The following is a 57,671-nucleotide window of genomic DNA, read 5'->3' on the forward strand; positions in this document are numbered from 1 at the left end:
ATCATAGTTCTAATACAGATTTTGCTCAATGTTCAAATCTTTACATATATCCAAATATAGAGCCATATCTTCCACAATAAATAGGCCATCCTAATGTTTTCTGTTAATTTCTTGATCTTTCTGAAAATTGTGATCAAAAATTGAATTTTATGTTAAATATGAAATTTCAAATCAACCTGTGAAAATAATTTCTTAGCAAATCATTTAGATCATCGCAGGGGAGGAAATCCCTTTATATGTAAATTTGTAACTGACTTATAGCATCTAAAAAAGCTAGGCAAGTTGCCAATCAAAATGAATACATTTGGAATTCGGATAAACATAAATCCATATAAGCCTGAGCCACCTATAGCATTGACGTTATAACGTCAGTGTTTTTTATTTGCTCGCGTGAACAAAAAAAGAAGCCGACCTGCTTGAAAGCAATCGGCTTGGAACGTAAAAAATTCACTTCTACATTTCACGAAAAATGTACATCTGCCGTTGTGAGCAAACGTGCAAAACGATTACCTAGCACGGCATTGTGATGAGCTACGATTTGTTCGCCGCTTAGTACCTTGCTATCAAATGTACTATGCGCATCCGATACGAGCACGTTGTTCTGGTATCCCAGACTATAGGCGCTTCGGCAAGTCGTGTCGAGACAAAATTCAGTCTGCATCCCGGCAATAATCAGCTGTTCCGCCCCCAATTCCTGGAGCACATCACGCAATTCAGTTTGGTAGAAGCTGTCCCAGGATGATTTTCGGACAATTCGTTCATGAGGAAGAGGACGCACCACGTCGGCGATGGCCCAGCCTACACTGTTTTCCCGGAAATCCTCATCCGCTTCATCGGTATGCTGCACGAAAATTACTGGTGTGCCGATAGTTCTGGCTTCGGTCAAAAGCTGCTGTAAATGCGCTACAACTTCCTGCTCACGATACAGCTTCTCATCATACATGAACATTGCCTGCTGAACATCAATCAAGAGTAAAACGGTTTGTCCCATCAGTTTGATTCCCTCCTTGTGTGTAACACTTAACTTACAATAGCATGTCTTCATGCCTTGCGGCGACATAAGGTGAACTATATAATAAAGAACAAGTTGGAACGGTCCGATTCGGACGAAAGGTGATTAAAAGATATGACAATTTCGCAGGAACAGTTTGTATTCCGTTCTGTCTCAGAGGCACAGACCGGGACATTAGCAGGCTTTTTGGCAGCCCAAGCGGTTCCCGGAACCGTGATTGTGCTGGACGGAGATCTGGGAGCGGGCAAGACTGCTTTTTCCAAGGCTTTTGCCAGCCATTTAGGTGTACCGGGTATCGTAAATAGTCCAACCTTTACTCTCATTAAGGAGTACGAGGGCCGATTGCCTTTGTATCATATGGATGTATACCGGATTTCCCAAGACGAGGCGGAGGATCTTGGACTGGACGAATATTTTTATGGGACAGGAGTATGTCTGGTGGAATGGGGTAGTATTATACCGGATATGTTGCCGGATCAGCGGCTTCACATGTATATAGAAACAACGGATGTAGGGGAGCGCTTGATTCACCTGACCGGGTACGGCGAGCCTTATGAACAATGGTGCCGCATTTTGCGGGAGAATGGAGTTTGAACCATGCAAAGAGAGCATACAGATGTAAATGAAAAGCCGCGTGAGCGGTTTTTGACGTTAGATACAGCGACGACCGTAATGGCGGCCGCCCTAATGAACGGAAAAGAGCTGCTGGGAGAAAGTAACGTTTTTGGCGAACGCAATCACTCGGTGCATGTCATTACCGAGCTGGAACGGCTCTTGAGCGAAGCAGGACTGACACGCGATGATGTGGACGGTCTTGCAGTAGGGGTTGGACCGGGATCTTACACCGGTATCCGAATCGCGGTGACCGCAGCCAAAACACTAGCTTGGGCCTGGGGCGTTCCGGTGACATCCATTTCCACTTTGCACGCTTTGGCGTGGGGTGGTTGGAACCGTGGTATCGAGCTGAAGGGGCAAGAAGGTAAACAGGAGTCTGTGAATAACGACTTGCCCGGGGCGCAGGCAGCAGATTGGATTGTACCTGTGCTGGATGCGCGCCGCGGTCAGGTGTACACGGGGCTGTTCGCCACAAATACAGTTAAAGACATCGGTAGCCCGCAGCGGTTAGAGCCGGATGCCATCCGGTTGATGACTGCGTGGACCGATGATTTGCTGCAACGTTTGGAGGCTTTGCCTGCCGAGGAGCGTCCTGCGGTTATTTGGCTCGTTGGTGAAACGGCGGTTCACGCCGAAACAGCGGAGCGCTTGCGTGCATGGAGCGAGCTTCGTGTCGTGCCTTATGAGCTGGAAGGAAAATGGGTTGGCCGCCTTGGGGCGGATAAGCTGCTTCGTCAGGAATATGACGAGCTACATACGCTGGTTCCGAATTATACCCAGCTGGCGGAGGCGGAAGCCAATCTGCTTCGTCAGCGCTGAAGAGGCGGTGAGCAACATGGCAAAGAACATACAGCGGGAAGAGAAACTTGAGTTTCGCTTAATGCAACTGGATGACATCCCCGATGTGCTGGAGATTGAGCATGAAGCGTTCACGCTACCGTGGACGGAGGAAGCCTTCCGCAATGAGCTGACAATGAATCATTTTGCTAAATATATGATTATGGAGCTTAATGGACGAGCCATTGGTTACGCAGGCATGTGGACGATTATGGATGAGGCTCATATTACGAATATTGCGGTTCGTGAGGCTTATCGTGGACGCAAGCTTGGAGACAAGCTGTTGGATGAGCTGATGCAGACCGCATCTTATTTAGGGATGGAGCGTATGACCCTAGAGGTACGGGTAACGAACCGGATCGCTCAGGGCTTGTATGAGAAAAAGGGCTTTAAGCCTGCAGGTGTGCGCAAGGGCTATTATTCGGATAATAACGAGGATGCCGTGATCATGTGGGCGGATCTTCCCGCACACGGGGCATCCGGTGAACAGGAAGGAAGCGTGCAGGAGCAATGACGCAAGCGGAAAAAGCAGGTACAGGCTCTGCCTCTGGCGAGCCTTGCTATATACTGGCAGTGGAAACGAGTTGTGATGAAACGGCAGTTTCTGTCGTGAAAAATGGCACAGAGGTGCTTTCGAATCTGATTTCCAGTCAGATTGAAACACACAAAGCCTTTGGCGGTGTTGTGCCAGAGGTAGCATCACGCAAACATGTGGAAAGCATTACCTATATGCTGGATGAGGCTATGCAAACATCGGGAATCAGCCCCCGCGAGATTTCAGCGGTTGCCGTGACACAAGGACCAGGACTGGTTGGCGCATTGCTGGTTGGTATTGTCGCCGCCAAGAGCGCTGCTATGGCGTTCGGCAAACCGCTAATCGGAACGCATCATATTGCGGGACATATTTATGCCAATCAGTTGGAGCATGATATTGTATATCCGTGCATTGCTCTTGTGGTGTCAGGGGGGCATACCGAGCTGGTGCTGATGGAATCCGAAGGGCAATTTCAGCTTATTGGTCGTACGAGGGATGATGCGGTTGGAGAAGCCTACGACAAAGTAGCGCGAGCCATCGGATTTCCGTATCCCGGCGGTCCGCATGTGGATCGTGTAGCCCATGAATCGGAGGAAGTGGTTACTTTGCCGCGTGCATGGCTGGAGCCGGATTCTTATGATTTTAGCTTTAGCGGCTTGAAATCGGCGGTGCTGAATGTAATTAACCAGACGAAAATGCGCGGAGAAACCGTTCATGCGGGAGCGATTGCAAGAGGCTTTCAAGAGTCGGTCGTAGAGGTGCTGGTAGAAAAAGCGATTCGCGCTATGCGTGAATACGGTGCGAAGCAGCTGCTGCTTTGCGGCGGAGTTGCTGCCAATCGTGGACTACGTACAGCATTGCGGGAACGCTGTGAGCGTGAAGGCATCAAACTGCTTGTACCATCCATGAAATACTGTACAGATAATGCAGCGATGATCGGTGCCGCAGCATACGCCAAGTGGAAGCGCGGAGAATTCACCTCATTGGACATGAAAGCTGATCCAGGGCTGTCTCTGGAAGAGTGGTCTGTTCAAACTTAATTGAACGAATAGGAAGGACACGACACATCTTTGGGGTCGTGTCTTTTCTATTTCGCGCTATACATATATATAAATAGAATTTCAAGAGGATAAAATACAGGAGTTTGAGCGTATGAATGCCGGTATCTTATTTCCTCGCATGATTCGTCACAATGGTTCACGATTTTTCATGTTCCACCAAAAAAATTATCAAAATTTTATACTGCCCGAATAATGATGTGATTTGTCAAGTTGTGAACAAAGTTATCCACATATACCGTTCAAAATGTGGATAAATAGGCTCAAAGCAAGCGGGCTAAGACTTTTAGCGGATAGCTGAATGGGGGATATATCATAGCTATAGTGATTGTGAAATTTGTGGATAATGTGGATAAAATGGTGGATAAATTTGGTTTTCATTTGAAGTTGGCGGTTTATCAATAAAAAAATGGCCTAAAAGGCCATTTTCCAATATCGTCCATGCACAAAATCTGTGGATATTCTTGTGTACAAAAAATAGAAGAGGGAAATGTGAAATTTTTATGGCTAAGATTTTATGCAGCAGCTTTTATGCCTCAAGCAGTTCCTCCCAGGATGCATAGGTTTCAGTCAATTCCTGTTTATGGGTGTCGAGTTGTGCCTGAATATTTTGAAGTGCTGTGTAATCCTGATAAATCTCAGGCAGGGTCATTTGTTCTTCCAACCCTACAATTTGTTCTTCCAGCGTTTTGATCTTGTTTTCCAATGCCTCCAGCTTGCGTTGACGGCTGCGTTCCTCGCTTTTGGCTTGTTTGTCTGCCGCATAGGTGGCTGCGCGTGATTTGGGAGTGGTCTCGTCTGTTACAGATGCAGAGGTAGACGATGTTTTGCCACGAGTGGACTGACTTGCCTCGAGAGCTTCCTGTGCGATTTCCTCCAACTCTTGTTTTTTAGCTACATAGTCATCATAATTCCCCAGGAAATGTTCTATCCCTTCAGGATGAAGCTCGATGACACGTTCAGCCATTTTGTTAAGGAAATAACGGTCATGGGAGATGAACAACAGTGTACCGTCATAGTCCATCAGAGCCGCTTCCAGCACTTCCTTGCTAAACAGATCCAGATGGTTGGTAGGCTCATCGAGAATTAATACGTTGGCTTCACGCAGCATTAGCTTGGCCAGTGATACGCGGGCTTTTTCTCCTCCGCTTAATGAAGCTACCTTTTTCAGTACATCGTCACCGCTAAATAGGAAATTACCCAGCACTGTCCGAATCCGTGCTTCTTCCATATGAGGGTACTCGCTCCATAACTCCTCCAGTACGGTATTGGCGGGGTTCAGGTTTGTCTGCTCCTGGTCATACAGACCGATTTTGATCTTCGTACCCCAGTGGATGGACCCAGCAGCAGGTTTAAGTGAGCCGGTCAAGCATTTGAGTAAAGTCGATTTTCCGATCCCGTTCGGACCAATCAGTGCCACCGTATCTCCTCGTTTTAAGTCAAAGGAGGCATGCTGAAATAAAGGCTTTTTCCCCTCATACGCTACGGAAAGGTCGCGCACCTCTAATACTTCCTTACCCGACATATAGGCGGTTTCAAAAGAAAAGTGGGCTTTTTTCAAATCGCCCATAGGTCGATCCATACGATCCATTTTATCTAGCTGCTTGCGGCGGCTTTGGGCACGTTTGGTTGTAGAGGCTCGCACGATGTTGCGTTGTATAAATGCCTCCATCCGTGCGATCTCCTCTTGCTGCTTTTCGTAATGCTTGAGGTTTGTTTCGTACTCGGCAGCCTTTAGTTCCATATAGCGGCTGTAATTGCCTGTATAGCGAGTGGAGCGATGGCGTTCGATTTCAACAATCGTGGTCACCAGTCGATCCAGAAAATATCGGTCATGTGATACGACCAGCAGGGAGCCGGAGTAGCCACGCAAATAGTCTTCCAGCCAGGTCAATGTCTGAATATCCAGATAGTTGGTAGGCTCATCGAGCATAAGGACATCTGGAGCGAGCAGTAGGATGCGTGCTAGCGCAAGCCTGGTTTTTTGACCTCCGCTCAGCGTGACTACAGGCGTCTCGGGTGCAAATGAACCAAAGCCCATGCCGTGTAGCACGCTGCGAACACGGGTCTCCATTTCATAACCGCCGTGATCCTTGAACCAGTCTGAGCGTCGTGCATAGCGTTCAAGCAGATCGGCATAACGCTTTTCGTTGTGCGCATTGGCCGGATCAGCGATTTCCTGCTCCATCTGCCGAAGTTCCCTTTCTGCTGCAATCAGTGGTTCGAACACCAGCATCATCTCATCCCAGATCGAACGATCAGAATCCAAACCGCTGTTTTGCGCCAAATAACCGATGCTGGTTTCCTTTGCTTTAAAGATTTGTCCACTGTCATAGGATATTTCACCAGCAATGATTTTGAGCAGGGTCGATTTGCCTGCACCGTTCACACCTACCAGTCCAATACGTTCACGTTCCAATATTTGAAGGTTAATCCCGTCCAGAACGGGCTCAATTCCATAGGATTTAGTAATTCCGGTTACTTGCAATAGCATAGCGTATCGTTCCTCCATTACATTTTGCACAGTTCTTCCTGCCTTTTTCGCAGGTACCTTCCTTCCAGTTTACATGAAATTACCCACTATTGCACTGCTTTCACCCCCTAAACCCTTGAGCCGCGTGTAGTCAATTTGTATAAACAATGATAAACTTAAACGAGAAGTGAAAAAGAATGAAAAAAACTTGCAACGTACAGCACTTACTGACAAATGGGACAATTGTAACGTGTTGATGATTATCGACGATTGTGCGGGAGGGCGGATGTGTGGATGTCTGTAATGTGAAGAACGCGCTGCGTGTACAGCAACGGGAAGCGCGTGACTCCATGGACCCGCTGACAAGGCAGAAGGCATCGGCTGTGGCCTGTCGGCATGCAATCGAGGCATGGGAGCAGCTTAGAATAGACAGAAACGGGGATAAGCTAACCTTATTTAGTTATCTCTCTTTTGGCAGCGAGATTTCTACGACTCCCCTCATTGAGCATTGTTGGTCACAGGGAGATCGTGTCCTGGCCCCGAGAGTGGATTCGGTAACCCGAACCATGGAGCTGAGGGAGATGGATCAGTATGGAAATATGGTACCCGGCGTATGGAACATTCCTGAGCCTGCATTGACATGCAAGGAATGGTTGCCTGAAATGTGGACGGGAATCGACTGGGTTGTTGTGCCCGGCTTGGCCTTTGATCGTCGTGGAGGCAGGATCGGCTATGGCGGAGGCTACTATGATCGCTTTACCGCACAGGTAGAGGCAGTGAAGCGTAATAATGGTTCCGTAGGTCCGCTTTATGTCTCGCTGCTGTTGCCGGGACAATTGTTGGCACAAGTACCCATGGAGCCGGGAGATTTGCGAGTGGACGTGCTGTTTACACCGGAAGGACGCTTAGATTGTAATCATGCAAAATCCACAAAAGATGAATGAAGTAAAGTTGGGTATGTGAAAGGAGCTGTGAGGGAGTCATGGATTCCTTTACTCATTTTAACGAACAGGGACGGGCTCGTATGGTAGATATTTCGGGCAAAACGTCTACGGTTCGTACAGCAGTCGCCGTGACTCAGATTACGATGAACCCGGCTACATTGACGGCTGTAAAAGAAGGAAGAATCGGCAAGGGTGATGTACTTGCTGTAGCTCAGGTCGCAGGGATTCAAGGTGCGAAAAAAACGTCAGACTGGATACCGATGTGTCATCCGCTGGCGCTGACAGGCGTGAACATTACTTTTTCCGATAATGGACATGATGTGCTTCATATTGAAGTTGAAGTGAAGACCGAGGGTAAGACAGGTGTAGAAATGGAAGCTTTGACAGCGGCTTCAGCCGCAGCGTTAACCGTGTATGATATGTGCAAGGCGCTGCAAAAAGATATGATCATCGGCCCTACCATGCTGCAATCCAAAACGGGTGGCAAGCATGGTGATTTTCAAAGGGAGGACCACCAGAAACCTTGACATAGACAACATTGTCGCCGAGAGGGTACTGTGATGTGATGGAGGATGCAGCGTGGCTGTTTCTGATTTTCAGAAGAGAAAGTATTCTTTCATGATAGGAGAAGGGTGATCTTATGGTGTGGAAAACGGCGATCCTAACAGCCAGTGATAAAGGGGCAAGGGGAGAGCGTGAGGATACAAGCGCACAGGTCATCCGGGAACTCGTCGAAGAAGAACTGGGCGGAGAGATTGTGGAATACCGGATCGTTCCCGATGAACCGGATGAGATTATTGCGGCTTTAATCGAAATGACCGATTATTTTCATGCAGACTTGGTGCTTACTACAGGCGGAACCGAACTGGCGATCCGTGATGTGACACCTGAGGCGACCAGACGGGTCGTGGAACGGGAAGTGCCAGGTATGGCGGAAGCCATGAGAATGATCGTGATGCAGAAAAATCCGGCGGCCATGCTTTTTCGTGGAATCGTGGGGATACGTGGACGTACGTTGATTGTCAATTTACCAGGAACGCCCAAAGGCGTGCATGAAAATTTGGCAGCGATTATGGATCAACTCCCGGAAGCATTGCTTATGGTGACAGGTCAGTTTCGGTAGAAGGCAGCCCGTGTGTGTGGTATGATACCTGTAAGAATTTATAAGGCCGTATACGGACAGAGGGTCTCATTTTGTCCGTCAACATAAGGAGGATTACTACACATGCCCAATATTGGAGCACCGGGTTATATTTTGTTAATTATTCTGGCGCTGCTGCTATTTGGTCCGAACAAGCTGCCTGAGCTGGGCCGAGCTGTAGGGCGTACATTCCGTGAATTTAAAAACGGGGCACGCGATATTTTATCTGAAGATGAACGGACTGGGCGGAAAGAAAGCAAAGATAGTGTGGTCCAAGCATCACAGACAACGTCTTCAGAAGTTCAACCTCAGCCTGAGGATAAACGCTTGTCATAGATTTAGTTATTTATTTTTGCTGCTTGTATAATGAACATGAGCCTCTTCTTTAGTGAAGGGCTTTATTTTTTAGGAGGCGCTGCTGCGTTCCGTTCAGAAAGGAGGAAAGGACTTGACCCCATCAGAGCATGAAATGCCGCTAATGGAACATCTGGGTGAGCTCCGCCGACGAATAATTTATGTGCTGATTGTATTTGTATTGGCACTGGCTGGTGGATTGTTCGCGGCGGGTTCTGTCTATAACTGGCTTATTCGCTCCGGTTCGGCGAAAGCTTTTCAGTTAAATGCATTTTCCTTTTGGGACGGAATCGGCATCTACATGAAGATCGCCATGATCATTGGGATTGCAGTGGCGTTACCGTTTGCATGCTACCAATTGTGGAAGTTTGTCAGCCCGGGATTAAGGCCGCAAGAACGGAGCGCAACCTTGCGATATGTGCCTTATGTGCTGCTTTTGTTTATGATTGGCGCAGCTTTTGCTTATTTCATTATTTTCCCGATGGCGATTCAGTTTACATCGTCCGTCACCAAAAGTATGGGATTGCAGGAAACGTACGGTATTGCGCAATATTTCACCTTTATGTTTAATATTGTGTTGCCTGTAGCGTTGCTGTTTGAACTCCCCCTGCTGATCATGTTTCTGACAGGGATTCGTGTATTAACCCCGATGAGGCTTCGCAAATGGCGGAAGATTTCTTATTTCCTGCTTGTTTTTGTTGCCGTTGTTATCACTCCGCCGGATTTTATATCCGATTTTTTGGTGGCGATTCCGTTGCTGGTGCTGTATGAAGCGAGTGTATATTTGTCATCAGTCGTGTATCGCAAGCAATTGCGTGCACAGGAGGAACGGGAGGCCCAATTGCGTGTAGCTGCGGAATAATAAGACAGGACCTGAATGGCTCAACAACGAATTTCTCTAAAATTGATCAGTATAGCTGTCTTAAAAATAACCATTAGCCTTGAGTTAACGGTTATTTTTAAGATAGGTGGATATAATCGAGAATGGTTACCCATAAAAATTCCCATAAAAAATACATTAGGGACTTGAAATTCAATCTCAAGTTGAGTATCATAAAGTTGGTTGTTAGCACTGACCACTGTTGAGTGCTAATACATACAACATAACAACCAAATTACAGGATAAAACACTTAATAAGGAGGCTATTTTTTCATGATCAAACCTTTGGGTGAACGCGTATTGGTGGAAGCAATTGAGCAAGAAACAACGACTTCCTTCGGAATCGTACTTCCTGACTCTGCCAAGGAAAAGCCGCAAGAAGGCAAAATTATCGCGGTTGGCGCAGGCGCATTGAAAGACGGTGCCCGTATTCCTCTGGAAGTAAAAGAAGGCGACCGTGTCATTTTCTCCAAATACGCTGGAACGGAAATCAAATATGAAGGTAAAGAATATTTGATTATGAAAGAAAGCGATATCCACGCGATCATCGGTTAACCGGAACCCGGACAAGACCTAAATATAGGAATTGAAACAAATCATTCATAATCCATAGGGAGGTTTATCACAAATGGCTAAAGACATTAAATTCAGTGAAGACGCTCGCCGCTCCATGCTGCGCGGGGTAGATGCATTGGCTAACGCTGTTAAAGTAACACTCGGACCGAAAGGCCGTAACGTTGTACTGGAGAAAAAATTCGGTAGCCCGCTCATCACTAATGACGGTGTAACGATTGCAAAAGAAATCGAGCTGGAAGACGCGTTCGAAAACATGGGCGCTCAACTGGTTAAAGAAGTAGCAACCAAAACGAACGATGTAGCTGGTGACGGTACTACTACGGCTACTGTTTTGGCTCAAGCCCTCATCACTGAAGGTTTGAAAAACGTAACTGCTGGCGCAAGCCCAATCGGTATCCGTAAAGGGATCGACAAAGCAGTTAAAGCAGCTGTTGCTGAACTGCAAGCTATCTCCAAACCAATCGAAAGCAAACAATCCATTGCTCAAGTAGCTGGTATTTCCGCTGCTGATGATGAAGTAGGCGAATTGATCGCTGAAGCTATGGAAAAAGTGGGCAAAGACGGTGTAATCACAGTTGAAGAATCCCGCGGTTTTGCAACAGAACTGGAAGTAGTTGAAGGTATGCAGTTTGACCGTGGCTACATTTCTCCGTACATGATTACAGATACGGACAAAATGGAAGCTGTTCTGGACAATCCGTATATCTTGATCACTGACAAAAAAATCACAAACACACAAGAAATCTTGCCATTGCTTGAAAAAATCGTACAACAAGGCAAGCCACTAGTTCTGATCGCTGAAGACATCGAAGGCGAAGCGCTGGCTATGCTCGTTGTCAACAAACTGCGTGGTACATTCAACGCTGTAGCTGTTAAAGCTCCAGGCTTTGGTGACCGTCGTAAAGCAATGCTGCAAGATATCGCTGCCCTGACAGGCGGTCAAGTAATCACAGAAGAACTGGGTCTGGACCTGAAAACAGCTTCCGTGGACCAACTGGGTACAGCACGTCAAGTGCGTATTACAAAAGAAAACACGATTGTGGTTGACGGTGCTGGAAACAAAGCCGACATCGACGCTCGTGTTAGCCAAATCCGTACGCAACTGGAAGAAACTACTTCCGAGTTCGACAAAGAGAAACTGCAAGAGCGTCTGGCTAAATTGTCTGGCGGCGTAGCAGTAATCAAAGTCGGTGCGGCTACTGAAACAGAATTGAAAGAACGCAAACTGCGCATCGAAGATGCCCTGAACGCAACCCGTGCTGCGGTTGAAGAAGGTATCGTATCCGGTGGTGGTGTAGCGCTCCTGAACGTATACAAAGCAGTTGCAGCTGTTGAACTGCAAGGCGACGAGCAAACAGGCGTAAACATTGTGTTGCGTGCTCTGGAAGCTCCAATCCGTACCATCGCTGCTAACGCAGGTGAAGAAGGCTCTGTTATTGTTGAGCGTCTGAAACGCGAAGAAGTTGGCGTAGGCTTTAACGCAGCTACTGGCGACTGGGTAAATATGATTGAAGCTGGTATCGTAGACCCTGCGAAAGTAACTCGTTATGCATTGCAAAACGCAGCTTCCGTAGCGGCTATGTTCCTGACTACTGAAGCAGTGATCGCTGACAAGCCAGAACCAGAAAAGGCAGCAATGCCTGACATGGGCGGCATGGGCGGAATGGGCGGCATGATGTAAGGCTTTTAAGCCCAGCATTATGTGCCCAGCAGAGCAGATTACTGTCTAATTTAGACGTTAATTTGTGAAGCAGTCACGTTATGAATTATAAATGATAAAAAGACCACTTCTTAATAATCTCATTAAGGAGTGGTCTTTTTGTTGTTGTAATTTGTTTATCAAGATTTTTCTTTCAACTCTAAGTAGTTCAACTGGATTAATATCTAAAACGGGCGATACTTTGTATAAATGATGTTTATGTTTTTGATTGTGTTGTTAACAGCTTGTAGCAGTAATATGAATACTTCTGAAAAAAATACAATTACAATATTATTCAAGATGCATCTAATACTAACAATATTGAAAAGAAAGTAATTTGTAGCAAAGGAATTATTGAAGAAAGAGCATTTTTCTTTAATAGAGTTCAAGAATATTCTCAAGTTGCAGAACTGCCTACGGCAAATAATGATATAAAGTTATATCTATCTTACGACTTCATGTATGATTGACTCTCATTACAGGAAGGCTTTGATACATTATCAGACAGTGCATTATATCTCCATTTTAAGAACGTCATTGACATGAGAAACTACAATTATTAGTCATCTCATTATAAAATAAAAGAATTGCTGAAAATAGAGCGGAAGAAGCTGAGGCAACTCGAAAATTTATTGAGAAGTGAAGTCTTTTGATCCTAGTATCGGAATGTCCGCGGAGAAAGTTCTTGAGTCAACTTGGGGTGAATCCAATGCTTTAAATAAAACGACTACTCTCTACACCTGTGGCAGAAATATCAGTAGAAGCACGAATAGGGCGTCTAGCTATATTTAATTCTTTCGAAACCACTTTTTCAGATCATTATCCAACACTATAAACCTCCTTTGTAAGTAAATATTATTAAAATTCTATTTTCTCAATCTTTCCTTTTTTATTATGATATATGGTAAAATCTCGGCAAATCATTAACTTTGCCATTCTCTACAGGGAATATTTCAATTTTAGAGTATAAGCAACTACGAAGTGGAAAGTTTGCTCCGAGAAGAACCCATAAATATATTAAGTTTAAAATCTTTTTGCTGTAACATACTGAACGTCCCATAGCCACTCTATCATAGTTTTTTTAACTTTTCTAATGAGTGCTACTATTCATAAATTTTATTCGTATTTCTTTTCCAACTAGACTGGCTAGCTTTTGTCAATAAGATGCTGATTCATCTTTTTTCAGAATCTGAAGGACTATGGTGTACTGCCATGAATTCGTGCTTCTCTTGGACGTAGTAGTTGCATATGCCAATATTCGCTGCGAGAACAATGATGAAAACCAGCACTGGATTCAGCTACATACCACCAATGGACGTTCTGTACTTACTGAAGTGACGTTGAAAGCGAGTAGAAACGCACTGCCAAATGCAATCTACATCGTTAGATCAACGAACATAGGATCTTTCATACGTCGTTTCGCCAAAATTGTTACCTTAATTCAATTGGAATATGCTAGGATATATAATAGGTCATTATAACCATTTCTGTCTCTTGTCCAAAGTGGCATCAAATTTAGAGCATAAATTAAATACAGGACAACTTCAAAATGCAAAATAGAGTTGTCCTAACCTAAAAGTTCTGGAGGAATACAGGATGAACGTCAACGGAGCACTTAGAAAGTTTTTTCGAAAAGTAAATAGAGAAAATGTGGAAAAACTTATGAAAGAAAAAGGGGTATTTCCTACTGATAAAAAAATCAAGAGTAAAAGAGAGTTGTATCCGTATTTTATGGAATTAGAGTCAATCGTAAGTGAGGAAGAGGTTGTAGATTTAGTTGAAATGGCGGTTCATGTAAAGACAAAAGGATTGCCAGCGTTTACTCATAAATTAGCCAATAAAGATTTCTTTGTAGGGAAGACTCCTGAAGAACTTTCTGGAAGTTTTGAGTATAAAGTACATCCTATTGGAGATATTTATACCATTTCAACAAAAATGGCTAATACAACTGGTGGGAGATTAAAAATCGATTATATATTAAAAAAGTACGAAGAATCGTGGAGAAATGGTGAACTAAATATAGAAAGTTTATCTGCTGTTTATAAATCAAGTATTGATATTGATTTAGAAAAAAATATTCTTACAATTTTCGCAGGTGACGATGAAACTCATAGTATCATTGAAACATTTATTGGTATGGTTCTAAAATTACCAATTCAAACATATAGAATAAAAGCTTCAAACACCACTCTTTCGTGGGAACAAAATGCAAGTTATTTGACCGCTCTCTTTTTAGATTTTGTTTTTAATAGACTCAAAAACAAAGGGATTGAGTCCAGTTTTTCCCATATTAAATTTAAAATAGCTAGTGACGACATAAAGGAGGTTACAATAAATGGTAAAAATATTTTGAATTCTTATTTAGCATGCGAATATGTAGTTTTAGGGAGAGACATCATTCAATTTAAGACATCAATGGTACAAGGCGCACGAACTTTTTCGTGTAATTTCGAGTTAAAGGGAAGCGATTTGCTTAAAATAGTTGTTCTTGATATCTCAGATGAAAATCTCAAAGAACAAATTATGAGGCATATTCAAGAAGAATACATCCTCATGTGTGAACAAGGTATTGTTAATTATAAAGAAATAAGTAAATTACTCGAAAAAATATACGAACGATTTATGAATAAAGAAAAACTATTTCAAGATACACTACGAGAAAATTTAGTTTCGAGTATATCACAGTTGGGATACTTATTAGAATACACTGAAAAGAATGACTTATCCAAAGAAGCCTTGTCACTCATGATTGAAAGTAGCAAGGTCTTACTTGAAAATTTAGACGTTACAGAGAAGGATTCACTGATTCAACTACTTACTTCGTGGCTCGAATCAGAGTAAAATGACTTATCACTAATAACTGATTGGTAGGTGAAAATACATTATGATTCTAGAAAGAGACTGCATTGGATATTCAATTGATAGAGCGATAAAAGTAGACTCAATAACAGTAAGTAACTTTGAGAAAATAGAGATGTTATCTGATTGTACTAACTATCAAATTCATCAATATAATTGGGTTGACCCAATAAAATATAAAGAAAAATTGATTAGTAAATCCACTAAGTCTGTCTCAATGATATATTTTAAAAACCAACTAACTATTTTCTTGTTTGGTAATTCTGAAAGCAATATTTCATATGTGGAGTCAAGATTAAAAAGATTGTTTTCAGTGAAATTTAAGAAGGTTGACTTATATCCTAAAATTATTAATAAATTGTCGTCGAATAATTATAAACTTAAAGTTATAAATATTCAGTTTGTAAGAGTTAAAGATAACTTGGAAAAATGGGTATCAATAGATGCTATTGGGCTATCTAAGAATGAGTTTTTAAAAATCATAAATGAAGAAAATCCTCAAACTATCAGCCTATATGACGAGTTAAATAAAGCGTATTTTAGTGTAGATATAAATTCATCGCTCTCATTTAATGATACTACAACCATATCAGATATAGTAGGAGTCCTTGAGTATGTTAGTTCGTGTATTTCTTAAAAGATGGTATTCTATTTTTCTTTATTTTGTTTCTTTAGTGTTTATCTCAATTTATATTTTTAAGGGGATTTGTGGGATGAACTATCCTCCAAACTCCAGAGATACAATTGAACTAATCAGTTGGCTGTTTTCAGGAGTGGTTTCAATTATATCATTCTTGTCAATTTTTGTTGGGTTTGTTTATGACAACAAATTAATTAATGCGTCTTCATCATTAAAACAAATTTATAAACCTTACGGATTAGAGTTTGAAAATTATCAAACAACTCTAATTGATTATCAACAGTATGTATCTAAAGGATTAACATTAAATTCAATTTATTGGGTTATACTTGTTACATCCAATTTATCAATTATTATTTGGTTAATTAGTCTTGAAATAGTTAATAATATTTTTCCTATTTCCTTTAACTTCAATAATATTACTAATATTTTTCTTTTTATAATGTGGTTGATTTTTAGTTTCCTTTTGACCTTTCTAGTTTTTTATTTGAATAGAATCAAAAACAATAAAGACCCTTTAGGTAAAGGATATTTGCCCAAACCAAATCAATTACTTGATATGAATTTTCTTGTGACCCAAGACGTGGATATGGATGAGATTATTCAAAAGGCATTACCTATTGTAGAATTGTATTCAAATCCAGAACCACAAAACAATTACGAAATGAATTTGGTGTTTCCTCTTCCAATAAGCAACTATAAATATGTAATAAAAATTTATGATATTAATAAGCGGCTCTTACTTCGCTGTTTTGGTTATTATGAACTACAGTCTTCTTTTGGAAAGAGACAGCATATAACAGTAATAAACAACATGAGTGATTCTATTTATAATTTAATTGATGAGAATGCATCTGCTGAGATCAAAGTTTATAGTGCTTTCGATAATTCCTTGTTAGGGAGAATGAGTCTTTCATTTCAAGTAACCTCAAGCAAAAAAAATAGTCAAATAGAACGTTCAATAAGCCATCTGATAGCACGTGATATTGATCAAGGTTTAATTACTATAATTAATAATTCGTTTCATTCTTGTCAGGTGGAGAACGGTTTTTGATGGATTAGTGCTATTACATTATTTAAATGACTCATACCATAAAAAAATCGCATCTACTGAAAATTTTAAAAAATCGTTAATGTTGCAAAAGACAAATTTTGCGACATTTATCTGGAAATAATATTAATATGGAGTAAGTGTCATGGGACCCTGCGAAAGTAACTCGTTATGCATTGAAAAACGCAGCTTCCGTAGCGGCTATGTTCCTGACTACTGAAGCAGTTATCGCTGACAAGCCAGAACCAGAAAAGGCTGCAATGCCTGACATGGGCGGAATGGGCGGCATGATGTAATAAGGGCCTCAAAAACCTGTAATCCCGCTATTTAAAGGGCTCCCGAGAGGGAGCCCTTTTTTATACCATTGCTACACCATGAGTGCTCAAGCAGCTTGCAGCAGAGTTTATGTAATTCGGCAGTTTACGTTAGATCATTTGCTCTAATAGTTTCTAACATACTGGTTGATTGATAACTCGCACAGGTGAAAATTAAAAAGAAAATAGGTTTTCTGGTATGCAGAGGTTGACCAATGTGTCGGCCTTTTTGATTTTCTTTAATATGTGAATAGGAACAAATTCATGAAGAAAAGCCCAGGGCACGAATATGTATGCATTGTAATGACTCCAACCCGAATCCAGAGAATACAACAATGGGCGCGTCCTTTTGCGATCAACTCAATTGTCAGATCCCTTTATTGTGGTGTAGTATATATTCAAATTATCCAAAGGGGGAAGTTTTGTGGAGCTTCAAACTATATTAGCTTTTTTGGGAGCAGCAATTGTTCTCACCATTATGCCGGGCCCCGACAACGTGTTCACACTGACACAGAGCATAGCAAAAGGTAGGAATGCAGGGATATTTACTACTTTAGGCCTTTGCACGGGATTGTTGGTTCATATTTTTGCAGCAACCTTCGGCCTCGCGGCAATAATTTATCAATCTTCCTTGGCGTTTGCAGTAATCAAATACGCTGGAGCAGCTTATCTATTATTTTTGGCGTATAAGTCATTTAGAGCAAAAGATACGAGTTTTGAACTTAAGAGTGGAGATACCTTAAATTACAAATCATTGTATAAAAAAGGTGTTATCATGAATGTATTGAATCCCAAAATATCACTTTTTTTCTTGGCTTTTCTCCCTCAGTTCGTAAACCAAGGAAGTGGTAATGTTTCTACTCAAATGCTAGTTCTTGGAGTAGTATTTTTAATGCAAACTTTAGTGCTTTTTATTTTGATAAGTATTTTTGCTGGAAAAGTAGGCTCCTTTCTACGGAGAAATCCATCCTTTTCTAAAAAAATCAATTATATTCAAGGCTCGTTATTTACACTTATCGGATTAAAAATCGCATTTACCCAAAAATAATAGATTTTCAAACCAATCATTAAGGACTAGCTGTTGAGCTAGTTCTTTTTTTGTTGAAAAAGCATACAACCCACGGGTTGACCTTTAGCCGGGCGATGTTGAATAAGAGAAGCTAAAGCAGTCCATTGTGAGGTTTGGTTACATCGCCCCGATCATTTGGAACGAACGCACCGGGAACATAGTGGACGGTCACCAACGGTACAAGATCATGGTCAACGAGTTGGAGCATACGGACAGGCCTATGCCTATCTTTTCCTAGATGAAGTCAACAGCCCAATCTTTTTGGTTAATTGCACAATAAGCTAATTTGACTAGACTTTGGAGGTGACCATTAATTATGTTTCGACATTATTGTTGGCAAAAGAGAATGCATCGGAGAAAATTTAGAAGATGTGCAGTTAAAAAGGTCAAAGTTTTGCCGAAGGTCATTGTTAAAGGGATTAGAGGACCTCAAGGACCGCAGGGACCCCAAGGACTGCCAGGTCCACAGGGAGTTCCAGGTGCTCAAGGTCAGCAAGGACTACAAGGTTTTCAAGGAATTCCCGGCCCTGCAGGGCCAGTAGGAGTAACGGGACCGGCAGGAGCAGTAGGACCAGCAGGACAGGCAGGAGCAATAGGACCAGCAGGACCAGCAGGACCAGCGGGAGCAATAGGACCAGCAGGACCAGCGGGAGCAACGGGGCCAGCAGGACCAGCAGGGCCTGCTGGCGTCGGGATATCAGATTTCTTAAGTGTTTTCCGAGCAGATCCTGGCACGGGGACTGACACAGTTCCGGGTAACACACCAATTACCTTTACTGGGGTTTTAGCGAATGTTGGAGGTGCATTTACTTTCACTCCTCCATCCCCAACGATAACAATTAACGAAACGGGGAGCTACTTCATCTCATTTTCTATTCATAACCAAGGTGATGCTGACTTCAATCTCACTGTTAACGGAACTCCTATAACACCTTTACCTTTCTCAGGTAATGGTGGGGGGCCTACCGCAGCTGAAGTTATTGTAACCGTTACAACAGTTCCAACTACAATACAATTGGTAAATGCCAACGCAACTCCTGCTCAGTTGCACAATAATATTAATACAACTATGACAATATTAAAGTTGACGCCTTAATATTGTTACTTAGTAGTAGCTTATTCAGCAAATGGCTTAAGGTTTATGTCTTTTATCCAGTCAGTTTGTCTAATTATTCAGAGACCTAAGCTATAGAGGCAGTGAAATGCATAATGCCTAGAGAGAGAAGTCCTGAACGGGACAAAGTCAGACACATGTAGTTGGAGAGCAGCGGGACGATGCGATTTAAGGATATCACCGCTGCTCTTTCTGTTCCTGAAAGTCGGGTCCGCAAATGGAAGCACATTACCATGGCATCCGCGCCAGTTTTATTGGGAGCATCCTTTTGAGTCGGATACAACAGTGATCGAATTGCACATTAGCTTCAAAAGGATGAATGTTAGGTATTGAAATATGGCTGATGGCTTTCTTTCATATTAATAAAGTCAGCCGTAGCATTTGAAGTAGTCAAATATGCGGGTGTAATACCAGGTTATAATCCCAGTTTGCAGTTTTTACTGATGGGTTCTCTTTACGCTCTACTTTCGATTTTATGGTTTACTACAATCGTATTATTGTTAAATTACATAAGAAAATGGTTAATGTCACCCAAAGTTCAGAATATTATCGATAAGGCCACGGGACTCGTGCTGATTGGATTTGGTTTAAATATGATCTTCAAAGTTCAAAAAACAGGATCATAAATAAAGGGACGGGCTATAGAAGCTCGTTCTTTTTTGTTGGGAGGTTGAACGCCTTGCATGAAAGCGTTGACATGAATTTCAACCCTCTATATACTTAGCTTAGTTAAATGAGAATGAATAGCACTAGGATTGTTACTGTTACGCAGGCAAAACCTAAGGAACAAAATGTTAAGATCCAAGGATCTTATGTATTTTGTTATCTTAGGTTTTTTTGTTTATGGAGAGAGGGAGGTATTATGTTCACATCTGAGAGGAGCGACAAACTTGGAATACAAATATGAGCTGGTCCAGGCAGACAATCATTTTCCATTAAAAATTATAGTTCATTCCTCCAATGAACCAGCATACATACCTAGGCATTGGCACGACAGCATCGAAATATCTTATGTACTCTCAGGGAGAATTGACAATATCTATATAGATGGCATGAATTATAGCTCCCAAGAAGGAGATATTGTGCTCATTAATTCGAATGCTATTCATTCCTTTTCTGTGGCTAAGGGCAAAGGTAGAGAGGCTATAACCGTTTTGATTCCTTCTGGATTTATTCGAGAAAATACTAAGGACAGTAATCCCATTTCATTCGATTGTATATCCATTTTCGAAACCAATGAGCAGAGATTACAGCATTTTAAGGAGCTGCGTGATCTGTTAAACACATTATTTGTAGCTTACCTCAACCAGCACAATGACCCTTTGGTACATATCCATCTAACGTCGCTATCTTATAAACTGGTGTACCTTTTATTAATGCATTTTAAAATTGACAACGAATCGATCTCTGGCTTTAACACTCATAAATATTTGGAGCGACTGACGTTGATAACCGATTATATCAAAGAAAATTACGATCAGAGTCTATCCCTGGATTCCATAGCTCAGGTTTTTGGATTGTCTCCCGAATATTTGTCCCGTTTTTTTGTAAAGCATGTAGGTATGACGCTATTTCAATATATCAATGCCATCCGTCTGGAGAAATCTTTCCGTGTTCTTATGAATACGGACCATTCTATTATACAAATTGCGCTGGAACACGGATTTCCAAACGAGAAGTCTTTTGCCAGGGTATTTAAAAAGGTTTATCAAGCGACACCGCATCAATATCGTAAAAAGCACAAGAGGCGTTCTAAAGCAAGGAGTCAGTAATTGACCTGAATTAGGCTAATAAAAGGCAGGATGAAAATAAAAAAATCATTAAAATTAATAATGTAAGCGTTTTATCAATGGATCTGGGAGGTAAGACATCATGTTTAAACAGTTTAAAAAGGTTGCTAAAACAACTATGTTATTCACTTTAGCTGTCGGTACGACCCTTGTATTCAGCAACGGTGCATGGGCTGCCAAGGATGCCAAGATGCAGCCTACTTCATACCGGACGGTTGCGGAGGTGAAGGATTGGGGAGCAACCATTACGAAGATCATTGTTAATCTGGGGAAGCCGGTACCCAAAGATGCGATAACCAAGGATACATTTAAGGTATATGTGGAAAGAAGCGACAATAGGTTGGTAAATTCCTTTGTTGAGAAAGGCAACCGGAAGGTCACCAAGGCCTATGTATCGGACAAAAGTGGCAACCCTGTAAGTAAAACAGGAAGCTACGTTGTGTTGGAAATGGAAATCGGCCCAGCGGTAACTCTAAGCTCTGCCATTCATTATGATGCGGCGGGTTCAGGGTTTAACGCATGGAATGATAACAAATATACGATCACGCAGCAAAAAACTATAAAAACCAAATCAGGCACGATTTCCGGCTTGAAGATTGATACCTCTGCAGGAGAGATACGGCAGCTGGTTGATCAATTTACAACTGGTAAAGCTACTTCTGATGGGGTTACTTTAACCTACGCGAGCTATGCACCGGCAAAAGACAAGGTGAAAAACCCTTTGGTGATTTGGCTGCACGGTATGGGAGAGGGAGGTACAGATCCGACGATTCCGATTTCGGGTAATAAAGCAGCGAATTTTGCTTCTAAGGATATTCAATCGTATTTTGGCGGGGCTTATGTGCTGGCACCTCAGACTCCAACCTACTGGATGGATGGTTTTACAGGCTTTGGAGACGGAACCTCGAAGTACGAGCAAGCATTGATGTCCTTAATTAAGGAATACGTGGCCAAAAACAAAGACATTGATACAGATCGAATCTACATTGGTGGAGACTCCAACGGCGGATATATGACTATGTTGCTGATCCGTGATTATAAAGACTATTTTGCAGCAGCCGTGGTGGCGTGTGAAGCCTTAAAGGATAGCCTAATCACCGACGAACAAATTAACGATATGAAGGACCTGCCGATCTGGTTTGTGGCTGCCCAAACCGATACTGTGGTTCCACCCAACGATTATATGATTCCGACCTACAACCGTTTAGTGAATGCCGGAGCAAAGGATGTCCATATGTCTTTATTTGATAACGTAGTGGATACTTCTGGTTTGTACAAGAAGAGTGATAAAACACCGTATGAATACAATGGCCACTGGTCCTGGATTTACGTGTATAACAACGAAGTATCGAAGGTGATTAACGGAAAGAAAACAACGATGATGCAATGGCTGGCCTCCAAAACATTGAACTGAACGGTATAGCTGTAAAATAAGATGTGGTGCTCACTATTGAGGTTGGGATTTATCCTCTCACAAGTTAAATAAACTTGTGAGAGGTCTTTTGTATTACCTAATTCCCATTTCGTTCCTGCATACTTTTTGCATAGTCAACGGCGAGCCCACTTTCCTTGCTCTTTCACTTATTCACCTCAATCAGCCCATCCGGCTTTTCTCGATTAGAGAGTAATTCAGATACAGTGACGAAGGAATAACCTCTTTTCTTGAGCTCAGGAAGAATAATCTTCAAGGCTTCAACGGTTTGTGTACTTTGATGTACATAATCATGCATGAGGACAATGTCGCCGTTACGGGCGTTGCGAAGCACCTTATCTGCGATACGGTGTACACCAGGCTTTCGCCAATCTAGAGTATCCTGATGCCAGGACCATAAAATAATTTTTAGCCCCTTCTCCTTGGATAACTTGACGAGTGAATCGTTATAGGAGCCGCCTGGTGGTCTAAATAGATGGGTCCCCGCACCAGTTGCCTGAACGATGCTCGTCTGACCTTGGTCCAATTCGGACAGAGCTTTGTTGCGGGAGATATATTGAAAGGATGAATGAAGGAAGGTATGATTGCCAACTTCATGTCCTTCCTCTCGTTCCCGTTTTACAAGGTGTGGCAGCTTTTCTACACGACTGCCAACGACAAAAAAGGTCGCTTTCGCATCATATTTTTGAAGTAAATCGAGAATGGCAGGCGTATTGCTTTCGTCCGGTCCGTCATCGAATGTGAGAGCGATAAGCTTACGATGGGTAGGAACTTCCCATACAATGTCGCCCCGTTCTTCGTAATAGGCTCTTCCCTTTGTAGGAGCGGGGGAGGCATATGATGTGTTTTGTGCATTCGTGTATGCAGTGGGGCAAGAACTAATACACAGCAAAGAAACAGCGATTCCAGCGCATAGCAAACGGTTATATTTCATCAGGCTTCTTCTCCGTTCTGACGTATTCTCACATTAGCTTGCCAAGAAGAAGCGTATACCATTCCTCATTTCTGAAAATTAGCATATTAGACCTGATGAAGAGAAGTGTGGTACTGGAGGATATAAGCCCTAGAACAGGTCATAAGGTTAAATACGGTAATTAATGAGACTAAGTCCAAGAGTGTAGCATAATGTAACAAGGAAACTTCTGCTCTCCCTCTGAAGTATATCAAGACCTCTCATGAGTTAATTGAACTTATGAGAGGTCTTGTTGGCGATTTTGTTTAAAAAAGATTACACATCCCTCAAGATAGCTAAGTTAAACTTTTCGAGGTAGCTGAATAGCATCTAATATTAGTACCTCGTCTTGCAAATTAATATTTTTTTTTAAGCTCTTCTCTTAATATTTCTAAATGCTTACTGAGCAGCTCTATTTTTCTTTGAAATAATTTATTTGTTTTTCTTGTTTTAAAGAGGTAGATCAACGCACATGAACATATAAAAATATGAATAAAGCAGAACCAGTAGATTATGGTTACAGATATAGTCCAGGTCCCTATCAGAATCCTCTCCTTTATTTCGATTTTATTAGGTGTGTTGTTTCTGCCAAAATCTCATCCAATTGATGTAATGCTTTGTTATTTTTAAAAGTGCAAATAATAAAAATAAGAGCAAAAATGAAGAGAAGTAACTCACTTCCTAAGAGAAAAACTAAAGACATTTCATGAAGAAATAATTCATCGAACATAGAATATACCTCCAATTTTAATGTTATTTGACATATAAATCTATAATATGTAAATCTTCAGTAGCATCATACCATATTAAAGGAGGAAGAAGATGAAAAAAAGTTGTAGCATCTGCAATATTGTCCGCTTCTCTTTTACTTTCAGTTGCACCTGTTAGCTTTGCAAGTGAGGTCCCTTCTGTTTCATTTTCAAGTCAGGATCTAGATAAGATATCTGAACATTTAAATGACTTGGGTCTTTCTAAAGAAGTACAGCAAAGTCTAATAGAAAAAATGAAGGCTGGTGAACTTCCTGATTCTGATAATCCAGAAAAAAGAGGTACTGGTATTACAAGTGAAGTAGAGTCACCAGATGGTTTGAAAATACAACGAACTACATTTCCTGATGGTTCCGTAATTCAGTCAACAATAGATCTTACAAATGCGAAAATAAAAGAAGAACATGTTATCACTCCAAATGACGTATCAGGGGGCTATGCCTCAGGAGGAAGTGGTTATAGAACATTTACAAATGCAACAGTAAGAGAAGAAACCTCTTACGTTAAAGCAAGATTTTTTGCTGATTACACACTAGTTCAAGGTGGCTATAGCTATATATCAGACGCTTATGATCCTTATATTGATATAATGGCAGGGTACTCAAGTGGCGAAAACTTAGTTGTGGATCAACCTAAACAGACTGACTCAAGACCTGCTCGTGCAACCTTGTCATTTACTTGGGTTAAAGTAAATGGTTACTTTAGTTCTACATACAAATTATTTTTATATGTTAACAACAGCTCAGCAACCTCACAATTACAAACATATTAATTAAATAATTTGTTGGTGTTTTCCTTAAATATTTCATTTACAAGCGAGATAGATAAAAAGGCTTCCTCCAAGTTAAATAAACTCGGGAAGCCTTTTTATGAAATGACAAGCGAGTTTAATATAGGAAGCATCCAGAGGAGCAAGAGATTAGTTTTGTACTTGATCTTATACGATGTAGGCTTGGCACTGATTGATTTAGACAGAGCTTGTTTTTGCTCTCTCCAATCCGTCATGTAAGGAGTGGGGAAATTATCCTGAGATAGATTAAACCTTCCATACAATGTCCCTTCATTGTATCATCCTTGTAGGCATGAGGCTAATATGGCCTGCTATTAGTATAGTTTGTGAGGTAAAAGCTAGCATATAAAAGACACACATCGCCGAATTTTGCTCAATAACAGTGCTAGCTTGCTTGTTGATAACATCCTGTGCCCATGTTAAGTTGTACATATCCATCCTTGGTTTTAATGTGCAGTGAAGATCGGTCATTGTCCAGTTCTTAATCTGACGAAAAATGGAAGAGGTCAACGAGATAAGCCGCTAAAGCTGATCTGAAGTTTCATGGAGCTGCGACTCGTTCCTGAACTTCGAACAGGAGATGAGACGGGATGAAAACAGATGAAAAAGAGCTGCGAGCCATTAGTCTGACGTTGGAAGCTGGCGAACACATCCGATCCAGTATTAGGTGTACGTATGATTTGCAGCAAAGCTCTGAGAAGATACCGCTTTGTGGAATGCTGGCCGTAACGTCCCAACGAATCATCTTTTATTCCTGCACTTTGGGTATTCCTTGGGTCAAGTTCATTAATTATCACCATATTTCGCTGGCTAAGCTGGAAAAGGAATTGTCAGATACTAAGGGGAGCATCCTGTTGATCAATCAGGGTGTAAATGAGGTGTTCTGCCACCTGCCGAATGATGATCGTATAGAGCGTTTTGTAGCGTACTAGAGCAGGAAGCAGGCATCTCCTGTGAGAACTAATGATTATAAGGATACAAATAACTAAAACCTCCAACTTCGTAATGTGCCAAGGCTAGGCTCCTTACGGATTTGGAGGTTTTTTGTCTTTTAGTTAGACAGATTGCATGGATTAAGCGCTAGCTCAACAGGACTATAACCAACAAATTAAATAGCACCAGCGGCAGAATGACATTGTTGTAGGCATAGGAACGATCAGGGGCCGGAATGCCTGAGGAGGGGGAGCGATACTGCTGAGGGACTCTCAGATACAAATGATCCGCATCCATGTGCACAATCGTTCCTTCATACACATGATGATCCATCGTTTGTACCCTAACCGTGTGATTCATGTAGGGGCTCAATTGATAATGCAATTGATCGCGAACTTTTTTAAGTTCTTGTTGGAATTCCGGTCTAGCTTGATATAAAGTTTGCGGACTGACGGTATTGTACGACATTCGCCTCTGACCTCCATACTCATAATAATGATATATCGTATGCAGGAGCCTGTGCCCTTGTGCGAGTACCCAATTAGGATTGGTTTTACAAAGAGTAAAAACATTAACATTTTACTCCAGTCCACTTGATGTTCCCTTTACATCAAAACGATACACTTACTGAGGTTGGTTTAAAAGAAAGGGGCGTTCCGTTTTGGGTGAACTTAACAAATCTTTGGGACTGGGGACGAGGAGCCAGCAACGGACATCGTCTAAAGCTCGCATACGCACGGGTTCGCTAAAAATTCAAAGACTGCGCGAAAACGCGCTGGCGTATACCTTTTTGGCTCCATCGCTTATTTTGTTTGCTGTATTTATGTTTTATCCGATGATAAAGTCCGTTTATCTCAGCTTACATTCTACAGATCCCGCAGGAAACGTTGCAGATTATGTGGGGTTCGATAACTTTGCTATGCTTTTCAGCTCAGGTCAGTTTCTACAGGGGATTAAGGTCACGCTGCTTTTTGCGGTATTGACGGTACCTGTGGGTATTTTACTGGCGCTGGTACTCGCTGCCCTTACACACAGTAAGTTACGTGGGATGCGTATCTTCCAATTTGCCTTCTCGCTACCGATGGTGTTGTCGGTGGGTTCATCTGCGGTCATTTGGAAATTTCTTTTCCATCCCACACTGGGAATGTTCAACTATGTGCTTTCCCTGTTCCATATCAATCCAGTTCCGTGGTTGACTAGCCCGGATTGGGCGCTGTTCTCCGTAGCCATAATGACCATCTGGATGAATCTTGGCTTCAATTACATTATCTTATCGAGCGGACTTCAAGGGATTCCAGACGACATGTACGAAAGTGCCAAAATGGACGGAGCCGGACCGTTGGTCACGTTCTGGCGTATCTCTATGCCGCTGCTATCACCGACGATCTTTTTTGTGACTGTAGTTTCTATCATTGGTGCCTTCCAGTCTTTTGCCCAAATTAATATCTTGACCAAAGGCGGTCCGGTGAACAGTACAAATGTATTTGTATATTCCATTTATCAGGAAGCTTTCGTTAATTTCCGGTTCGGAACAGGGAGTGCGCAGGCGATTGTCTTGTTCGCCGTCATTTTGGTGCTTACGATGATTCAGTTTAAATGGGTGGAAAGAAAGGTGCATTACCAATGAAACAACACCTGAATTCAACATTACTGTATGTGCTGCTTACGATTGCAGCCGCTCTGATTTTGTATCCGGTGATTTATACATTTTTTATGGCGGTCATGTCACCGGAGGAAGCGAGCGCTTACCCACCAAGCTTTTTCCCGCATTCCTTTCATATGGCCAATTTCACTGAAGTGTTTGAAATCGTTCCGATTGCAGCCTTTATCGGCAACACCTTTCTCATTTCGGGTCTGACGATGATCGGACAACTGATTACAGCCAGCCTGGCGGCCTATGCCTTTGCCAAAATGGAATTCAAGGGAAAAAACTTCATTTTTAGCATGTTTGTCGCGACAATGATGATCCCTTGGGAAGTTACCATTATTCCTAACTATCTGACGGTGCGAAGCTGGAACTGGCTTGATACATATCAAGGATTGACGGTTCCATTTCTGGCGACGGCATTTGGAACATTCCTGTTAAGACAATTTTTCCTCCAGCTTCCCAAGGAACTGTTCGAGGCTGCTCGTATGGATGGGTGCGGACATATCCGATATTTCCTGTTCCATGTGCTTCCGTTATCGCGTCCTGCACTCGGAACACTGGCTGTGTATTCGTTCCTGAACATGTACAATTCATATCTCTGGCCTTTACTGGTCACAAATAGCGAGAATATGCGTACCGTACAGATCGGCATATCCATGCTGGAGTTTCAGGAATCGACTTCATGGAATCTGGTGTTTGCGGGTACAGCACTTGTCATTTTACCGTCTCTGCTCCTGCTGATCTTTGGACTCAAACAGCTGGTGCGTGGAATGGCAGCGGGTGCGCTTAAAGGCTAATCATAGATGCAAAAGACAGCAACACCTGCGCAAGCAGCCTATATACAAAGCTTTAACGCACAAGAGTACGAACATTTCATTCAAGAATCATTTAATCAAAGGGAGAGAAGAGAGATTATGAGATTTTTTCGTTTGAAAAGTGCTTTGACCCTGCTTATTCTGACTGCTATGGTAGTTGCAGCAGGTTGTAGCAACAATACAGCGGCGGAGAAGCCGAGTAATGGTAATGATGGGGCTGCAGCGGCTTCACCTATAAAACTGACTTGGTGGCATTCAATGTCCGGCAACGGTGAAAAGGCGATCAAGCAGATCGCTGCTGACTTTAACGCTAGTCATAAGGACATTCAGGTAGAGCCAGTATATCAAGGTAAATATGATGACAGCTTGAACAAGCTGAAAGCGTCGCTGGGTTCTAATAGCGGACCGGACATCATTCAAGTATACGAAATCGGTAGTAAATTCATGATCGACTCTAAAATGATCACGCCTGTACAACAATTTATTGATGCAGATAAGTTCGATTTGTCGCAGCTTGAACCGAATATTACACGATACTACACGATTGATGGTAAATTAAACGCGATGCCGTTCAATACGTCAAACCCGATTTTATATTACAACAAGGATGCTTTCAAAGCCGCAGGACTTGACCCAGCTAATCCTCCGAAAACGTATGATGAATTCGAGAAAGCTGCCAAAGCCTTGAGCAAGGATGGTAAATCCGGTGCATCCATTGCCATCTACGGCTGGTTTATGGAGCAACTGTTTGCCAATCAGAATGCGGACTATGTGAATAACGGCAACGGACGTGAGCAAGCAGCTACGGAATCCTTGCTGAATTCGGATGCTGGTGTAAAAACGCTGACATGGTGGAAGAAAATGATCGATGAAAAGGTCGTATCCAATTTAGGACGTAACTCGGACGATACGGCAAAGGCTTTTTCCGCAGGACAAATTGCAATGACGCTGGATTCCACCGCTTCGCTGCGTAATATTGTGGAGCAGGTTGGCGATAAATTCGAAGTAGGCACAGGATTCCTGCCAAGAGCCAATGAAGCAAAAGAAGGCGGCGTGGTTGTAGGTGGCGCGAGCTTATACATCATGAACAACAAGCCTGAAGCCCAGCAAAAGGCAGCATGGGAGTTCATTAAATTCGTCGCTTCTCCAGCAGTACAGGCACAATGGAGTGTGAACACCGGGTACTTCCCGATTACGAAAGCAGCTTATGACGAGAAGGTACTCAAAGATAACATGGTAAAATATCCGCAATTTCAGACAGCCGTTGACCAATTGCATGCATCGGCACAATCCACTGCTACACAAGGCGCAGTGATGGGCGTATTCCCAGAAGCGCGTCAAATCGTCGAAGGTGCGATCGAAGCTGTTCTGAGTGGCCAGCAGCAGCCAAAACAGGCGCTGGACCAAGCTGCACAAGAAATTACAGGCAAAATTGCGCAATACAATCAAACGGTGAAGAAATAGTCGGCCCTCCCTTAAAATCGGCTGATAATCCATAGGATGTGCCCCCTTATTAGCCGATTTTATGAAATAACGGATCGAATGAGTGACCCCCTCACTTATTCGATCCGTTTTTGCATTCCTGTTTTAGAATGATCGTTTAGACGAAGTGTCTAAAATAGTCATTTTTACACATTTCCTATTGCTGGATAACTGAAAATGGGCTTATAATAAATACATAATTTTTGTACTGGACGGTCAGTTCAAAAAAGGAGGAAGCATGAAACAGCAAACGAAGGAAATTATTTTTAACGGCGCACTCAAGGCTTTTTCCGAACGAGGTTTTAATGAAACAAATATGGAGGAAATTGCCAAGGTATGTGGCATAGCCAAAGGAACCCTGTACTACAATTTTAAAAACAAGCAAGAATTGTACATTTACATTTTGAAGATGGGGATGGAGCGTTTTGTCCAGGATATCCATGAAGCGATGGCTCAGATTCCTATGGATCAGGTAGAAGTGAGGGTTCACAAGCTGATCCAAGTACATATTGAGTTCATTGGGAGAGAGCCGGATTTTTGCCGTCTATTAGTCAGTAAGGGATGGGTCTCGCAGGAACAGCATTTTAATATTAGGCAGGTGCTGGCAGACTATTTTGATTTTATGGAGGCAGAGATTGATTCCGGCAAGTTCTATGGGAAAATTTCGAGTAAGTTGGATGCAAAAACGACTGCAAATTGTTTATTTGGCATTTACATTTTTACTCCGATGCGGTCGATGGTATGGGGCGAAACGATGAATCCGCAGGAAGTTCGCGAAAGTATCGAAGTATTTGTATGTAACGCGCTGGGTATGCAACATTAAATAAATAGATAAGTGGAGTGATGAGAACATGAAAGCTAAAAAATATGCGATTTATATCGTACTCATTATTTTAATCGCTGTAGGAATCTATGCTTTGACTGCCTTACCACGAGGGAGCAGTAGCTTGTCCGCAGATGAGTCTTCTTCTATCCCTACGGCTTATGTAGAATCAGATACGCTCAATGCCAGCTTTAAGATGGCAGGACGTATTGATCAGATGCTGGTGAATGAGGGCGACAAGGTAAAAAAAGGGCAAGTGCTAGCCCATTTGGAAAGCCGTGAGCTGGAAGATAAGGTGAAGCAAGCACAGGCTGCATTGCTGGCAGCCAAGAGCAATGTGTCCAAAGCGAAAGCCAGCGTATTGCAGGCTCAAGCAGGAGTAGGTCAGGCGCAGGCTACCGTGAGCGCCGCTCAGGCCAAGAAGAGCCAAGGCACGACAGCGGTCAGTGTGACGGCTGAGGCTTCCTCCAGCCAGATTGAACAGGCCAAAGCAGCTTCTAACGCCGCCAAAGCAAAACTGGATGCCCTCAAGAGCGGGGCAAGACCACAGGAGCTTGAGCAATTGCAAGCATCTGTGAAGGTAGCTAAGGAAACGCTGGACCTGACCGTTAAAAATCTGGAGCGTGCCAAAAAGCTTCAAGAAGCCGGTGCAGCAACTCAGGCCTCGTTGGATCAAGCGACATTGGAACATCAACAGGCAGTGGCCAAGTATAATGCAGAGTCGCAAAAATTGGATATGGCACGGGAGGGAAGCCGTAAGGAGGAAATTACGGCAGCTGAAGCTCAATACCGTCAAGCCTTGGCTGCAGTGAAGGAAGCACAGGCAGGAGCAGGCAAAGTTGCTGTGCAACAGGAAGATGTCAAAGCTGCTCAGGCTTCAGTAGAGCAAGCGCAATCCGCTGTGAAGGCGGCGCAATCGACGGTAGAGCAGGCACAATCTGCGGTTGAAGGTGCCAATGCACAGGTAGCCCAAGCGGAAGCTGCACTCCAGGAGGCTCAGACCTATTTGAGCTATACTACGCTGCGTGCGTCTGAGGATGGGATCATAAAATCCAAGTCGCTTAGCTTGGGTGAGATGGCTAGCGCAGGATTCCCGGTTTATACCATTGAAACATCCACACAGCGTTGGGCTAAATTCTATGTACCGGAAACGTCTCTGAACGGTCTTCAAGCAGGGGATACAGTTCAAATTAAATTACTGTCAGGTGGCAAGGAGCTGAAGGGTAAAGTCATTCTGTTAGAATCGGCTGCAGATTTTGCTATTCAAAAACCGAGCCAAAGTTCTGGTGATAAGGATGTCCGTTCCTTTGGTGTGAAGGTAGCATTACCGGATCTTGCGGCTTCGGTTCCAACAGGCTCCACGGTTCTGTTTACAGGCAAAGGGGCGCAATAATATGCAGGATTCACAGGAAAGACTTCGTATCCGCGATGTGTTTCGCGAGGAATGGCTGAGTATCTTCCGGGACCGCCGTTTTATGGCAATTCTGCTGATTACACCAATAGTGTATACGATACTATTCGGCTTCCTGTATTCGCATCAGCGGATTACCGAGATGCCTGTCACGGTGTATGACGGAGATAATTCGCAGCTTAGTCGCCAGATTATTCAGGCGTTCGATGCGACTGATTCATTTGCCGTTACACGGCAAGTGACCAATCAGGATGATGTAGTCCGCCAGGTGGAGACTGGGGAAGCTAAGGTCGGAATTGTCATTCCCGACAACTTTACCACTCGGCTTAAGCATGGGGAAAATCCACCTGTGCTTACGCTGATTGACGGCAGTAATATGATGTATTCCAATAGTGCCAGTCGGATTGCCAATCAGGTCATTAGTAGCGTGAGCGCGGGAGTATCGCTTAATTCCATGAAGCAAAAAGGGATGAACGCCGATCAGGCTGCCTCGACGCTGACTACCATCCCGTTCCGATCCAGAGTGCTATTTAACCCGGTATATGATTATAAGCTTTTCATGCCGTTGGGGGTTATTTCTGCGGCTCTCCAGCAGTGTTTGCTGCTAGGTATTGCGTTGTCTTGCACGCGGGATAAGGAAGCAGGGACTTGGGGAAGATTTGGCGCATGGAAAAATACCCCGTGGCGCTTGGCTATTGCCAAGCTGGCACCCTATTATGCGGCGGGAGCTTTCAATGTGCTGACTGTATTCAGTATTAGCGCTCTATGCTTCGATATTCCGTTTAGGGGACAGGTACTACCATTGATTTTGGTGTCGTTGGTCTTTAACTTTGCTTTGTGTGGATTAGGGTTCCTGTTCAGTCTCTTTTCCAAGACCAGAGTGGATGCGACACAAACTCTGATGCTCATTGCTGTTCCTTCCTTTATGCTGTCAGGCTATACGTGGCCATTGGAAGCAATGCCCGGCTTCTTGCGAGGACTTGCTGAAATATTGCCATTAACGTATTATTTGGACGCTGTACGGAACATTACTCTCAAGGGACTGGATATCACCTACATCTTTAAGGATTTGATTGCTCTGGGCGTCATTGGTTGTGTGAGTCTGCTGGTGGCCTTCGTGATCTATCCGTTATTCTTTAGGCAGCATCAGACGACAGCACAGCATGCCGATATGCCCGTACAAGAAGGATTTACACTTAAAGGCTGAGAGCAATTTTAATCAAAAAGGCAGATCAGGAGTAACCCTGATCTGCCTTTTATTTACTAGTATAATTTAAAAGTGGAAGAAGTATTATTGCGTTTTAAGATCCTCAATAGAATCAATCGGTACATAGGATGGAACGACAAGTCCGGACATAACGCCAGTCATGCTGGTTCCGATGTCATTTACTTTATCCTTATATTGAGCCCAATAATCAGCATGCGTCAATGGAAGCCAGGCGGCTGCGGTAGCATCTACACTTCCGCCAGCCACGCCTGTCCACATAGGACCGATTTCCACTTGCAGCGCTGTTACTTTATAGCCCAATTTTTGTTCTAATACATATTTCAATACGTTCGTACTGGCAATTTCAGAATCCCAAGCAGCGTAGCTCAGCTTCAGGGGATCGCCGTTGACGGGCTGCAAGCCCTTGATCCATTCCTGTACCTTATCAGGATACTTATCAGCCCAGTTCTTGGCAGCCTGCTGTGGGGGAGTACCATCTTGAATTGCGATCATCACTTCACCCATATCTTCAGCAGTCCACTTGAAACGGCTTAGAAATTCATAAGCCACAGGAGCATCCTGTTTCAACCCTTTGCGGGCAATGGTATGAATTTCTTCTTTATCACCGTATGCTTTTTTAGGGTCTTTTAAGTATTTCAAATCATACTTGTTAAACATCCAGTGAGGAGTCCAACCGGTTACAACGATAGGCTGCTTGGCTTTGATAGCTTTATCCAGTGTAGCGGTCATAGCAGCTCCAGAGCTTTCAAGCAGTTTCCAGTCAGACAATCCATAGTCACTGATAGCTTTAGCAGTCAGCTTCATCAGTCCGGCGCCAGGGTCGGTACCGACAATACGGTAGCCGACCTCCTTGCCAAAGTCCCCAGTAGCGGCGGAAGCCGGAGCCGCTTCGGCTCCGTTCCCCTGCAATTCAGTAATTGATTTAACATTCATGTAAGCTGGAACGACCAACCCGGTTTTAACACCAGTCATATTCGCACCTAGGTCGTCGAGCTTATCTTTGTATTTAGTCCAGTAATCCGCATGCGTTAACGGCAGCCATGCAGCCGGGGAGGCATCTACATCACCACTAGCGACACCCGTCCACATAGGACCTGCTTCAACTTGCAGTGCGGTTACTTTATAACCCAATTTGTTTTCCATTATATATTTCAGCAAATTCGTACTCGCAATTTCCGAATCCCAAGCTACATAGCTTAGCTTAAAGGTATCGCCATTGACAGTTTGCAGTCCTTGAGTCCATTCCTGAACCTTGTCGGCATGTTTCTCTGCCCAATCCTTGGCAGCTTGCTCTGGACTGGTTCCGCCTTGGATAGCAACCATCATTTCACCCATATCTTCCGCTGTCCATTTGAAACGTTTTAGAAACTCATAAGCAGTAGGAGCATCCTGCTGCAAACCTTTGCGGGCAATCGTATGAATACCCTCAGCTTCACCATAAGACTTTTTAGGGTCTTCCAAATATTTGAGATCATACTTGTTGAACATCCAGTGAGGAGTCCAACCGGTAATAATGATCGGTTTTTTCGCTTTGATGGCTTTGTCCAGTGTGGCTGTCATGGCCGCACCAGAACCCTCGACTAGCTTCCAATCAGACAAATTGTAGTCTTGAATTGCTTTAGCCGTCGACTTCATAATGCCTGCCCCGGCATCAATACCGATAATTCTATAATCAACCTCTGCACCAATCGGATTGGCAGCAGCACTACCTTTACCAGCAGCGGAATGATCAGTTCCAACAAAATATTGAGATGCGCCAGCGATCAGAATAACTGCTGTAACTGCTGAGGTGATCCATACCTTTTGCTTGCTGGATACACGACTTTTGCTTTTTTTCGTCGGTTTAAACAGGTTTTGTGTAAAGCGGTCAAGCACAATAGCCAGAACGACCACAGCCAAGCCGGCTTCAAAACCTTTACCAATTTGCAGCTGGGTCACAGCACGATACACCACTGCACCGATACCTTCCGCACCGATCATGGAAGCAATAACAACCATGGACAGTGACAGCATAATCGTCTGATTAATACCAGCCATTAAGGTAGGCAATGCCAGTGGCAGCTGTACTTTAAACAGCTTTTGCGCCGATGTCGAACCAAATGCATCAGAGGCTTCAACCAGCTCATCCGATACTTGCATAATCCCCAAGTTGGTCATGCGAATGGTTGGGGGGATCGCAAAGATAACTGATGCGATAACACCTGGTACAACACCCAAGCTGAAAAAGGTAACCGCCGGGAGTAAGTACACGAACGCAGGCATCGTCTGCATAAAATCAAGTAAAGGCGTGATAATGCGTGATGCTGATTTACTGTATGCACACCAGATTCCGATCGGAATCCCGATAACAATGGATACAAGCGCAGACGTGATGACTAGTCCGAGCGTATTCATCGTTTCACTCCAATAGCCGAGATTATCAATCAGCAGGAAGCCGATGACAGTAAACAGTGTAAGCTGCACCCGCCCAATCATAAAGGCAATAATTCCGATGATCACGATGAACACCAGAGGGTGCGGAAGCATAAACAAGCCAGAGAAAAAGCCTACTACGGCTTCAATAACCGAAGAAATAACATTAAACAATCCAGCCAGATGAATACCCATCCAGTCTACAATGGATTGAATCCACTCAGCGATTGGCAGTTTCGGTATCATGGGCATTCACCTCCTTTGTAGTAGGTACATCTCCACTTAGTGCACCCAGTAAAGCTCCACGGACGATAACGCCCAGCAACTTCTGCTTGTCATCGACGACAGCCAGTGGCACCTTGGACGAGCTTGTAATTTCAAACAAATCATTAATGACAGTTTCAGCAGTCACCTGCGGTCCGTCAGTGATTAAAATATCTTCAATCTTCAGATTGTTGCGCAGAGCATGAACAGCATCCTCGGCATTAATAACACCCAGTAGCTTTTTGGTGCGATCAATGACGAATAGATTGGAAATCCCACGCTCCCGCATCAATTCCAGAGCTACACGCGGACCGCGGTCCATCGTGATGGTTTCTGGACGAAGCATGACATGAGCAGCCGTCAATACTTTGGACAGATCCACATCCTCGACGAAGCGGGCTACATAAGAGTTAGCTGGTTGGATCATAATTTCTTCCGGTGTACCAATTTGCACGACCACTCCGTCCCGCATCAATGCAATCCGGTCACCAATCCGCAGCGCTTCATCCAGATCATGGGTAATAAAGACAATTGTTTTCTTCATTTTATCTTGAAGCTCCAGCAGCTCATCTTGCATGTCACGGCGAATGAGAGGATCCAATGCGCTGAATGCTTCATCCATCAGGAGAACTTCAGGGTCATTCGCGAGTGCCCGTGCCAGACCGACACGCTGCTGCATACCGCCACTTAACTCATCGGGCATCTTATCGCCCCAGTTTTTAAGACCAACCAGTTCCAGCGCTTGTTGTGCCTTTTCCTGGCGTTGTGCTTTATCTACCTTTTGAATTTCAAGACCGTATTCTACATTTTCCAATACAGTCCGATGTGGGAACAGGGCGAACTTTTGAAAAACCATACTGATGGTTTTACGACGAACTTCGCGGAGTTGTTCTTTGTTCATCTTACGGAGATCTTTGCCGTGGACCAGAATTTCACCGGAGGTAGGCTCAATCAAGCGATTTAGCATTCGCACCAAAGTGGACTTGCCGCTACCTGATAACCCCATAATTACGAAAATTTCACCTTGCTTAATTTCCATGTTGGCCTTATTAACACCAACAGTAATCTGTTTTTCTTTGGCCAGCTTTTCCTTGCCCCAGCCTTGCTCCAGGAGCGGAACACCTTGCTCTGCGTGAGGACCAAAGAGTTTGCTGACATTTTTGACTTCCAAAATCGTCATACATACACCTCTTCTTTCTATACTTTGCTTGGTATTAACCCCATGTTGCATGATGGATTGAGTATAAAAATCATAATTCTGTACATCCTGAACGGTTAATGACAAAATTAATTGTAACAGAAGCATTGCTTACATTTCAAACAAAAAAACTGTTCGTAAAGTACGTACAGAAAAAACTGTACAAACTTTTCTTCGATATGCTCCTTCGTTCTTTAGAATGCTCAAACATTCGGAACTTTACAACCGATAGTGCTTTTTTTAAAATAGACAATGAAATATGACCATAAGAAAAAGATTTATGTATATCCATAATTTTAAAAGTTTACTATCATTAGCAATTTTGCGAATTATGATTTTGAACGATCATGCTGTTGTAATATAGACAGAAGCTTTGCTTTTGAAACATTTCATTCAGTATTTGAAAGATTTCATATATTGCGTCAAAGCTAATCCTTTACGGGTAAGTCGTTCATACTAGGTTGTGCAAAATGCTCTAAAATTAGGAGGTTGCAAGCATGAGCTTGTACCAGTTAGGTGATGAGCAGCAGGCGTCGCTGCAAAAAATTCGCAAACGTGTCATAGAAGCTATAGGTAAAAACATGGACCTATATGGAATCACTCTGTCCGCGGGGCATTTGTACGGTTTGCTTTTTTTTGCGGATAAACCGATGACGCTGGATGAGATGGGCCGTGAAATGGAAATGAGCAAAACGAGCATGAGTACAGGAGTTCGAACGTTGTTGGATCTGAAAATGGTGAACAAGGTATGGAGCAAGGGCTCACGCAAGGACTTGTATGAAGTCGAGTATGATTGGTATCAAACATTTACTGACTTCTTCGCTATTAAATGGAGAAAAGCAGTAGAAACAAATTTACTCGTACTGCGCAAAGCCATTGATGAACTGGACAAATTGATGGCGCAGGGTGAAGAATACGAGGAATTTAAGGCGATTCTACAGCAAGACCGTATGAAAATGAAGCAGGCTGTGGCTTATTACAAGTGGCTAGACCGATTGATTGATTCAATGGAAAGCGAAGAAATTTACAAGCTGATTCCGAAAGAAGAGGTTCGGGACTAATCACGATCCGCCCATCCTGTTTACAAAATGCCGGAGCGCAAAAGCGCTTCCGGTATTTTTTGGTTTGGTCCTGCACAAAGGGTATAATAGAGATATGTAAAGATTGATATTATACCGTTATGTTGAACATACGAGATAAAGGAGGGTTCATTATGGAAAGTAATACAGTACATACTCGTCTAGGTCAATTACGTGGAGAAACAGAGAATGGATATCATGTGTGGAAAGGTGTTCCATATGCACAGCCTCCTGTTGGAAAACTACGTTTTCATGGGCCACAGCCTTTGGAGCCGTGGGAGGGTGTACGGACTGCGACGAGTTTCGGACCCATCTGTCCGCAACCCATGCCCTCCGCTGAAAGTATGACTGGAAATCTGGTGGAACCGCCGGAGCAGTCCGAGGATTGCTTGTACCTGAACATTTGGACACCAGCTTCGAAGGCTCCTGAGAAGGGACGTCCGGTGATGGTGTGGATTCATGGTGGTGCCTTTGTCACTGGATCTGGGATTATACCTTTATATGACGGGGAACGCATGGCGAAGAATGGCGATGTTGTTGTAGTTACGATCAATTATCGGTTAGGGCCGTTAGGATTTTTGCATTTGACTCCAAAGGGAAATGGGCTGACCTCAAATGCCGGACTGTTGGATCAAATCGCTGCGCTGAAATGGGTTAGGGATTATATTTCTGCCTTTGGCGGCAACCCGGATGAAGTAACGGTGTTCGGTGAATCGGCAGGCGCGATGAGTATTGCCGCTTTATTGGCGATGCCAGCCGCTGAGGGGCTGTTCCAGCGTGCAATTTTGCAGAGCGGGGCATCGCAGGTGTTGCCAACTGCACAGGCCGAGCAAGTGGCGGCTGTGTATTTACAGCAACTGGGTGTAGACACTCAGCATCCTGAGCGATTGTTTACGTTGCCGACAGATGCGTTGATGCTCGCTATGGCCAAAACACATGAAGTCATCGGACCAGGGATGGCGATGATTTATCAACCCGTTGTAGACGGGGTGACCTTGCCGGATGTACCCCTGTCTGCAATCGCCCAAGGCTCAGCCAAACAGGTATCTGTTATGATTGGAACGAACTTGCATGAGGGGAACTATTTCATCCGCAAAGAATCCCATCTAATGAACAAGCCAACAGCACGTCAGGCATTAGAAATGATGACAGGCATGTCCGACATTGGCGACCTGATAGAGCCTTTTCCAGTTACCATTGAGGAACAGGCGCAAATGTTGACCGATCTCATTTTTTGGCGTCCCGCGCTGGCTCTTGCCGCTGCACAGTCGGCGTATGCATCGGTATGGATGTATCGTTTTGATTGGACCCTGCCGGGACATCCAACTTTCGGACAAGCGGTTCACGGTGCAGAGATTGCTTTTGTTTTCGACAATCTGGAGCTGCTGGGCAAGCTTGGATTAGAGATTCAGCCTTCGATGCAGAAGCTCGCTCATGATATGCAGCAGGCATGGATTGCTTTTGCACGTGAAGGGAAGCCTATGCTGCCTGAGACGGCATGGCCGATGTACGACAAGCAACAGCGAGCTACAGCCATTTTTCATCAGAATATTATGGTGGAACATGATCCAGAAGGGGATAGACGCCGCCAACTAACGGGGCAGATGGGCATATAGGTAAATACGAGACATTGTTTCAAGGATTCAACGAAAAAGCCTTCGCCCGTATTTTGTATGCGGACGAAGGCTTTTGTTAGTAAACAGATAAAGCGCTGTTGAGCTTTTGTTGATGAAATTTCAAAAATAGCTGTGTAAGTTAAATCTTAAATCGCTTAACCAGCTCTTGCAGATCCTGTGCCATGTTGGACAACTCTTGTGAGGAAGATGCGATTTCCTCCATGGCTGCCATTTGCTCTTGAGCGGCAGCGGAGGTTGTCTGCGAACTGTCCGCCGAATTGCGGGATAGGCTTGCCAAATGGGTAACAGTGGCGGAAACTTCCTCCGTACTGGCTGAGATTTGTTCAGCAGCAGCGGATACACTTTGAATTTGTTCCACAATGTGAGAAGTTGAGCGTTCAATATTCGCAAATGCACCTTCTGCATCTTGGCTAATTCGTAATCCTTCACCCACCTGATTACGAACATTACCGTTCATCGTAGCAGTAGAGCGTTGAATCAAGTCGAGCATCTGCGTAATGATCTGACTGATGGAATCGGCACTTTCCTTGGACTGTTCCGACAGTTTGCGTACCTCTATAGCGACTACGGCAAAGCCACGCCCAGCTTCGCCTGCTCTGGAGGCTTCAATAGATGCGTTCAGGGACAACAAATTAGTTTGCTTGGCAATGGCAGCTATAGCCGCATTCATTTGCTTCGCATCGTCCGAGAGTTGGGATAGCTCATCCATCAGACTAGCCGTTTGGCTTACAGCTTCCAGAATGCGGTCCATCTGTGTCCGCACATGGCTAATCATTTGACTGCCTTGAGCTACGTCTTGCTCGGTTTGTCCTGCTGAATCCACGATGGAGCTTGCCGATTCGGCAATCGTGCTGACACCCTTCGCCATTTCTTCAACGGCATTGGCAGTTTGCTCGGATGCCTCGGCGCTGGTTGCTGCATTTTCTGCGGATTCCATAACCGTTTCCGCTACGTGTTGTACGGACTCCGTCGTTTGTTCTGTGCTTTCCTTGATTACCAGAGAAGAGGAAGCAAGCCGTGAGGACGTTTGGTTGACCTCGGAGACCATCGTATGCAAGGAATGTGTCATCTGGTCAAAATTCTGTGCCAGCTCGCCGAACTCGTCCTTTCTAGATATATTAACACGTTCGGTCAGATTTCCATCACGGACGATCCGTGTTCCTGCTTGCAGCTTCTTGAGAGGGATCAGGAATGAGCGGATCATTAGCACTATGATGATCGCAGCGGCCAGTATGGAAATAACAATTACAATCAGGCTTTGCCTCAGAATCGGTTGGGCTGCATCACTGTAATCCTCCAGATCCGATAATGCAACAATATTCCATCCAGTGAGAGGGTCCTTAAGTGTAAAGGCCAGCACATCCCGATTCATAAATTTAATTTGCGACACGGAAGGAGTATCATTTTCTCCGGTTGCCGCCACTTTGGGAAGTCCCTCCATAGTGTCAGCCGGTTTTTTGCCAGTCTTGTCAAAGGCTGTTCCAGCTCCAGATACAACCTTATGATCAGAATCAACAATGATGAGTCCTCCGCGTTCGCCTATCTTAACAGACTGCAGACTGTCCCCCATCTTGTCCAGATTCAAAGCCAATGCAACAGCCCCTTCACCGTTCTTCAGCGTTGCCGATACATTAACTACTAGGTTCCCTGTCGTAACGCTGGCAACTGGAACACCGACAAATATGTTGCCCTTATGTAGCATCGCATTTTTGTACCATTTTCTCTCCCTAGGATCATAATCAGCCTCCTTTTTTAGCGGAGAACGGATATATTCTCCTTTCGCATTGCCAAGGAGCGCGGCATCTAACTCAGGATGAGCTTTGACGATGGCATCCAATTTTTTCTGAAGGGCTTCTTGATCGGAACCAATGGAATCAGCTTGGATTTCACTGGTAAGGACGTCCACGTCCTTCATGATCGGGGATACATACTGATTGACATTGCTTTGGATCAGATACAGATTCGTGTATACGGAATTAGCCATTTGCTGACTGAGCTGTGTCGTAGCCCCCTGATAAGAAAAGTATCCAATAAGTAAGCTCGGAATCAATAACACAGCCAAAAAAGAAATGATTAATTTTGTCCTCATTAAATAAAATTGCTTGAGAAACCTGTTCCACCACGGAACTGTTTGTTTTTCTTTAGTCATGTTTTTTCTCCTCTGTGTCTGATGGTCACTACATTGTTTTATTCGACAGAAATCGACTGATTTTATAGATGTAATCTTAAAAAATAATGAATCAAGGCATGTTTTAGGTACATTTTTTAAAAAATAGTTCTTAAGGGCTAATCACGGTATGAATATGCATACATAAAAAGCCAAATCAGAGATGCAAAAGCACCTTCATGATTTGGCTTGAGGCTTGAGGTGAGTATAAAGCAAATGGATCTGTTAATTTTTTTGCTGACGAGAAATCATAAAGAGTGTAACCCAGATAAGCATAAAACCAGTTAGTTGCGCTACGGTAACGATTTGTTGGAAAGCGATCCAGTTAATCACAACACCTACCATAGGAAAGCTCAATTCTGCCATCGTAGCATAAGAAGCTTTGGTTGTACTTAAGCCTTTGTAATACAGTAATAAGCTGAGAAGACCCGGAAGCAATGCCTGCAGCAGCAAGTTGATAATTACAGCTGCGCCCGCCCATGTACCTGTAGGCATATTCCACGGAGCATGCTCCACAGAGGTGAGAACAATGAGCAGAGGGAGCGCCACCATGAAGCGAAGGGAGGTTACCGTTTCATATTTCATCGAACGGAGCAAGTAGCTGCCCATAACGGTCGAACCGCCCCACAGAATCGCTGCACCCAGTGCAAGCAGACTACCAACTTGAACAAAATCATGAACATGTCCAAAGGGAAGCGACCAACCGAAGGTCAGAAGATACGTCCCGAACAGAGCGATGACAATTAATATTCCAAAATGACGCGGTAACATTTCTTTCAATATCACGCGGGCCAGAATAATAGCAACCAAAGGTTGAAGCTTCTGAAGTAAAAGTACGGCATTCAGATCACCGTTGCTGAGTGCCATGGTGAAAATCACACTGGCCAGTGCCGAGCCACCCCATGAGACAAACAAAATAGCGAAAACCTGACGAAATCGTATCGTTTTAAGCTCCTCGCGATGCTTCCACAGCATCGGCGTCAGAGCGATAAAGAGTAGCGCATGCTCCATCAGTACGATTTGTGCTGAGGTAAATGATTTTAACAAAATAATACGAAACAGCGGGTCTGCGCCCCACAAGGCCGCTCCAATCGCGACTAGCCAAAAACCGCTTTTCATGTGGGAGCTACGATCAAAATCCTTGGATGTTAGTACAGTTGATGATTGACTCATACTTATTTAGCTCCTTGCGAATACAGGACCGGTGGCACAAAAACCCCCGTCCATGGCGAAGGCCATGCAAGACGGGGGTTGATCAAATAAACTTGCCGTTTGATGCAAGTTAAATGAAGTCACTGCACAACCATAATGCAGTATTCATCGACTTTGCGGCATGTTCATATTTCGATCTTCTTCCATCCGGACTTTACCGTCGGCTTTGGCATCTCACCAAATCAGTCCGTATCCTGTTGCCGGATACAGAGTCGCGGGCTTAGCTCCATGAGCCATACCGCCGGTTGGGAATCTCACCCTACCCCGAAGATCCTTATTCCGTTTTTTAATTTCTCCTATAGGATATACCTGTTTTGGAATGAAGTCCAGTGAAAAATGTGTGTATATCAAGCAAGGATTTTCATCTTTTTATGAAAGCGTTCTATGTTTAATCCTTATTACTAGGCAATATCCTTATACTCAATGCGCCGAATTGCCGCATAAGCCACAAGTATTCCCAGCACAGAGAAGCTGATTTGCACGGGGGCAATGGAGCTAAGGGTAGCACCGTTATTATTGGAGAAAAGCAATGCTACAATCAGAATCGAGGTCACAATGGTCGTGGGTACAGAGTATCTTCGCATTCCCATATACAGCGGAACCAATCCCATAAAACTGGCGGCAACGGCATTGATTAGCGTGCGCGCTGATTGCTCGGCTAGTATGGAAAGAGTGAGCTTATCCGGTACAATTATGACAAACTGGTTGAGCAAATGGATCGCAGCCGTAATGATGATTTCCGAGATTACAATAGACAAGAATGTAAACAGCAGCACAATCAAGAGCTTGGCGATCATTAGCTTTTGACGATGAATCGGATACATGAACAAGATTGTAATCGATTTGGATTTAAATTCTCCTACGATAAAACGGCACAGTAGAACGGAGGCAAATACAATAAACGTTGCCCTCACCATATTGTCCATAAGATCGAGAAGCTGAGCGTACTGTGTAAATTCGGGTACTCCTTCATTTTGGCTGTCCAGTGCAATAGTACTGAGCAACCCTAGAATGCAAGCGTTGGCGATCAGTGCTGAACGGATATAACCCACCAGATGAAGCTTTTTCATCTCCAACTGTATCAATTTAAGCATGGTGATCCCCTCCATGTAACAGACGTAAAAAGTAGTCTTCCAGCGTACTGCTTTTCTGATGAATGGAATCGACCTCTACATCATTTAAAATGAGCGTTTTCGTAATTTGCTTCTGCGGTACACTAAGATCGTAAATACGTATACTCTGTTCATTGAGCACCCTTATATTATTCAGACTCAGTTGATGGGAGAGGATGTAGGCTGCTTTTTTACAATCGTTGGTCGTAAATTCGATATATTCCGTATTGGTATCCCGTACCTGTTCCATCGAAACTTCCTCAATCAGCCGTCCGTGATTAATCACGCCTATTGTATCCGCAATCTGCTCAATTTCCGCTAATAAATGACTGGACACGAGCAGCGTCATCCCATATTCCTTGCATAGCATATGGAATAACTGCCGAATTTCCTTGATTCCCACCGGGTCCAGACCGTTAATCGGTTCATCTAAAATGAGTAACTCAGGCTTGGTCGCAATGGCTCGGGCAATCCCGAGACGCTGCTTCATTCCGAGTGAAAAGTCTTTTACCGGCTTGTCATCTGCATTCCGCAAATTCACTAATTCCAGTGCATCCCGGACAGCCTGCTTATTATAATAGCCCATGTATTCACAATGAAGTTCGAGATTTTGCTGAGCTGTCAGCCTTTCATAAAAAATCGGATATTCAATAATCGAACCCATCCGTCCGAGCAGATGATAAGACTGTGGCGTTAGCTTTTCACCGAACAATTCAATCTCGCCCAAGGTCGGCTTGAGCAGGTTGGTAATCATTTTCATCACCGTCGTTTTGCCCGCTCCATTGGGACCGAGAAAGCCATAGGTTTCCCCCTTGCGCACATTCATACTGACCCCTGCTACAATTTCATTGCCCTTCATGGCTTTGGTCAGCTGATGTGTACGTAATATGTAAGTCATGGGTGTTCTCCCTTCGTGTGCTGTTGATAATTCAAGAATAAAGGGCGAAATGTTCATTTTTCTTTCGTAATCCTTACAAATTTATTAAGTTGAGCAGTTCGCTTAATAGTTGATCTTCTTCAAGGTAAAAGAGAAGACGGTCTGCTCATAAGGCTTGCTGGTCAATTGCATCTCTCCATTCATGCATTCAACCAGGCGCTTGGCAATCGTAAGGCCCAGTCCACTGCCCTGTACCGCCTTATTACGGGAATCCTCAAGTGTGTACATGCGTTCAAAAACCTTATCCTGCTCGGGCTCCTGTATGCCTTTTCCACGATCCCACACCTCTATACGCACCGTATCCTGCTGTTCTGACAGAGTCAGGCCTAGCGTTCGACCCTCTGCCCCGTAGCGAATGGCATTCGAAATCAGATTGCTCAGCACCCGCCCAATGGCTCCTTCGTTCCCCAAGGCATAAATGGGATGCTCCGGGATGTCAATATGTACCGTAAAACCCTGAGCCGTTAGCAGATCATAAAACTCCAAAATGCTGCGTCTGCATAGTTCTCCTATCTCCAGTCGGGTCAGTTGAATGTCAGTATCGTTAGCTTCCAGCTTCGCCAAACTAAAAAAACTTCCGATCAACTCAATTGCTTCGCTTGTCTTTTGATGAATTCTGGATAGCAGCTTTATACGTTCTTCTGGCGAAATATCTGGATCGCCATCCAGCATCTCGGCATAACCAAGCACAACGGTAAGCGGGGTCTTGAGATCGTGAGAAATATTTGAAATCATTTTGCGCATAGCGATTTGGCTCCGGTTGTAATCGGCTGATACCCTCAAATTTAAGTCTAGTAGCCGGTTGATCTCCGTCATGAGTCGCTGCAGTTCAACGTTACCTGTGACATATAGCAGTTTTTCTGCATGATTCACGGTCACGATCCGCTCTAGGGCGATTCGGATATCCTTTATTTTGCGCTTATAGGCTACACGTTCCCGCCAAAGCCATAGGATAACGACGGACATTATGAGGACGACAATCCATTCAAAAATAGTTTCGATGATCATATCAGCCATTCTCCCATTTGTAGCCGATGCCCCACAGCGTTTTAATATGGACAGGGTGAGAGGGATCTTCTTCAATTTTTTCACGTAGGCGGCGAATATGGACGTTAATCACATTCTCATCACCCATATAATCGTCTTTCCAAATAAACCCGTATAATTGAGCTTTCGTAAATACCCGGTTCGGATTGGATGCAAACAGCTTCAGAATATCGGATTCTTTGGCTGTTAGTTGAATTTCATTTCCATCGCGTATGACTGTAAAATGATCAAAATCAATGCGTAGATTTCCATAGGTCAAAACTTGTGCTTGCGGCTGTTCCTCCTGCTGTTGCAGACGGGCATATGTAGTCGATCTGCGGATCGCGGACTGAATACGAGCCGTCATTTCGAGCATTGAAAAAGGTTTGGCAACATAATCGTCTGCCCCGAAGCCCAGTCCAAGCGCTTTATCCACATCGCTGTCCTTAGCCGACATAATCAAAATCGGCACGGCACTACGGGTACGAATTTGTCGGATCACCTCCATACCATCGACCTTCGGCATCATCAGATCCACGAGTACCAGGTCGTAAGTGTGACGTTCAAAGGCATTAAGCCCTTCTTCCCCGTCAGAGGCGGTGGTTAAATTGTAGCCCTCCTTGGTGAGTGCTTTAAGCAGCATTTCAGCAATAGATAGATCGTCTTCAATAAGTAAAATATGCTGTGGCATAGGTGTGGAACACCCCTAATTTTTAGATTAGCTCGTGTGGCGAACTGTATCTGAATTATATAGAGTGGTGGAGGGGATTTCCATAAAAAATATCCAACGAATTTGAATAGGGGAATTTTTGGAGGAGCGTTAAAGGCTGTTTGTTTCCAAGCTCTCCAACATGATGAAAAGTTGAAAAACCTAAAATAGTTATCCTGTGTCCATCATCTTGTTTGGAGGCTAGCTATATTTCTTGAAAAATCAGCTGTACCATGGTAAGCGTCCTACTTTTGTAACAATTTTATAAGAAATTGTTTTCTGCTTTGGATTGCTGATAGCTAAAGAAATTCTGAATAGCTTTACTTCTATTGAAACATTGGATCAAACCAATGCTTAATTGATGGTATTTTAGCTAAGTCAATTATATGTAAACAGTTTCTTCCTGATACTTGGGATAGGGTTCGTAACACAATCTGCGTGGATCGCAGATAGCCTCTTTTATTAGGGCGTGTACGCAAAACCTATTTCATCCAAATCCTTATTTGAAATGAACGCCCACAAAAGGCATTTATTCCATTTGAGCGAGGTGTTATACTTGTTTCAGGAGAACCGTGCTGGTAACACGGCTCTCGGGCAGTCGCTTTAAATAAAGGCGGCGGCTTACAAGGTGGGCTTTATGGGGCAGACCGCATCCTTTGACCTGGGGCGGTCTGTTTCTCAAATTATAAACATTTACTTATACATATACGATTACATTTACGTATACGTAAATGTAACTTTTAAGCAAGCAAATAGACGGACGACTAAGACCGTTACCTTTTGAACGAGTATTGGAATTATTACTTATTATGAGACAGTCACCACGTCCAGTTAAGTCACCGTTAAATTTTCTTCGAAGAGCTATCCAAGAAGGTTGGAGTCCTGAAACAATGCCAGAAAAGGTTGATCGACACATGGAGTATGTGGAAGAGAATTATTATATTCGTAAGGGTTACACGATTGACCAAGCTCGGGAAATAGTCCAAAGGAATAGACGATAGCTTAGAATAGGAGAGTGTTAGGAATGGATATGAAGGATCAAATGAAAACGGAAAAAGAACAAAATGGACAAGCTACAAAAAAGGGCATGACGTTGGAAAACGTTTGGTTTGCTTCTAAGGAACACGGATTATACCCATATCATATCAATCACGATTTAAGACAGAGTGATTATTTTTATAATAAAAATTATACTCAATTTCACGAGCATGATTTTCAATCTATTGTGTTAAGAGTTTCAGAGGAACCAAAAGCATTTTACTTAACAGAATATGATAAGAAATATTATTCCACGCAAGAACTTGAAGTGATAGAGAAAATCAGTAAATAAAATGCTGTTTTTGTAAGGAGAAAAAACGTTAGGTTAAAATCGTATCCACCGCCCCCTTTTATACATTCTGCCGATCCGGCAGGGTACGAGAGGGCCTATGAAGACCTTCCTATGTAGGAAGGTCTTTCGGTTTTTTGCATGGTCCTATGATTCTGCTAACTCGCAGCCCAATTCAATCAAGTTCTTGTTTTCAGAATCTTTCTGCTCAGTCCAATAATGTTAGTTGTTATTCTTCTCAGAAGGCACAATCAGTAGCTGCTCATGAGCTAGGACATGTCTTAGGACTAGATGAAGACTTTAGTAAATGCTTGATGTATCCAACTACACCACAATGCTATGATAATTGGGGAATTTACACTCCACAGCCTAGCGAAGATGTGTTTGGTATTAATGATCTTTATTAATAAGGAACAGAATCAGAAGAAAATATTGTTATTACCCAATTAGGAATAAAAACAGACAATCCCTACCTTAAGCAAGGCGATGAACTCGTTTTATTTTTGAAAAAGGGACAAGATCCTAAAATTAATCCAATTTACTTTGTGGCTGGTGAATATCAAGGTAAATTTGACATTAAAAACGGAAACGTTTATGCGGTCAATCAGGCGTTAAAAGAACAAGCTAGTCTTAATAGTATTGACGCAGAAAACAATCCATATATTGATGGGCAAAAACTAAGTACATTTAAAGAAAATATTAAAAGTATAGTTAGTAGGCAAGAATAAAAAACTCTATTTAAACCGCAATACATTTGTGAATAATTAGAAAAGGCTTTGGCCTAAATTGTAAAAAGCTGACTTCTTACCCCGTGAAGTCAGCTTTTTAATACAGATTTTCTTATGATTTTGGCTTGAAGCAGTTAATCTGCTGACATGTGACCTAACTCTACTACATTCTTTTCTCAGTTAGAATTAACTATTCTTTTTTAGATAAAAGTGGAAACCTTGTAGAGGCAAGGCTTTCTCCAAAGTTACTATTAATATTCTCAACCTGAAGGCACTCAAGTAGATTTTTTTCTCCATCTCCAGCGTAAGATGTAATTAAGCTACTGGAAATTCACCGCCTTCCTATATCATACTGAAATAGTCTATAATCCGATGTTTGGAATACGGAGTTATAATATCCAGGGTATGCCTGATGTGAGAGACTAGGTATGCCAGATCACGAGCTACGGTACAGGACCGTCAATAAAGGAGAGCAATGATGTTTGTTATACGGGGAACAGAAAAACTGCTGAAGGAATGGGAGACTGAACCACTTCAAGTTGATATTTATCCGCCTTTGAATAGTTGGCATGCCAGATTGTTCTTACTAAATCGCAGAAAAAATATTGTGTTTATGCATGATATTTCCCGCTTAAGCGTCACGCTGTTTGGAATTAAAAAATCGCAGTACAAAAATCTGCCAGCTCTTTTTGTACAAACCTTGAAGGAATTAATGATCAGCGAAGGGTTTGATGAACAGATTGTTAAGGCATACATACAGGAAGGCGAGCAGATGCTGGCGACTACGACGAACAGACATAGTGTGATGGTAACCTTAGATGAGATTATATTTATTATGAAGGAACTGGATATGGAGCATGGATGCGAGCTGGAAAAGAATCAATGGAATAACCGAATTGTGTTCAAAACGGATCAATACAAGTACCCGATTGATGTTTTTAAGGAACTGCTAGAAAAGCATTATAAAGTAGAGAGTAGTTGAGCGTTTACATATGGATGGTTTGTAGTCCCAAGCTGTCCTGACTTTTAGAGGATTTATGCTGATTAGGACATGCCAAAAGAGTATCCTCAAAGTTCATGCGGGCAGGGGATGCCTTTTTTTATAACTCACAGGATAGCAACGCTTGCGATGAAATGAATCATAGCGCAATAAACGGTACACTTTGGTAGAATGAAATGATAAAGGGTTTGACACCATTGTTCAGACTTATAAAACGGGGGGTACATAACGAAGGATGAAGAGGATTATTGATGTTGCCAAAGAAGCAGGAATTGAAGAAGAGCATCTGGAGACGTATGGCAAATATAAAGCGAAGCTGAATCCATCTCTATGGGAGCAGTTAAAGGATCGCCCGAATGGAAAGCTGGTGCTGGTTACGGCGATGAATCCCACTCCGGCTGGAGAAGGAAAAACACTGACAACCATCGGGCTGGCACAGGCCCTAAATACGATGGGGCATAAAACCGTTGCTGCACTGCGTGAGCCGTCTCTTGGGCCTTGCTTTGGGATGAAAGGGGGAGCAACCGGGGGAGGACAGGCCCAGATTGTTCCGGCGGAAGACATTAATCTGCATTTTACAGGGGATATCCATGCCATTTCAGCTGCGCATAATTTGCTGTCAGCGATGATTGATAACCATTTGTTCCATGGAAATGCTTTGCGGCTGAAGCCAGACCGAATTGTGTGGAAACGGACTGTCGATATGAATGACCGGAGCTTGCGAAGTATTGTGACTGGATTGGGAACGGGGAATGGAGCGGTAAGAGAAAGCGGCTTTCTGATCACCTCGGCCTCCGAAGTCATGGCGGTACTATGCTTAAGTGAAAATATGGACGATCTTAAAGTACGATTGGGTCGGATGGTAATTGGCTATAACGAAGCCGGTGAGGCGGTAACAGCAGAGGAGCTGCACGCGGTGGAAGCTATGGCTGTGCTGCTTCGGGAAGCATTAAAGCCTAATCTGGTGCAGACATTGGAGGGCACTCCGGTTATTGTGCATGGTGGACCTTTTGCTAATATTGCCCATGGATGTAGCAGTCTGATGGGGACAAAGCTGGCGTTGAAGCTGGGAGAGGTCGTCGTCACAGAGGCGGGATTTGGGGCTGAGCTGGGAGCGGAAAAGTTTTTTGACATCAAGTGCCGCCAGTCCGGATTGCAGCCGGATGCGGCTGTGCTGGTTGTAACCGCCAAAGCGCTGAAATATAACGGCGGTGTAGCTAAACATGAGCTGGATGCGGAAAATCTGGAGCAATTGCAACTCGGATTAGCCAATATGAGCCGACATGTACGGAATTTGCAAAAGTTTGGTGTGCCTGTACTGGTGGCGATTAACCATTTTGTAACAGACAGCGAAGCCGAGTTGGATTTGATTTTCTCGGAATGCCGCAAGCTGGGTGTACCCGCAGAACTTTCACAAGTATGGGCGCAGGGAAGCCAAGGGGGAGAAAAATTGGCCCAAAGCCTGCTGAACTTACTTCAGGAGGACAAAGCACATTTTGCACCGCTATATGATCATACGCTTGATTTGCAAGCGAAAATTAGTGTCATTGCCAAGGAGCTTTACGGTGCGGCAGAGGTGGCTTACACGCCTGCGGCCAAACGGGCGTTGGCGGGTATGGAGCAGCTTGGTTTTGGACAACTGCCTGTATGCATGGCCAAAACGCCGTATTCTTTCTCAGATCAACCTTCCTTGCTAGGTGCGCCAGAGGGGTTCACCATTCACGTGTCCAGCGTATCATTGTCTGCAGGCGCAGGCTTTGTAGTCGTGGAAACAGGTAATACCATGACGATGCCAGGACTGCCCAAATCTCCAGCAGCTGAGCATATGTCGCTGGAGGCAGATGGGAGTATTCAAGGACTCATGTAGCATTTTTAGAAAAAATAGCAGCATTTCAGTATCAATGAATGAGCAGTTTGGGCAGTGCAGTGAGCAGCTTTTGCCGAGTCATGGCATCGCTCCAGTTCCAGCGGTCTGCTTCTACGAAATATACCCGGCCTTGACGTACAGCAGGGAGGCTGAGCCAGAGAGGGCTGTTGAGCATGTATTCCAGCGGTTGCTTGGAGTCTGGTGCTGTAGGGACGAGCATAAAAATGCGGTCTCCGGCGTAATCAGGCAATTCATTCGGATCAATTTCTGCGAAGCCTAGTCCCTCGTCAAGCACCTTACGGATTGGCTCTGCGGGTTGGAAGCCGTGCGGGTGGTAGAGGGCCGATGAGAATCCGGACATGCCCATGACAAAGAGCCGATCGCCATGATCGAAAATAAAGACAGAGGCGGTTTCTCCGGCTGTGATATGCGCACTGAGTTGGTTCCACATTGCCAGATTACGAGCGGCAAAGGTAGCTAACCAGCGTTCGGCCTCTCGTTCCTTACCGAGCCAGGCGCCAAGTGTACGCAGCCGTTCCTCCAGGGCGGCAAAGGAGTTAAAGGTGACGGTGGGCGCGATGCTTGCAACGCGCTCATATTCCTGTTCATCCGAGTTGGCGATGATAATCAGATCAGGATCAAGAGCGCTGATCAAGCGGGTATCTAGCGGAAGTCCTACATCAGTCACGTTCCCAAGACGATGTTTATAGACGCTGGATTCACTAAGCCGCAGACTTCCGCCGATGGCTTTGGCTCCTAACGCGAGCAGATCGCCCATCGTTTCTCCATGATAGATGATACGGCTCGCTTGGCGCGGGATATGAATTTGGTGGCCTGTCCAATCCTTAACGCACATAGAACCGGGAGCGGATAGCGCATATTGGCCAGGGGGAACCCCGGTCATTTGTCTAAAACGCCGATTAAAATAATATTCGTCAGAGAAACCCACCTGACGGGCAATTTCACGTAAAGGCCGTTTGCATTCCAGCAGCAGCCGCTTGGCATGAGTCAGGCGCAGCTCAGTGAGGTAATGCAGCGGCTTTTTGCCCGTTATTTTGCGAAACAACTGGGAGTATTGCCATATGGAAACGTTCGCCTGTTCGGCAAGCTGCTTGACGGTAATGGGCTTTTCGTAGTGTTTTTCCATATATGTAAGGGTGCTTTCCACCGATGCGGGCAATGTCAGATTAGAGTCATCGCTATGCTTAATAGGGACGTGGGCTTCCTGCCACAGCAAGAGCAGCTCTTGAAACATGATTTGCTGACGCAATGCAGAGGTTTGGCTATGCGGCTGTATTGTTTGTTGGGTGCTATAAAATAGCTCTTCAGCCAACTGAATAGGCTTGGAGGAAGAGGAAATGACGTATTCACGCGGTTCTGGCAGGACGGAGCCAAGATAAATGGATGGCATGCCCGTTGCGTTTTCAGCCAAGGTCATGTCTGATTGTGCCTCCAACGACATAGCAATGACTCTGAACGTGATTTTGTAGTATTCAGAAACAGTTCCCTCCAAGGGAGCGATTCGATAGGATTCCCCAGGAGTTAACCAATACCCATGACCTGAATGGAATACATATTGTTCTTGACCAATATCCACCTTTCCAGCCCCGCCGATGAACATAAGCAGACAGTGATCTGAACTTGGACGAGATGTTAGTCCATCACTGGACTCACTAGCCAACACAATTTCCTTAAAATGAAAAAGCAGTGAGTTGGGCGGGGGTGCATTTACAGACGAAGAAGGCTGATTCACGGTGTAATACTCCTTTTATTGAGAATGGTTATCATATATGCATAATAAGTATACCTCCTTTAGGTTCAACAAAAAAGAAGCCTATCAACAAGGGCGATAGGCTTCTCCAATCTTATTTTATGAGCTTGGGCAATTCCTCCAGCAGCCATTCTCGAGTAGAAGCATCACTTTCGGTTTTGCCAATGTCCTGCATGTACACATGTCCCTGCTTGACAGCAGGGAGCTGAAGCCACAGCTTGCTTTTCATTAACTGTTCGGTAGATTGGCGGGCTTCTGAGCTTGGACTGTTCAGTATGAAAATCCGATCTCCAGCGTATTGTCCGATTACTTCCTGTGATAATTGCACGAATCCTTTGTCCTCATCCAGTGCTTTCTGAATAAGAGGAGTAGGCTTGAGACCATTTTTTTCATACAGTATTTGCGACAAGCCTGTCCGTGCCATGACGAACAAACGGTCACCAGGATAGTAGGTAAAGACCGAAGCTGTTTCACCCGGTTTTACACCTTTCGCCTGAAGTTTGCTCCACATCTCTGCTTCCTTGATTTTATATTGGGCAAGCCAGTCTTCAGCAGTCTTTTTCTTGTTCACAATGTCTCCGAGATGTACCAAACGCTCGTTCAGCGGAGCAAAGGTATCGAACATAATTGTAGGTGCAATTTTTGATAACGCTGCGTATTGTTTTTCGTCCGTATCGGCGGTGATGATTAGGTCTGGTTGTAGAGCCAATGTTTTTTCTAAATCAATGGGAAATCCTAGGTCCGATACATTCTGAACTTTTTTTTCATATATCTTTCCCTCGATCATAGAAGTCGATGTACCAACAGCCTGTACGCCTAAAACCAATAGATCCCCATAGTTTTCTCCGAAGTAAGCAATGCGCCCAGGAGTCGTGGGAATGTCTACTGTATGTCCCTTATAGTCTGTGTAGGAGCGAGTTGTGGCTGTTTCCGATGTTTTTGTTGATGCTGTTGTGTTGCTGTTTGCAGTCTGATTGTTGTCTGATGCGCCGCACCCCAGCAGCAATGCCCCCATAAGAGAGAATAGACAGATCAGAGAAGTGTATTGTCGAGTAGGTTTTTTGTTAATCGTAGAGTTCTTGTTGATCATAGCAACCTCCGTATAATAGAATGATTCATAATATTGTAAATGAGAATTATTATCACAAAAGCAATGATAAGCGCTGAACCCTCAATACTCAATGGACAAACTTGGTCAATGCATCCGATTTTGTACAAAATAAGTCTCATGTGTTACTAGCTCATTTTATACTTCAAATTTTATTGATTTGTCATTTTTTATGGTATAGAATAACGTTTTTATACATTTGAAAGAGGTTTTGGAATGGCATTGTTTATTACATATGTTTTACTAGGTTTCTCTATAGCGTTACCTGTAGGTACTATTACGGTTGAAATGACGAAGCAAGGGCTAAAGAATGGATTTATGCATGGATGGATTGTGGGGCTTGGGGGAATGACCGTCGATTTGTTTTTAATCATTGGTTTATATTTTGGTCTGGCCTCTGTTCTGTCCTTACCTGTTGTACAGGTGATCATGTGGCTGGTTGGAGCCATATTTTTGTGCTACGTAGGGTACGACAGCATTAAAAATGCGGATCATGATATTGCGCTAGAAGGAGAGAAAAAGACAAAGTCATTATTTTCTTCCTATAAAAATGGGCTGCTTGTAGCTGTTTCACCAGGGAATTTAGTGTTCTGGGTAAGTGTTTTTGGGACTGTGCTGGCAAGTTCGTTTGATCGTTCTAATACAAGTCAATTTTTGATTGTTGGCTTAGGTATTTTGTTTGGTATTCTTGTCCATGATTTAGGCTTAATGACCCTCGTAGCAACAACACGAAAAGCCATGAACCGAACTGCCATCAAGTGGGTTACGATCTGTGCCGGCGTAGTTTTGATTGGTTTTTCGGTTTATTTCCTATATGAATTTATGGTTAGTCTCCAAAAGATTTTATAGCATTACACAAGGATACGCTCAAGCTTGTCATGCCAGTCTGCATAAATCGAACAAGTCCTTCATAGACATGTACTAATTCATTTAAAACATGTGCTGAAGGGGTTGATGACATGCGCCGGATTTCATGGATGCTTGCCATGGTCATGTGTGTAACGTTGCTGCTGGCCGGGTGCGGCAAGAAGAGCGCAGACGATGTGGTTAAAGATTTGAGTGACGTGGTGAGCGACCTGAACAGCTACCACGGTACAGCTTTGATGACGCTGCATACCGGCGACACGCCGCAGGAATACAAGGTCGATATTTCCTACCGCAAGCCGTCCTATTACCGCATTGCCATGACGAACGAGAAAAAGGATGTTACACAAATTGTGCTTCGTAATGATGAGGGTGTATTTGTACTGACCCCCAGCCTGAACAAGAGTTTCCGTTTCAAAAGCGACTGGCCAAACAATCAGGGTCAGGTATATTTATATGAAACGCTGGTTCGCAGCATTATCGGTGATGCCTCCCGTCAGCTGGCTACCGATGATAAATCCTATGTGTTTGATGTGGCCGCGAACTACAACAGTCATGCGCTGGTAAGGCAAAAGATTTGGCTATCCAAAAACAACTATGCCCCTACTCAGGTACAGGTATCTGATGCGAATGCCAAGGTGGTTGTCGATCTGAAATTCGATCAATTCGCTTTTGATACGAAGTTTGACAAAGATTCCTTTGATATGGAACGGAATATGGCTTCCGGAAAAACGAGTGCTGGTAGCGAGGGATCGCCATCTTCAGGGGCAGTCGATTCCAGCGGTTTGCCCGATTCTTCCGGTACGTTAGAAGGGACGACTGGCGTGACATCCAGTGGATCTGGACAAGAGCAGGGAACCGTAGGCAACGATGTTCAGCAACCGTCTGGTGAAGCGAAGAGCGACGGAGCTGTCACAGGCGATACGTCCAAGCCGGAAGCAGCAGCTAACGCAGAGGCGCAGCAACAAACACCGAGCACAGCGGATGGTGCAACCGGAACGTCAGCAGGAACGGATGCCGCAGAAGCTGTATTGGGTGAATTCGGCTTGATTGAACCGTCCTACACGCCAGCCGGAGTACAGATTAAGGATACGCCGGAGTTGGAGGATAATGGTACACATGCAGTGATGCTGCGGTATAGCGGAACGTATAACTATACCATTGTGGAGGCGCGTCCAAAAGATCGGGCGGTCGCACTTTCCGCAGGAGAACTGGTTGATATTGGAGGAAGCTTTGCTGTGCTGACAGGAAGCGAACAGCAGACGATGACCTGGATGAATGATGGAATAGAGTTCAGAATCACCAGTGCTGACCTGCCTGTGAGCGAAATGATACAAATTGCCGCTTCTATACAGGATCAATCGGGTAAATAAAATTTTATAGACGGATGCAGACGGTCTAGAGTGTAAAATGCTCTGCTGCCGCCCGTATCCGTCTTTTTATTCATTCGCAGTCTAAGATGTGCATCGCTTGTATATCCTGTTCTATTGTAGATATGGTAGAGGAGGCTGGCAAAGTCCCCCTGCCATTGACAGCCACGTCTCTGAACATTACCATTAACCTTTGGAAGCAAGGAATTTGCTACATTCGAATGGTAAAAGGTTATGTTAGAGGCTAACAATTGAAGAAGGTGACTGGATTTTGCAAGCACAATACAGATCGACCCGGGCCGAAATCAACCTGGATCACCTTGGCGCCAACTATGAAGCCTTTCGCAAGGTATTGCCTGCGGATAAGCTGATACTGGTCTGTGTCAAGGCTAATGCCTACGGGCACGGTGCCGTAGAAATTTCAAAGGAAATGGAACGCCTTGGTGCGGATTATTTGAGCGTCGCTTTTCTGGATGAGGCTCTTGAGCTTCGTCATGCGGGGATTGAACTGCCGATCCTTGTACTCGGCTATACCTCGCCTGAAGCTGTCCAAACAGCTTGGGAGCATGATATCTCATTGACTGTGTTTAGTGAGGAAGTGCTGGAAGGTATCCGCAGATTGGACCGCCAAGGAAGCGAA

Annotated in this window: 54 protein-coding genes and 1 riboswitch (1 of these 55 only partly in view); of the genes, 39 read left to right on the top strand and 15 right to left on the bottom strand. The window is 43.8% G+C overall.

The features are described from left to right. Nucleotides 1-460: 460 nt before the first annotated feature. Nucleotides 461-991 (bottom strand): cysteine hydrolase family protein, encoded by a 531-nt coding sequence (locus PPM_RS06055; protein WP_013369869.1) that lies wholly within the window; start codon nt 989-991, stop codon nt 461-463. 135 nt (nt 992-1,126) lie between these two features. Here PPM_RS06055 and tsaE point away from each other — a divergent pair, with 135 nt between their 5' ends. The 4 genes from tsaE to tsaD are packed head-to-tail and all read left to right on the top strand — an operon-like array spanning nt 1,127 to nt 4,039. Then, nucleotides 1,127-1,606, top strand: a complete 480-nt coding sequence (gene tsaE / locus PPM_RS06060; RefSeq protein ID WP_013369870.1) for a tRNA (adenosine(37)-N6)-threonylcarbamoyltransferase complex ATPase subunit type 1 TsaE — start codon at nt 1,127-1,129, stop codon at nt 1,604-1,606. 3 nt (nt 1,607-1,609) lie between these two features. Further along, nucleotides 1,610-2,446 (top strand): tRNA (adenosine(37)-N6)-threonylcarbamoyltransferase complex dimerization subunit type 1 TsaB, encoded by an 837-nt coding sequence (tsaB, locus tag PPM_RS06065; protein WP_013369871.1) that lies wholly within the window; start codon nt 1,610-1,612, stop codon nt 2,444-2,446. Nucleotides 2,447-2,462: 16 nt separating this feature from the next. Further along, nucleotides 2,463-2,978, top strand: a complete 516-nt coding sequence (rimI, locus tag PPM_RS06070) for a ribosomal protein S18-alanine N-acetyltransferase (protein ID WP_013369872.1) — start codon at nt 2,463-2,465, stop codon at nt 2,976-2,978. After that, nucleotides 2,975-4,039, top strand: a complete 1,065-nt coding sequence (gene tsaD / locus PPM_RS06075; protein ID WP_013369873.1) for a tRNA (adenosine(37)-N6)-threonylcarbamoyltransferase complex transferase subunit TsaD — start codon at nt 2,975-2,977, stop codon at nt 4,037-4,039. Before rimI ends, tsaD begins: the two co-directional genes overlap by 4 nt. Before the next feature lie 547 nt (nt 4,040-4,586). Here tsaD and PPM_RS06080 read toward each other — a convergent pair. Then, the gene (locus PPM_RS06080) at nt 4,587-6,551 is read right to left on the bottom strand and encodes an ABC-F family ATP-binding cassette domain-containing protein (RefSeq protein ID WP_014599542.1); all 1,965 of its coding nucleotides are present in this window, start codon (nt 6,549-6,551) and stop codon (nt 4,587-4,589) included. Nucleotides 6,552-6,820: 269 nt separating this feature from the next. Here PPM_RS06080 and PPM_RS06085 point away from each other — a divergent pair, with 269 nt between their 5' ends. The 17 genes from PPM_RS06085 to PPM_RS06150 all read left to right on the top strand — a co-directional run bounded on the left by PPM_RS06085 (nt 6,821) and on the right by PPM_RS06150 (nt 22,375). Continuing rightward, the gene (locus tag PPM_RS06085; protein WP_013369875.1) at nt 6,821-7,474 is read left to right on the top strand and encodes a 5-formyltetrahydrofolate cyclo-ligase; all 654 of its coding nucleotides are present in this window, start codon (nt 6,821-6,823) and stop codon (nt 7,472-7,474) included. Nucleotides 7,475-7,512: 38 nt separating this feature from the next. After that, a complete protein-coding gene (moaC, locus tag PPM_RS06090) occupies nt 7,513-8,001 on the top strand; it encodes a cyclic pyranopterin monophosphate synthase MoaC (protein ID WP_013369876.1) in 489 nt (162 codons plus the stop codon). A 113-nt stretch (nt 8,002-8,114) separates the two neighbouring features. Next, nucleotides 8,115-8,597, top strand: a complete 483-nt coding sequence (locus PPM_RS06095; RefSeq protein ID WP_013369877.1) for a MogA/MoaB family molybdenum cofactor biosynthesis protein — start codon at nt 8,115-8,117, stop codon at nt 8,595-8,597. A 102-nt stretch (nt 8,598-8,699) separates the two neighbouring features. Beyond that, the gene (locus PPM_RS06100; protein ID WP_013369878.1) at nt 8,700-8,951 is read left to right on the top strand and encodes a twin-arginine translocase TatA/TatE family subunit; all 252 of its coding nucleotides are present in this window, start codon (nt 8,700-8,702) and stop codon (nt 8,949-8,951) included. A 112-nt stretch (nt 8,952-9,063) separates the two neighbouring features. Then, nucleotides 9,064-9,831 carry a twin-arginine translocase subunit TatC gene (gene tatC / locus PPM_RS06105; RefSeq protein WP_013369879.1) on the top strand — a complete coding sequence of 256 codons (768 nt, stop codon included), beginning with the start codon at nt 9,064-9,066 and terminating at the stop codon, nt 9,829-9,831. A gap of 291 nt (nt 9,832-10,122) precedes the next feature. Then, entirely contained in the window at nt 10,123-10,404 is a 282-nt protein-coding gene (groES, locus tag PPM_RS06110; RefSeq protein WP_007429271.1) for a co-chaperone GroES, read from the top strand. Between the two features lie 73 nt (nt 10,405-10,477). Continuing rightward, the gene (gene groL / locus PPM_RS06115; protein WP_013369880.1) at nt 10,478-12,106 is read left to right on the top strand and encodes a chaperonin GroEL; all 1,629 of its coding nucleotides are present in this window, start codon (nt 10,478-10,480) and stop codon (nt 12,104-12,106) included. A gap of 1,614 nt (nt 12,107-13,720) precedes the next feature. Next, nucleotides 13,721-14,965: a hypothetical protein gene (locus PPM_RS06120; protein ID WP_013369882.1), complete on the top strand. Its 1,245-nt coding sequence runs from the start codon at nt 13,721-13,723 to the stop codon at nt 14,963-14,965. Nucleotides 14,966-15,008: 43 nt separating this feature from the next. Further along, nucleotides 15,009-15,620, top strand: a complete 612-nt coding sequence (locus tag PPM_RS06125) for a hypothetical protein (RefSeq protein ID WP_043885899.1) — start codon at nt 15,009-15,011, stop codon at nt 15,618-15,620. Next, nucleotides 15,598-16,677 carry a hypothetical protein gene (locus PPM_RS06130; RefSeq protein ID WP_013369883.1) on the top strand — a complete coding sequence of 360 codons (1,080 nt, stop codon included), beginning with the start codon at nt 15,598-15,600 and terminating at the stop codon, nt 16,675-16,677. Before PPM_RS06125 ends, PPM_RS06130 begins: the two co-directional genes overlap by 23 nt. A gap of 137 nt (nt 16,678-16,814) precedes the next feature. Continuing rightward, nucleotides 16,815-16,970, top strand: coding sequence for a chaperonin (locus tag PPM_RS28365; protein WP_013369884.1), 156 nt, complete (start codon nt 16,815-16,817; stop codon nt 16,968-16,970). A gap of 442 nt (nt 16,971-17,412) precedes the next feature. Then, the gene (locus PPM_RS06135) at nt 17,413-18,036 is read left to right on the top strand and encodes a LysE family translocator (RefSeq protein ID WP_013369885.1); all 624 of its coding nucleotides are present in this window, start codon (nt 17,413-17,415) and stop codon (nt 18,034-18,036) included. A gap of 337 nt (nt 18,037-18,373) precedes the next feature. Continuing rightward, nucleotides 18,374-19,153 carry a large adhesin gene (locus PPM_RS06140; RefSeq protein ID WP_014599544.1) on the top strand — a complete coding sequence of 260 codons (780 nt, stop codon included), beginning with the start codon at nt 18,374-18,376 and terminating at the stop codon, nt 19,151-19,153. Between the two features lie 179 nt (nt 19,154-19,332). Then, a complete protein-coding gene (locus tag PPM_RS29895; RefSeq protein WP_225683736.1) occupies nt 19,333-19,443 on the top strand; it encodes a phage terminase small subunit-related protein in 111 nt (36 codons plus the stop codon). A 135-nt stretch (nt 19,444-19,578) separates the two neighbouring features. Next, nucleotides 19,579-19,797: a LysE family translocator gene (locus PPM_RS28380; RefSeq protein WP_331458205.1), complete on the top strand. Its 219-nt coding sequence runs from the start codon at nt 19,579-19,581 to the stop codon at nt 19,795-19,797. 264 nt (nt 19,798-20,061) lie between these two features. Next, nucleotides 20,062-20,943, top strand: a complete 882-nt coding sequence (locus PPM_RS06145; RefSeq protein ID WP_043885900.1) for an AraC family transcriptional regulator — start codon at nt 20,062-20,064, stop codon at nt 20,941-20,943. Between the two features lie 100 nt (nt 20,944-21,043). Next, a complete protein-coding gene (locus PPM_RS06150; RefSeq protein WP_013369891.1) occupies nt 21,044-22,375 on the top strand; it encodes a prolyl oligopeptidase family serine peptidase in 1,332 nt (443 codons plus the stop codon). Between the two features lie 163 nt (nt 22,376-22,538). Here the strand turns inward: PPM_RS06150 and PPM_RS06155 are convergent, their stop codons facing one another. Both PPM_RS06155 and PPM_RS29565 read right to left on the bottom strand, forming a co-directional pair. Next, nucleotides 22,539-23,327 (bottom strand): polysaccharide deacetylase family protein, encoded by a 789-nt coding sequence (locus tag PPM_RS06155; protein ID WP_013369892.1) that lies wholly within the window; start codon nt 23,325-23,327, stop codon nt 22,539-22,541. 574 nt (nt 23,328-23,901) lie between these two features. Next, nucleotides 23,902-24,075, bottom strand: a complete 174-nt coding sequence (locus PPM_RS29565) for a hypothetical protein (RefSeq protein ID WP_013369893.1) — start codon at nt 24,073-24,075, stop codon at nt 23,902-23,904. Between the two features lie 120 nt (nt 24,076-24,195). Here PPM_RS29565 and PPM_RS06160 point away from each other — a divergent pair, with 120 nt between their 5' ends. Next, nucleotides 24,196-24,885: a hypothetical protein gene (locus tag PPM_RS06160; RefSeq protein ID WP_013369894.1), complete on the top strand. Its 690-nt coding sequence runs from the start codon at nt 24,196-24,198 to the stop codon at nt 24,883-24,885. Between the two features lie 608 nt (nt 24,886-25,493). Further along, nucleotides 25,494-25,835: a hypothetical protein gene (locus PPM_RS06165; protein WP_013369896.1), complete on the top strand. Its 342-nt coding sequence runs from the start codon at nt 25,494-25,496 to the stop codon at nt 25,833-25,835. A 148-nt stretch (nt 25,836-25,983) separates the two neighbouring features. Here the strand turns inward: PPM_RS06165 and PPM_RS06170 are convergent, their stop codons facing one another. Next, nucleotides 25,984-26,304, bottom strand: coding sequence for a hypothetical protein (locus PPM_RS06170; RefSeq protein WP_013369897.1), 321 nt, complete (start codon nt 26,302-26,304; stop codon nt 25,984-25,986). A gap of 193 nt (nt 26,305-26,497) precedes the next feature. On the opposite strand from PPM_RS06170, the gene PPM_RS06175 reads away from it, so the two are divergent. The 6 genes from PPM_RS06175 (at nt 26,498) to PPM_RS06200 (ending at nt 33,222) form a co-directional block, all read left to right on the top strand. Beyond that, nucleotides 26,498-27,463: a carbohydrate ABC transporter permease gene (locus PPM_RS06175; protein WP_013369898.1), complete on the top strand. Its 966-nt coding sequence runs from the start codon at nt 26,498-26,500 to the stop codon at nt 27,461-27,463. After that, nucleotides 27,460-28,281, top strand: coding sequence for a carbohydrate ABC transporter permease (locus PPM_RS06180; protein WP_013369899.1), 822 nt, complete (start codon nt 27,460-27,462; stop codon nt 28,279-28,281). Before PPM_RS06175 ends, PPM_RS06180 begins: the two co-directional genes overlap by 4 nt. A 117-nt stretch (nt 28,282-28,398) precedes the next feature. Further along, the gene (locus PPM_RS06185; protein ID WP_014599545.1) at nt 28,399-29,763 is read left to right on the top strand and encodes an ABC transporter substrate-binding protein; all 1,365 of its coding nucleotides are present in this window, start codon (nt 28,399-28,401) and stop codon (nt 29,761-29,763) included. Nucleotides 29,764-30,019: 256 nt separating this feature from the next. Beyond that, the gene (locus PPM_RS06190; protein WP_013369901.1) at nt 30,020-30,604 is read left to right on the top strand and encodes a TetR/AcrR family transcriptional regulator; all 585 of its coding nucleotides are present in this window, start codon (nt 30,020-30,022) and stop codon (nt 30,602-30,604) included. 28 nt (nt 30,605-30,632) lie between these two features. Continuing rightward, a complete protein-coding gene (locus PPM_RS06195; RefSeq protein WP_013369902.1) occupies nt 30,633-31,997 on the top strand; it encodes an HlyD family secretion protein in 1,365 nt (454 codons plus the stop codon). A 1-nt stretch (nt 31,998) separates the two neighbouring features. After that, nucleotides 31,999-33,222: an ABC transporter permease gene (locus tag PPM_RS06200; RefSeq protein ID WP_013369903.1), complete on the top strand. Its 1,224-nt coding sequence runs from the start codon at nt 31,999-32,001 to the stop codon at nt 33,220-33,222. Between the two features lie 84 nt (nt 33,223-33,306). Here PPM_RS06200 and PPM_RS06205 read toward each other — a convergent pair whose 3' ends face one another. Continuing rightward, complete coding sequence (locus PPM_RS06205; protein WP_013369904.1) at nt 33,307-35,901, bottom strand: glycine betaine ABC transporter substrate-binding protein; 2,595 nt, start codon at nt 35,899-35,901, stop codon at nt 33,307-33,309. After that, complete coding sequence (locus tag PPM_RS06210; RefSeq protein WP_014599546.1) at nt 35,876-37,099, bottom strand: quaternary amine ABC transporter ATP-binding protein; 1,224 nt, start codon at nt 37,097-37,099, stop codon at nt 35,876-35,878. The genes PPM_RS06205 and PPM_RS06210 overlap by 26 nt, the downstream gene beginning before the upstream one ends. Before the next feature lie 515 nt (nt 37,100-37,614). On the opposite strand from PPM_RS06210, the gene PPM_RS06215 reads away from it, so the two are divergent. Both PPM_RS06215 and PPM_RS06220 read left to right on the top strand, forming a co-directional pair. Then, nucleotides 37,615-38,178, top strand: coding sequence for a GbsR/MarR family transcriptional regulator (locus tag PPM_RS06215; protein ID WP_013369906.1), 564 nt, complete (start codon nt 37,615-37,617; stop codon nt 38,176-38,178). Between the two features lie 152 nt (nt 38,179-38,330). Continuing rightward, the gene (locus PPM_RS06220) at nt 38,331-39,812 is read left to right on the top strand and encodes a carboxylesterase/lipase family protein (protein WP_013369907.1); all 1,482 of its coding nucleotides are present in this window, start codon (nt 38,331-38,333) and stop codon (nt 39,810-39,812) included. Between the two features lie 139 nt (nt 39,813-39,951). Here PPM_RS06220 and PPM_RS06225 read toward each other — a convergent pair whose 3' ends face one another. From PPM_RS06225 to PPM_RS06250, 6 genes are all read right to left on the bottom strand, one after another. Further along, nucleotides 39,952-41,982: a methyl-accepting chemotaxis protein gene (locus PPM_RS06225; RefSeq protein ID WP_013369908.1), complete on the bottom strand. Its 2,031-nt coding sequence runs from the start codon at nt 41,980-41,982 to the stop codon at nt 39,952-39,954. 243 nt (nt 41,983-42,225) lie between these two features. After that, nucleotides 42,226-43,173 (bottom strand): DMT family transporter, encoded by a 948-nt coding sequence (locus tag PPM_RS06230; RefSeq protein ID WP_013369909.1) that lies wholly within the window; start codon nt 43,171-43,173, stop codon nt 42,226-42,228. Between the two features lie 170 nt (nt 43,174-43,343). Then, nucleotides 43,344-43,488: riboswitch (FMN riboswitch) on the bottom strand. 125 nt (nt 43,489-43,613) lie between these two features. Continuing rightward, complete coding sequence (locus PPM_RS06235; RefSeq protein ID WP_013369910.1) at nt 43,614-44,306, bottom strand: ABC transporter permease; 693 nt, start codon at nt 44,304-44,306, stop codon at nt 43,614-43,616. After that, complete coding sequence (locus tag PPM_RS06240; RefSeq protein ID WP_013369911.1) at nt 44,299-45,222, bottom strand: ABC transporter ATP-binding protein; 924 nt, start codon at nt 45,220-45,222, stop codon at nt 44,299-44,301. The genes PPM_RS06235 and PPM_RS06240 overlap by 8 nt, the downstream gene beginning before the upstream one ends. A gap of 102 nt (nt 45,223-45,324) precedes the next feature. Then, complete coding sequence (locus tag PPM_RS06245) at nt 45,325-46,269, bottom strand: sensor histidine kinase (RefSeq protein ID WP_013369912.1); 945 nt, start codon at nt 46,267-46,269, stop codon at nt 45,325-45,327. A gap of 1 nt (nt 46,270) precedes the next feature. Next, entirely contained in the window at nt 46,271-46,978 is a 708-nt protein-coding gene (locus PPM_RS06250; protein WP_013369913.1) for a response regulator transcription factor, read from the bottom strand. Between the two features lie 1,042 nt (nt 46,979-48,020). On the opposite strand from PPM_RS06250, the gene PPM_RS06255 reads away from it, so the two are divergent. From PPM_RS06255 to PPM_RS06270, 5 genes are all read left to right on the top strand, one after another. After that, nucleotides 48,021-48,326 (top strand): hypothetical protein, encoded by a 306-nt coding sequence (locus tag PPM_RS06255; protein ID WP_013369914.1) that lies wholly within the window; start codon nt 48,021-48,023, stop codon nt 48,324-48,326. A gap of 146 nt (nt 48,327-48,472) precedes the next feature. Continuing rightward, on the top strand, nt 48,473-48,730 hold the full coding sequence (locus PPM_RS30570) for a matrixin family metalloprotease (protein ID WP_155742191.1): 258 nt from the start codon (nt 48,473-48,475) through the stop codon (nt 48,728-48,730). Nucleotides 48,731-48,826: 96 nt separating this feature from the next. Continuing rightward, entirely contained in the window at nt 48,827-49,051 is a 225-nt protein-coding gene (locus PPM_RS06260) for a hypothetical protein (RefSeq protein ID WP_013369915.1), read from the top strand. Nucleotides 49,052-49,529: 478 nt separating this feature from the next. Continuing rightward, nucleotides 49,530-50,033, top strand: coding sequence for a DUF6933 domain-containing protein (locus tag PPM_RS06265; RefSeq protein WP_013369916.1), 504 nt, complete (start codon nt 49,530-49,532; stop codon nt 50,031-50,033). A 253-nt stretch (nt 50,034-50,286) separates the two neighbouring features. Then, the gene (locus PPM_RS06270; RefSeq protein WP_013369917.1) at nt 50,287-51,918 is read left to right on the top strand and encodes a formate--tetrahydrofolate ligase; all 1,632 of its coding nucleotides are present in this window, start codon (nt 50,287-50,289) and stop codon (nt 51,916-51,918) included. A 31-nt stretch (nt 51,919-51,949) separates the two neighbouring features. Here PPM_RS06270 and PPM_RS06275 read toward each other — a convergent pair whose 3' ends face one another. Next, nucleotides 51,950-53,671: a helix-turn-helix domain-containing protein gene (locus tag PPM_RS06275; protein ID WP_013369918.1), complete on the bottom strand. Its 1,722-nt coding sequence runs from the start codon at nt 53,669-53,671 to the stop codon at nt 51,950-51,952. A 112-nt stretch (nt 53,672-53,783) separates the two neighbouring features. Further along, nucleotides 53,784-54,779 (bottom strand): ABC transporter substrate-binding protein, encoded by a 996-nt coding sequence (locus PPM_RS06280; protein ID WP_013369919.1) that lies wholly within the window; start codon nt 54,777-54,779, stop codon nt 53,784-53,786. A gap of 234 nt (nt 54,780-55,013) precedes the next feature. Here PPM_RS06280 and PPM_RS06285 point away from each other — a divergent pair, with 234 nt between their 5' ends. From PPM_RS06285 to alr, 3 genes are all read left to right on the top strand, one after another. Beyond that, complete coding sequence (locus PPM_RS06285; RefSeq protein ID WP_013369921.1) at nt 55,014-55,646, top strand: LysE family translocator; 633 nt, start codon at nt 55,014-55,016, stop codon at nt 55,644-55,646. A 110-nt stretch (nt 55,647-55,756) separates the two neighbouring features. Next, complete coding sequence (locus tag PPM_RS06290; protein ID WP_013369922.1) at nt 55,757-57,034, top strand: outer membrane lipoprotein-sorting protein; 1,278 nt, start codon at nt 55,757-55,759, stop codon at nt 57,032-57,034. Nucleotides 57,035-57,302: 268 nt separating this feature from the next. After that, a protein-coding gene (alr, locus tag PPM_RS06295; RefSeq protein WP_013369924.1) for an alanine racemase crosses the window boundary here: on the top strand, nt 57,303-57,671 show its 5' portion. Its footprint extends 828 nt past the window's final position; 369 of the gene's 1,197 nt are visible here — the first part of the coding sequence; the start codon lies at nt 57,303-57,305; its stop codon lies off the right edge, out of view.

This window comes from Paenibacillus polymyxa M1 (genome assembly GCF_000237325.1).
Taxonomy (GTDB): Bacteria; Bacillota; Bacilli; order Paenibacillales; family Paenibacillaceae; genus Paenibacillus; species Paenibacillus polymyxa_C.

Excerpts from the sequence above, each read along its gene's own strand:
- tsaB (WP_013369871.1), top strand. The coding sequence starts at position 1,610 with ATGCAAAGAGAGCATACAGATGTAAATGAAAAGCCGCGTGAGCGGTTT.
- PPM_RS30570 (WP_155742191.1), top strand. The coding sequence starts at position 48,473 with ATGATTCTGCTAACTCGCAGCCCAATTCAATCAAGTTCTTGTTTTCAG.
- PPM_RS06130 (WP_013369883.1), top strand. The coding sequence starts at position 15,598 with ATGTTAGTTCGTGTATTTCTTAAAAGATGGTATTCTATTTTTCTTTAT.
- PPM_RS06230 (WP_013369909.1), bottom strand. The coding sequence starts at position 43,173 with ATGAGTCAATCATCAACTGTACTAACATCCAAGGATTTTGATCGTAGC.
- PPM_RS06270 (WP_013369917.1), top strand. The coding sequence starts at position 50,287 with ATGAAGAGGATTATTGATGTTGCCAAAGAAGCAGGAATTGAAGAAGAG.
- PPM_RS06195 (WP_013369902.1), top strand. The coding sequence starts at position 30,633 with ATGAAAGCTAAAAAATATGCGATTTATATCGTACTCATTATTTTAATC.
- PPM_RS06185 (WP_014599545.1), top strand. The coding sequence starts at position 28,399 with ATGAGATTTTTTCGTTTGAAAAGTGCTTTGACCCTGCTTATTCTGACT.
- PPM_RS06095 (WP_013369877.1), top strand. The coding sequence starts at position 8,115 with ATGGTGTGGAAAACGGCGATCCTAACAGCCAGTGATAAAGGGGCAAGG.
- PPM_RS29895 (WP_225683736.1), top strand. The coding sequence starts at position 19,333 with ATGCGATTTAAGGATATCACCGCTGCTCTTTCTGTTCCTGAAAGTCGG.
- PPM_RS29565 (WP_013369893.1), bottom strand. The coding sequence starts at position 24,075 with ATGTTCGATGAATTATTTCTTCATGAAATGTCTTTAGTTTTTCTCTTA.
- PPM_RS06240 (WP_013369911.1), bottom strand. The coding sequence starts at position 45,222 with ATGACTTACATATTACGTACACATCAGCTGACCAAAGCCATGAAGGGC.
- PPM_RS06250 (WP_013369913.1), bottom strand. The coding sequence starts at position 46,978 with ATGCCACAGCATATTTTACTTATTGAAGACGATCTATCTATTGCTGAA.
- PPM_RS06205 (WP_013369904.1), bottom strand. The coding sequence starts at position 35,901 with ATGATACCGAAACTGCCAATCGCTGAGTGGATTCAATCCATTGTAGAC.
- tsaE (WP_013369870.1), top strand. The coding sequence starts at position 1,127 with ATGACAATTTCGCAGGAACAGTTTGTATTCCGTTCTGTCTCAGAGGCA.
- PPM_RS06255 (WP_013369914.1), top strand. The coding sequence starts at position 48,021 with ATGGATATGAAGGATCAAATGAAAACGGAAAAAGAACAAAATGGACAA.
- PPM_RS06190 (WP_013369901.1), top strand. The coding sequence starts at position 30,020 with ATGAAACAGCAAACGAAGGAAATTATTTTTAACGGCGCACTCAAGGCT.
- PPM_RS06125 (WP_043885899.1), top strand. The coding sequence starts at position 15,009 with ATGATTCTAGAAAGAGACTGCATTGGATATTCAATTGATAGAGCGATA.
- PPM_RS06200 (WP_013369903.1), top strand. The coding sequence starts at position 31,999 with ATGCAGGATTCACAGGAAAGACTTCGTATCCGCGATGTGTTTCGCGAG.
- moaC (WP_013369876.1), top strand. The coding sequence starts at position 7,513 with ATGGATTCCTTTACTCATTTTAACGAACAGGGACGGGCTCGTATGGTA.
- PPM_RS06220 (WP_013369907.1), top strand. The coding sequence starts at position 38,331 with ATGGAAAGTAATACAGTACATACTCGTCTAGGTCAATTACGTGGAGAA.
- PPM_RS06280 (WP_013369919.1), bottom strand. The coding sequence starts at position 54,779 with ATGATCAACAAGAACTCTACGATTAACAAAAAACCTACTCGACAATAC.
- PPM_RS06080 (WP_014599542.1), bottom strand. The coding sequence starts at position 6,551 with ATGCTATTGCAAGTAACCGGAATTACTAAATCCTATGGAATTGAGCCC.
- PPM_RS06120 (WP_013369882.1), top strand. The coding sequence starts at position 13,721 with ATGAACGTCAACGGAGCACTTAGAAAGTTTTTTCGAAAAGTAAATAGA.
- PPM_RS06155 (WP_013369892.1), bottom strand. The coding sequence starts at position 23,327 with ATGAAATATAACCGTTTGCTATGCGCTGGAATCGCTGTTTCTTTGCTG.
- PPM_RS06225 (WP_013369908.1), bottom strand. The coding sequence starts at position 41,982 with ATGACTAAAGAAAAACAAACAGTTCCGTGGTGGAACAGGTTTCTCAAG.
- PPM_RS06140 (WP_014599544.1), top strand. The coding sequence starts at position 18,374 with ATGTTTCGACATTATTGTTGGCAAAAGAGAATGCATCGGAGAAAATTT.
- groL (WP_013369880.1), top strand. The coding sequence starts at position 10,478 with ATGGCTAAAGACATTAAATTCAGTGAAGACGCTCGCCGCTCCATGCTG.
- tsaD (WP_013369873.1), top strand. The coding sequence starts at position 2,975 with ATGACGCAAGCGGAAAAAGCAGGTACAGGCTCTGCCTCTGGCGAGCCT.
- rimI (WP_013369872.1), top strand. The coding sequence starts at position 2,463 with ATGGCAAAGAACATACAGCGGGAAGAGAAACTTGAGTTTCGCTTAATG.
- PPM_RS06235 (WP_013369910.1), bottom strand. The coding sequence starts at position 44,306 with ATGCTTAAATTGATACAGTTGGAGATGAAAAAGCTTCATCTGGTGGGT.
- PPM_RS06170 (WP_013369897.1), bottom strand. The coding sequence starts at position 26,304 with ATGTCGTACAATACCGTCAGTCCGCAAACTTTATATCAAGCTAGACCG.
- PPM_RS06265 (WP_013369916.1), top strand. The coding sequence starts at position 49,530 with ATGTTTGTTATACGGGGAACAGAAAAACTGCTGAAGGAATGGGAGACT.
- PPM_RS06150 (WP_013369891.1), top strand. The coding sequence starts at position 21,044 with ATGTTTAAACAGTTTAAAAAGGTTGCTAAAACAACTATGTTATTCACT.
- PPM_RS06245 (WP_013369912.1), bottom strand. The coding sequence starts at position 46,269 with ATGATCATCGAAACTATTTTTGAATGGATTGTCGTCCTCATAATGTCC.
- PPM_RS06100 (WP_013369878.1), top strand. The coding sequence starts at position 8,700 with ATGCCCAATATTGGAGCACCGGGTTATATTTTGTTAATTATTCTGGCG.
- PPM_RS06210 (WP_014599546.1), bottom strand. The coding sequence starts at position 37,099 with ATGACGATTTTGGAAGTCAAAAATGTCAGCAAACTCTTTGGTCCTCAC.
- PPM_RS06215 (WP_013369906.1), top strand. The coding sequence starts at position 37,615 with ATGAGCTTGTACCAGTTAGGTGATGAGCAGCAGGCGTCGCTGCAAAAA.
- PPM_RS06285 (WP_013369921.1), top strand. The coding sequence starts at position 55,014 with ATGGCATTGTTTATTACATATGTTTTACTAGGTTTCTCTATAGCGTTA.
- groES (WP_007429271.1), top strand. The coding sequence starts at position 10,123 with ATGATCAAACCTTTGGGTGAACGCGTATTGGTGGAAGCAATTGAGCAA.
- PPM_RS06180 (WP_013369899.1), top strand. The coding sequence starts at position 27,460 with ATGAAACAACACCTGAATTCAACATTACTGTATGTGCTGCTTACGATT.
- PPM_RS06055 (WP_013369869.1), bottom strand. The coding sequence starts at position 991 with ATGGGACAAACCGTTTTACTCTTGATTGATGTTCAGCAGGCAATGTTC.
- PPM_RS06290 (WP_013369922.1), top strand. The coding sequence starts at position 55,757 with ATGCGCCGGATTTCATGGATGCTTGCCATGGTCATGTGTGTAACGTTG.
- PPM_RS06165 (WP_013369896.1), top strand. The coding sequence starts at position 25,494 with ATGAAAACAGATGAAAAAGAGCTGCGAGCCATTAGTCTGACGTTGGAA.